The sequence below is a fragment of the Bradyrhizobium sp. STM 3562 genome, from assembly GCF_045571435.1.
Taxonomy (GTDB): domain Bacteria; phylum Pseudomonadota; class Alphaproteobacteria; order Rhizobiales; family Xanthobacteraceae; genus Bradyrhizobium.
Window position 1 is genome coordinate 2,682,048 of sequence record NZ_CP120694.1, and the last position, 57,671, is coordinate 2,739,718.

Here is a 57,671-nt window from a genome sequence, read left to right on the forward strand (position 1 = left end):
CGAAGCTGTTCGATCGCTGCCAAGACCTCCGCGACAACTGAAGGCGCAAGACCCTCGAACGGCTCGTCAAGCAGTATCAGCTTCTGTGGAGCGCAGAGCGCGCGTCCGATTGCAAGCATCTGTCGTTCGCCGCCGCTGAGGTTCTCGCCGCGTGCATTCTCGCGCATGCGCAGCTTGGGAAACAGCGCATAGATTTCATCGAGTGACCAGCCTCCTTCACGCTCTGCAAGTGCAAGGTTCTCGGCAACTGTGAGATTCGGAAATATGCGGCGTCCCTCCGGCACGATGGCGATGCCGCGCCGATTGATCCGATCCGGCGACAGCGAGGTTATATCGCTGCCGGCGAACGTAATACTGCCCTTCGTTGGCCTGAGGAGGCCCATGATGGTCTGCAACGCGGTGGTTTTGCCGACGCCATTGCGCCCAAGCAGGGCGACTACTTCGCCTTCGCGCACCTCAAGGTCGATGCCGTGAAGAATACGACTGGAGTTGTAGCCGGCGTGGATGCCTTTAATCGTGAGCAGAGGGGGGCGCTTCCTTGCTGCAGTCTTGATTGCTGCCTGTTGAGAACGACGCGTGCCGTGGCGTCCGAGATAGGCCTCAAGCACCTTCGGATCGTCAGCGATTGCGAACGGCTCACCTTCCGCGATCACGTGGCCCTGGTGCAGGACAGTAATCCGGTCGGACAGCGAAAGAACCCGATCGATATCATGCTCGATCAGGAGCACGGTGTGGCTATGCGAAAGTTCTCGGATCAAGGTTCCGATCCGTTCGCGGTCGGCGTCGCCAAGCCCTGCTAAAGGCTCGTCCAGCAGTAGCAGCTCGGGGGCGGTAGCTAGCGCCACCGCGATTTCAAGCAGGCGCTGTTCCCCATGGGCAAGGTTTGAGCAAAGCTCGTGCGCACGCTCGGCAAGCCCTACCGTGGCCAGGAGCGTCCAAGCTTTATCGCAGACTCCAGCTAGCCGATAGGCATCTCGCCAGAGCGACATACGATAGGGGGAGCGCGCTTGCGCCGCGACTCGCACTGTCTCGAAAACAGTCAGATTGGTGAAGACGCTGACGATCTGAAAGGAACGCGCCAGCCCGGCATCGATGCGCTGATGCGCAGGCATTCTCGTGATGTCGCGACCGCGAAATCTTAGCCTTCCGCCATCGTTCGGCAGAAGCCCGGTCAGCATATTGAAGAAGGTCGTCTTGCCGGCGCCATTTGGACCGATGAGGCTGTGCAGTGTACGCGCCTTCACCTTAAGTTCTACGTTATCGGCAACGACGAGCGAGCCGAACCGCTTTGACAAGCCGCTAACTTCGAGGACGACACCGTCTCCAGCAGCGGAGGCTGTATCTTCAATGTCAAGCAAGCTTCTGAGCTGGCTCGGTCGCGGCGGTATTGCGTCTGCGGTCAAGGTCCAGCGCTGCCCTCCCACAAGGCGAAGCCAGAGTCCAGAGAGGCCCTCCGGCGAAAGCAGGATGAAGGCGATCAGGATCGCGCCGAAGAACAGCCACCAGTGCTCTGTGATGGAGCTCAATTGATCGCTGAGCAGGATGAAGATGACAGCTCCCCAAGTCGGTCCGAGGAAATGATGGATGCCGCCCAGAATGGTCATCATCACGGGGTCGCCGGCATGCTGCCAGTTGAGGTTGTCGGCATAGACACTCTGGATCAGAAAGGTGAGCAGGCTACCGGCAAGACCGATGACGGTCGCCGAGACGACAAATGCCACGAGCTTGGTACGCTTGGTATCGTATCCGAGACAGCGCACACGCTCCTCGTTGTCTCGCAGCGCCTGCAACACGCGTCCGAACGGCGAATGAGCGACCCGCCAGATCGCGTACATGCCAGCGAGCACAATCGCGACCACGAAAAAGTGGTAAGCTAGCGGCGACATCAGGCTGGCGCGTGAAATGCCCTGAAGACCATTTTCGCCTCCGGTAAGGTCAGTCCACTTGAACGCGATCTCATAGAACAACTGCGTGAAAGCCAAGGTGAGCAGCGAGAAATAGATACCGCGCCGTCGCAAGATTAGGAGCCCGATGATGAGGCCGAGTACGGCGGCCGTTACGGTGCCGAAGACGATCGACAGATACATGTTGTCGAACAGATGAAGCACCGCTAGGCCCGCCGCATAGCTCGCTGCGCCAAAAAAGGCCGAGGCACCGAACGAAACCATGCCGGTGTACCCGAGCAGCAGGTTAAATCCGACGCCGTAGAGCGCGTAGATGGCAATTTCCGTCGCAAGACTTGTGGTTGAGCCGATGCGCGGCAAAATGAATGGCAGAACTGCGAACACGATGCCGGCGACTAGAATAGGATGCAGAGTCAATCGTCGAGCCGGCTTCATTCAAATCGCTCCCAGCTCTCGCCCAACAGTCCGCGCGGCCGGATCAGAAGAACGACGATCATGAGCGCATACATCACGGCTGTCGATGCCGCGGGCCAAAATTGAATGGACAGCGCAACCGATATGCCGACCAGAAGACCACTGATCACAGCGCCGCCAAAACTGCCGAGTCCGCCGATCGTGACGACGACGAAGGCCGGCATGATAGCAGCTTCGGACATCGAGGGCACAACGCTCCAAAGTGGCGCGGCAAGCACGCCAGCGATGCCGGCAATTGCGGTCCCGAGACCGAATACCGCGGTGAAGACCCTCTTGAGGTTGATGCCCAGCATGCTCACCATCTCGGGATCGCGGCTGCCAGCGCGAATGATGCGGCCATAACGCGTGCCGTGGAGGAAGAGCCAAAGCGCAGCAAGGATAAGAATCGTCACGACAAGCACGAACAGTCGGTACTTTGTGACGAGTACCGGCCCCCAAATGATAAAGCCCGACAGAAAGGCTGGCGGATTGAACGGCCGTCCCGCGGCGCCCCAGATGGTCCGGATCAGTTCTTCGGTAAAGAGCGCAATGCCGAAGGTCATGAATAGCCCGAGCAGCGGCTCCTTGCCGTACAGGGGGCGCATGAGCGTCGTCTCGATGGCCATGCCGAGGATGCCCACCCCAAGTGGCGCAAGGACGATCGCCCATGGGCCGAGATTGTCGCGCAAGGAGAGCGCGAAATAGGCGCCGAGCGCGAAAAAGACGCCATGGGCGAAGTTCACGACGCCGAGCATGCCAAAGATGATGGAGAGCCCGATCGCGATCAGGACGTAAAGGAAGCCGAGCACGAGCCCATTGACGACCTGAGAGATAATTAGCTCGGTCATGTGCTATCCGCTTGCAGGACAGAAAGATCGGCGGGGCGGCCTTGCCGCCGCGCCGCGCCAAGTGATGAACGTCTCCCTGTCAGCTCCTAAAGACACAGCCGATCTCAGCCTGGCTGCCGTAGGCCGCGTCGAGCTGGGCTGGATCCTTGGGATATTCGCTATCGATATTAAAGTAATCGTACTTGTCGGTTATCTTGTCCCTGACAGTTGCGACCAGCAGCGGCTGCACGAGTTGATGGTCAAAATTGCGGAATCCGATCGGAGCATCCTTGTAGCCATCGAATTTATGCTCTTCCAGGAAGGCAACCAGCTTGGATGAGTCCGTCGACTTGGTCTCCTTGATCGCGGTGAGAATCGCCGTTGCACCGAACCAGTCCTGCCAGCCCTCGACTTCGGGCGGCGTCCCGAACTTCTTCTTATAGGCGTCGACGAACTCGGCGCTGCGCTTTGTAAGGTGGGGACCCGTGTAGTTCCACAATTTCGGATACGTTCCGAACGATGCGTCAGGTCCGGCTGCCCACAGATCGCTATCGTTTACAATCGGAGAAGACAGCCCCATCTGTCGCGTGAGACCGATCTCGTGCATCTGCTTCAGCAGGTTGGTCAGGTCGGTTCCACCCAGGCCGACATAAAGCACGTCGGGCTTGGCCTGGCGCACTTTCAGGATATAGGAGCTGAAGTCAGTGGTCCCGAGCGGTGCCTGATCATACCCGAGGACCGTTCCGCCATCCTTGACGAGGACGTCCTTCATTTGATTGTAGGCATCGATGCCCCAGGCATACGAGGCAACGATAAAATACCATTTTTTTCCCCGCTCTTTCAGCTGAGGGTAGACACTCTGGACCGTCACCTTGTTTGGAAGGTCGACCCGGAAGGTGTATTTGTTGCAATTCTTTCCAGTGATTTCCGTGGCGTTCGGACCGGTCGCCATCAAAAGCATCTTTGCCTGCTCGGCGACCGGCATGATGGCGAGAACGTCTCCGCTCGACACGCCGCCCTGGATGGCGGCGACCTTCTCTTCCTCGATCAGCTTGCGCATGTTTTGCTGGGTCGATTGCGGACTTGATTCATCGAGCCAGACGATCTCGATCGGTCTATCCAGCACGTGTCCGCCGAAATCGTCCACCGCGACCAGTGCGCCGTTATGCCCGGTTTCGCCCTGGATGGCGTATGGTCCCGATTTGGGCAGAAGCATGCCGATCTTGATTGCTTCAGCGGCCCGGGCCGTGACCACGAATGGTGCTGCGATCTGGCTTACGCCGATGGCAGCCCCTGCCAGAAGCGTCCGGCGGCTGATGCCTGATGGGCTGCTAGCATGTTTGCTGTCCTTCATGAGCTTCTCCCTTTGCGTCCTTTGAACCGCTTATGTCTGCGGTCTTGAGGCTCTTTACGGCGACAAGTGTGGATGAAGTCCGGGCTTTGAGCGGCCGATAGCTGCCGTGGATCGCGCATTGGCAGCCGCAAAACGCTTACGACATCGGGCTCCCCCAAAATTTGGCGGGTCAAGCCTAGCTTGAAATCGATTTCTACGAAAGACGTTCCGCTCGGTACATCGGTCAAAAGCCCAAATCGTACGAAAGGATGAGCCGCCACCTTGGCCACGTGCATCGCAACAGCGCTTGCGATACCCAAAAGGGTTTACACTGAAATCGTTTTCTGGAATAGCGGGTTCGTCGATTGGGTGGGCGTTGCGGTCGAAAGACTTTTCCGATGGGTACGAGCGAGGCAGTACCATGACGGACCGGCTCTTTTTGGATGCGCTCGACCTGTGCGCTCGAAAGCTCTTGGAGGACGAGCCGACGCTGGGGGTGTCCTTTCCTTACGTAACGCTCCCCTCAGGAGCCTGGGCCACGATGCCGGCATCGGTCTCGGCCGGGTATCGCGACGGCAGTTGGAGCCACGGTAACTGGTTTTGCGGCTTTTGGGTCGGCCTCTTGCTGATCGCCTATCTACGCACCGGTGACGAGAAATATCTACACTTGGCCGATCAGCGCCTTTTGTTGGTTGCTCCCCGCGCTGGCGACGGCAACACGCACGACGTTGGCTTCATCTTCTACCCGAGCGCTATCGCGGCGCACCATATTACGGGCGATAAGCGCTATGGTGATCTCGCGCTTCGCGCCGCCAACCAATTGCGACGCCGCCTGATCATGACCCCGAAAGGAAGCTACATTTCATCATGGGGGCCGCTGGAGGACGAGCGGGGACGCCGTTCCTCCGCCATCGATACCATGGCGAATCTGCCACTGCTCTACTGGGCGGCTGCCTACGACAGCGATGCGAGCTTTGTTCTTGCCGGCGAAGCCCACGCAACCATGACCCGCACTGCGTTCATTCGGTCTGACTATTCCACCTATCATGCAATCGAATTTGATGTCGCCACAGGGGAGCGGAGGCGTGGTTTCACATTCCAGGGTTCGGCTGACGAATCCTGTTGGCCGCGGGGACAGGCATGGGCCATCTATGGCTATGTTCGAACGGCCGAGGCCACTGGCAAACGCGAGTATCTCGAATTGGCGGAGATGCTGGCCGACTATTATTTGCGGCGAACAGGTCCAGATCTGGTTCCATTCTGGGACTTTGATGATCCTGCGATTCCCAACGCGCCGCGCGATTCCTCCGCCTCGGCAATCGTGGCGTCGGCGCTGCTCGATCTGGCGGCGCTGCATCCGGATGACCAAAGCTCCACAAAATGGCGCAGGCAGGCCTTCGACATATTGGCCGTGCTTTGCCGAGGCTATCTGGCGACCGAACCGCGGCATCGCGGGCTGTTGAGGGACGGCTGCTATTCGAAGCCGCACAACGAGGGAGTTGCGAGCGCAGTGATGTTTGGCGACTTCTTCTTTGCCGAGGCGCTCTGCGGGGCCGTGTTGCCGGGCAGATTGAGGGCCACTCCGCGGCGGCTCAGATCCTGACGTGATGTCACGCACGAGCGTGCCAACTAGGAGCTATTTCGGGCGAGCTTTTGTGCTCTTTCGCCGCGCACTCGCAGGCGTCGAACGGGGAGTCGCGGTCGATGCGCGCATGATGAGACGAAAAGGCAGTTGCACACTTTTCGGCATCGGCAGGCCCTCGATGGCATTAATCAGATAGTCCGCTGCACCGCGGCCAATTTCCGCAGCGGGAACACCAACCGTGGTGAGTGGCGGATCGACCTGCGCGGACAGCTCGACGTCATCGAAACCGGTGATCGAAAGCTGCTGAGGCACTATCAGTCCAATCTTTCGCGCCTCTGCCATCGCTCCGATCGCCAGCATATCGGTGGTACAGATGACTGCCGTCGTGTCAGGATGATCGTTCATGAGTTGGCGGAGCGCGCTGCGCCCCTGAGCCAGCGAATAATCGGTACGAATGATCTGGCTTGGCTGAAGCGAGATGCCGGCTTGCGCCAGCGTCTTCTGGATACCATCGAGACGAGCGCGTGACCGGTCGTTCGCCGGCGGGACGTTGGCGATGGCGCCAAACCGAAAATGGCCGAGATCGAGCAGATACTGCGTGAGTTCCCGCGTGGCGCGCTGATTATCGATTCCAATCGCGGGAATGCCGCCCTGCGCCTTCGATACATAGGTGGTGATCACGGGGACGCGGGCCTGTTCGATCAAGGCCCGAAGCTCGGGTGCGTGTGATGCGCCGACCAGAACGATGCCGTCGATGCCGCGCTCGATCAGGCTTTGCATCTCCTGCAGTTCTCGGCGTTGATCATATTGTGAATTGGCTATGAAAAGCGTGTAGCCGTTTTCGCTGAGCCGGTTCTGCAGGGCCTCGACGCCTTCGGCAAAAATGCTGAGCCCGAGCGTCGGAACAATTGCTCCGATCGTGCGCATGCGGCCTGACTTTAACGCCCGCGCGGCGCTGTCGCGCGTGTAGGACAGGGTCGCGATCGCACGGGCAACCTTTTCGCGCAATTCGGGCCGGACGATTTGCGGATGGTTCAGGACGCGAGATACCGTTGCCGGCGAGACCCCGGCTTGCCGAGCAACATCCTCGATTTTGACCCTGGCGCTGAGGCGCCCTCGGGGATCCTTCGCTGCTTTCTTGTCCATCTCAACGCGCTCGTATGGTTCCCCTGGTCATCTTGCGTGTGGAGCTCCTGTTCGGATGTCTCATCGATTGTTCCAAAACCCTAAGACATCAGACTGTCCGCTTGAAGTGTGGTGCTAGGTGAAGCGGTGGGTAAGTCTCGAATGTGCCTTTGCCATCGGTGGACAGCCGCTTGGCCGCTCCTCCGCTTGACTCCCCCGAGGGGACTTGCCTATTTTGAAAACGATTTCAGAAATTGCAGGCCGCACTGGAGCGCAAGATCCCATGGTCGATCTCCTCAAGGGCATCCGCGTGCTGAGCTTCAACCATTTCCTGATGGGACCGGTCGGTGTTCAGTTTTTGGCGGACCTGGGAGCCGACGTCATCGCCGTCGAGCCACCCGAGGGCGCGTTCCAGCGCAAATGGAGCGGTGCAGAAAAGCGCATTGATGGTCAAACGATGCTGCTGCTGGCCGGCAACCGTAACAAGCGCAGCTTGACGCTGGACCTGAAAAAACCTGAGGGGGTCGAGGTCGCAAGAAAACTCATCGCGACATCTGACGTCATAGCCGAGAACTTTCGGCCAGGGGTGCTTGATAAGCTGGGGCTCGGCTTCGAACACGCCAGGAAGATCAAGCCGGATATCATATACGCCGCGGCATCGGGCTATGGCGCGGACGGGCCTTACGTCAATCGGCCCGGCCAGGATCTCCTCATCCAGGCACTCTCCGGCCTAGCCATGATTACGGGGACGCGCGAGCACGGCCCACGCGCCGTTGGCGTCTCGGCCGTCGATCACCATGGTGCGGCCCTGCTTGCTGCGGGCATTCTGGCGGCGCTTGTCAAAAAGGAACGGACGGGACAGGGGTGCCGTGTCGATGTGAGTCTGCTGTCGGCAGCGATAGACCTGCAGATGGAATCGTTCACTTGCTATCTGAATGGCGAGCGGCCCGATGACGTGCGTCAGCCTGGCTCAATTGCAGGTTGGTATTACGGCGCGCCGTACGGTATCTACGCCACGAACGACGGGCATATCGCGATCTCGCTCGGCTCTCTTGACACGCTGAACGACACGCTCGGTATTCCCCGAAATCAACGAGTTCCCGCCGAGGAAGCTTATCGCCAGCGCGACAAGGCTGCGGCTGCGATCGCTGCGAACCTCGTACACCGAACGACCAGCGAATGCGTCGCCCTGCTGGAGGCGCACGGCATCTGGCATGCGACGATCAAAGATTATGCTGATGTCGTTACCGATCCGCAGGTTGTCCATAATAAGAGCTTTCAGACCATCCGCAGTGTAAGCGGTTCCCCGATCACGCTCGTCAGCCATCCGGTTCGATACGATGGCGGAGTTCCCGAGGTGCGCTTACCGCCGCAAGAGCTCGGCGCCCAATCCGAGGAGATCCTCGAAGAGTTGGGCTACAACGCCCAAGAACGGAAGTCGCTATACGCCAAGGGCGCGGTCGCTACCCCTGGATGATTATTCCCGCTTGAGAACGCGGGTCGAGGCTGACGCTCAGGTGCGACGACCGCCGCCACGCAAGTTAGAGGCAATCGAATGACTGCAATGCATGCGAAAGTTGGTGATTTCGTCAAATTCTCAAAGACTGTCGGGGAGTCCGACATCTACCTGTTTGCCGGGCTGACTGGCGATCTTTCACCCAACCATGTCGATGACGAATTCATGAGCCATTCAATCTATGGGAAGCGCATCGCCCATGGCGCGCTCATGATTGGATTCATGTCCACCGCGTCCACTCGGATGATCGAGGAAAGCCTGCGCAAGGGCATCGATTCAACGCCAGTTTCGCTTGGTTATGACGGCATTCGCTTTCTCAAGCCAGTCTACATCAACGATACCGTGACGGTGACCTATACGATCAGTGAAATCGACGCGCACCGCCGACGGACGCTTGCCGACGTCGAGGTGAAAAACCAGCGGGGCGAGTTGGTTGCCGTCGGCAAGCATCACCTGAAATGGACGGAGAACGTCAAGCAGCGAGCGGTCTGAGTTGATATGGACCCAAATGCAATCCGTGCGGCTCTCCTGAAAGCGGCATCAGGGCGGGAACAGGAATTTCGATCATATCGATACAATTTCGATTGATCGGGAACTTTGCTGCGCGGCCGTGGGAGACCGTGGCGGGGATGTTCGACGCCGCTGGTAACGTTGGTACGTAAGTTCTTCGCATCGACCGCGATCTGACGGTTTGGTCGATCCCCCGGGGCCCTCCGGAGCGAGTGCAAACGGACCAGATCCGTCGATTTTGCGAACGGCTCTGGAATCAAAAGGGGCCAAACCGGGCAGAAGGCTGGCCAAAACGCTTCGCCGTCACGGACGAGAGCGCCACTTCAGAAATATCTCACTGTACCGGCACACGCCCCGATCCCGCGCGCATCCCAAATAGCGCAGGAGCTCTTGATCTCGCCTCCGGAGAAAGCCGGGTGCATCCGGTCTCCGCTATGAATTGAGCACGCGCGTGAGAAACCAACAGCTGCCAAGTACGGCAATAAACGACGACACGACATAGACCAGGATTGCTGCTCTCGCGGGCTTGGTGTGGTCGACGGCTATGAACCGGTCTAATGCGATCAGGGTCGGAACGACGACCGAGACGATCGCCACCTGTCCGATCTCGACGCCGACATTGAAAGCCGCAAGCGCGGGGGCGACGGCGCTCGTGGGCAGCCCGATGTCCCGCAGAGCACCGGCGAAGCCGAAGCCGTGAATAAGCCCAAAGGCGAAGGTCACCCGCCAGCGGCCGTCGATGTTGCGTGTGAGGAAATTTTCGATGGCGACATACACGATCGATGCTGCGATAGCGGGCTCAACAAAGGTTCCGGGAATGGCAACGACGTTGAGCGTGGCAAGCGAAAGTGTGATCGAATGGGAGATCGTAAATGCAGTTACGATCTTGATCACCGGCACAAGTCGCTCTGCCCACAACACGACGGCGACCAAGAATGCGATATGATCGTAGCCTAGAAAGATGTGCTCGATGCCGGTGACCAGATAGCGCTCCACGGTCGAGAGCAGGGACGGGGCGGGCGAGGAGAGTGTGACGGCGGTGTTGGCGCGATCGAGCAGCGCCTGCGGCGCATTGTCGCCTTCGCCGATCAGCACCACTTGGCGTGCGGCGGGATCGGTGTCGGTCAGCACCGTCGAGCGATAGACGATATCGCCGCCGACATCCCGGCACGAGAAGCGGTTGCGAAAGATCACCCCGTCCCCATCGGGGGCGAGCGCGGGCGTGCCGGGGATGCAGGCTCTGCCGCCGGCTCCAGTCACGGCGATATGTGCAGTAACGTAGGCGATGATCCGTGCGGCCGACGCCTTAACCAGCGCCGGCTCGACTCGGTCGCGTGCCGCATCGAAGATCCCGGTACTGGCAAGGCGGTCGGCGTCGCTGCCCTTGAGGCCGAGCTCAATCGTGACGCTACGATCCCCGCTCAATGTCACGCGCGCAGTCGAGAGGTTGACCTGATGCGCCTGTGCCGCGAGCGTGGCGCCAAATACTATTGCACCTGCAACCAGGCGGCGCCACTGCCTCACGATCCTGCTCCGACCGCCTTGAGGAGCTCGGTCATGCGGCGCGGCTCAAACTCCGCAACTGTGACGACCGCCCCGTCCGGTGCCAATCGGGCATAGCGATTGAGCCTGTCCGCAGGGGCGCCGAACTCGAGCCGGGCCAATGGCGTTGAGCTGTCGCGCGCGTAAAACAGCACGATCAATGTGGGCAAAGCGAGACCATACTGGGCAAGATGCGGCGCGTCGCCAGGCGCGACGCGCGCCTCCGCGACCGCCGCATCGAAAGCGCGGAAAGCGGCATCGATGATCGTTGCCTGGGTAGGGTCGGCGACATGAACACTGCCGCCTGCGGTGTGCGTGTGCTGACCGATATGCCTGAACCATGTTCCTGCCGCGTCCCGCTCGAAACGCGTGAGCTTTCCGCTTGCAACGATCTCGACGGCCCACACCTGCGCCGTCGAAACCGGCAACAGCAGATCTGCGCCGCGGCTCGCAACGACAGAGCTGGTGTTGCCTCGCAGCCGTCGTGCCATCTCGAACACTAGCCGCCACTCTTCGGCCACATGGCGCGGCATCAGATAGACCGTTGGCGCGCCGCCCAGCCTCACGTAGTGCGACGTGCCCGCCGGATTTGTCGTCCCAAAGTTCACTGTTGCCGCGATGCCAGAATGGGTTTCGAGCACGGCAACCTCGGATGGCGGATCGAGCCCGAACACCGCAAAGCTCTCGGCAGCGAGTTCGCCCGCGAGAATCTCGCGTGACGGTTCGCTGACACTAAGGAACTTCAGGGCCGTATCGATGTGGGAGACAAGCTCGGCGCGCGCTATGCCGTCCACGCTCTCGATCGTCCATCCGGGCGGCTGATGCCGCAATGCGACGCTGTCGGCGCCCGAGCGCATGTCGATGCGTTCAATCTCGTTCGGCGCGATCGCGAGGAGGCCTTTGGGCGAGGATGGTAGCTTGCTGTGCAACCCCGGCCATTGCCCGGAAAAAACCAAGGCAAGAAGAAGCGCCAGCAGCACGGCGATAGCGAGCGATGTCTTCCATCGCGCAGCCCCGGATGTCGCCGAGCCCGTCAACGTCGCCTCCACCACATCGCGACGCCAAAAAGCGCCGTGCTGAGCGGCAGCAATAGTTCGAGCGCAATAAAGGTGTTCCGCATCTGCGTGCTCGTCAGCACGATTTCGGGCAAGCTGTAGGTCCGCGGTGCGAGGTTTGGCGATGCGTCGTCCTCGGCAAGCCAACGCATGATGGCGACCGACAGCTCGCCATTGGAGACATAGGAGAAATATTCGTTGGTCGTGAACTTGCTGGTACCGGATATTACGAGCCGAAAGTGCTTGTCAGGCGAGGCTCCGGGATAGGTGCCTTCAAGCGCCACGGCGAGCGCCTGGGCGCCATGTTCGACCTTGGCGGGCGTAGGCTCCCCAGCTGCGACTGTGATGCCAGCGACGGCCGACGGCAGTCGCAAGTAGCTGTCCTGGCTGCTGCTGGCAAGGACATTGGCCCTCACCGCCGTCGGTGGCTGACTGAGGCGGATCGGCCGCGCCTGTGCAAACACCGTGAGCGCGAGACGGGCCGTAATCAGATGCGGAGGATAATAGGGGACCGCAACCTTGTCCGGGTCCGTACGAAAGTGATTGAGTGGATCGATGACGATGGCTGGTTCGCTCGAAAGGCCGAGCGGCGTCAGCAAGCGACTTTGCAGGTCGGCTTCAAGCGGAAACTGTGGATCGATCAACATCATGAGCCGTCCGCCATTCCTGAGATAGTCGGCCAGTAGATCCGCTTCGCCCGCCGTCAGCGCGGTTCGTGGACCGATTTCGGCTATCACGGTGCAATCGGTCGGAATTGCGCTTGCCGTCGCCATGACAAGGGGGCGCATCTCGAAACCAATTTCGTTGAGCGCCAGTTGAAGCCGGTCGAGTTGCTCAGGCTCTGCGACCAGCACGTCGCCGGCGCCCGGCGTATCATGGCCCCTCAGCGTCTCGAGGTGACTGAAATGGTAGTGGCCTGGCATCGGGCGGAATGTCTCGCCATGGCCGGTCACAAAGCAGATCGTCTCGGCACGCTGTCGAAGGACGCGCAGCGCGGCGTAGCCGAGGCGCGCGGCGTCGGTGACGTTTTCTACCACTACTTTGCGGTCACCGGCCTGCAACACCGCCGTATTGTAGGAATGCACGCCGATATCCCGCGCAAGCCCCGGCTCCTTGTCGAGATCGATGGCGCGGAACGCCAGCAGCGGATGGTTGCGCGCTGCGATCTCGATCATGTCCCGTACGCCGAGCGCGTTGGGGTCGCTCGCGTTGTAGAAATAGGTCAGCGAGAGCGGGGACCGCAGTTCGCGGACAACGTCGGTCAGCTGCTGCGGAGGGGTGTTCAGTCCTTCGCGGGTTGCGTCGAAATGCACGTCATGGCGATAGAGGGCGACGTTGGCGGCAATTATGACGCCCAGCGCGCCGCAGACAATCAGCGAGTTGGCGGCCCAGGCCGCCCAGGGCGATCCGCGGCTGCGCAACGGCAGGCGGGCTGCGAGTGCGAAGAGCGTCAGCAAGGTAAGCGACCAGGCTGAGAACAACAGGCTGTTCGAGATCCTCTCGCCAAATCCTGCGAAGCCCAGAGCGCCGAACAGTATCGCGGCGGCGATCAGCGCGACGACGACCAGATCGGATCGGGCAAACCGCGGCATTCGTCTCCCCTACCGTCGCGCCAGCGCCCGCACGGTCAACAGCAGCATCAGCAGCGTGACGCTGAAAAAGAAGCCGACGTCCGAGAGGTAGATCGAGCCCACCGCAAAGGGCCGGAAATGCACCGCGAGCGACAGGTTCACCACCAGCGTGTCCGCCGGGCTCGGCAGCAGCCAGCCGAAATTGTCGATGATCCACAGAAGCAGGAAAACGCTGAGCGAAATCAGCGCCGCGATCACCTGGTTGGCCGTGAGCGCCGATGCCAACAAGCCGGTACCGACCAGGGCCGAACCAAGCAACGCAAGGCCCAGATAGCCGCTATAGATCGGTCCGAAATCTGGATCGCCGAACCAGGCCAGCGCCGCCGCGTAGCAGCCCGACAGCAGCAGCATGACCGCGACCAGGCTCATGCTTGCGACATACTTCGCCAGCACGATCGCGGCCTCGGAGACCGGCGAGGTGAGTAACACTTCCATGGTCCGCAGCTTTTGCTCCTCTGCCAGGAGCCGCATGGTGATCAGCGGCGTTGTCAGCATGAACAGCACGAACATCTGGAAGAAGATGTGGACCATGCTGGGCTGATGGCTGATGAACAATGTAAGCGTGAAGCTGTAACCCATGATGAGCAGGAAAACGGTCATGACGGCGTAGGCGATCGGGGAGGAAAACAGCGCCATTTCCTCCTTGCGCAAGAGGATCACAAAGCTTCTCATGCGACTACCTTTGACGGGCGCCGCGTCAGGTCGAGAAACACACGCTCGAGATCCGGACGGCCTTCGGTCAGTTCCGAGACGGCGATGCCGGCCTTGACGAGCGCAGCCACGATATCGGCGGCAGGAGAGGAGTGTGGCTCGACCCTGATCAGATAACGCATCGTTCCCGAGCCGGCTTTCGGTTCGAGGGCGATGTCGCGCACGCCGGCGATGGCGGCGACGACGCTTCGGACGGCCGCTTCCGGAGCGGCTGCCGCAAGCCGCAACATTGTCCTTTCCGCTTTCTCCTTCAGCGCGTCGGCGGTCAGAAGCGTGCCATCGAGCAGGATCATGACCCGAGAGGCGATCTTTTCGATCTCGGAGAGGATGTGTGAGGCGATCAGCACGGTGTGGCTTCCCGAAAGCGACTGGATGAGATCGCGGACGGCAATCACCTGGTGCGGATCGAGCCCGCTGGTCGGCTCGTCCAGCACCAGCACTTGCGGATTTCCCAACAGCGCCTGCGCGATCGAGACGCGCTGGCGGAAGCCGCGGGAGAGTTTTGCGGTCAAGAGCATCATGACGCGGGTGAGGTCCAGCCGCTCGGCCGCAGCATCCACCGCGGCCTTTGCCGGCGGCCCGCGCAATCCCTTGAGATTGGCCATGAAATGAAGAAATTCGCCGACCCTCATGTGATCGTAGAGCGGCGCGTCTTCCGGCACGTAGCTGATCACGCGCCGGACCGCGAGCGAAGAGGTCACGACGTCATGGCCGGCGACCTCGATCCGGCCGGAGGTCGGCACGAGGTAGCCAGTGAGCATGCGGAAAATTGTGCTCTTGCCCGAGCCGTTCGGCCCAAGCAGGCCGACGATCTCGCCCTGTTCGATAGCAAAAGAGACATCGTTTACGGCACGGCGCGGCCCGTACCATTTGGTGACATCCTGCGCCAGGACGAGAGGAGACATCGGCTCACAACACCCAGATGACGCCCGCGATCGCGCTCAAGCTGCCTTGCGAGTACAATCCGGGGCGCAAGGCCCGGGATCTGAACCCGCTCGCGGCGCGATCGTGTCGTTCGATCACTCGTAATATTCAGGCGAATGCTTGTGCGCCTTGTACACGTCCGGATCGTGCGCGAAGATGATATCGCCTCCTTCGGTGTCGTGCACCCGCTTGACCCAGGCATAGGCGTCGAGCATGCCCACGGGATCATAGACGCTGCCGATGCTCGGCAGGATGTTCTTCTCGAGATTCTCCTGCAGATAGACGGCGTCGCTGGTGAGCACGACCGTTCCGGTCTTCGGTAGCCGCACCACCATGATCTGGCTGCCGGGGGTGTGCGATACCGTTCGATGGATATAGATGCTGTTGTCACCGAACAGGTCGAGGTCGCCGTCGAGCTCGATGGTCTTGTACTTGCTCGGCATCGGGCCACCCACGCTGTTGCGCAGCATGGCGAAGTCCTCGGTGATGAAGAAGGTGGCGTAGCCCGGCGCTGGCCAGAACGCGTTCCTCATCTCGTCGCGCTGATACACGAAGGTCGAATCGAGGAACTTGCCGACATTGCCGGCATGGTCGACGTGGAAATGACCGAGCACCACATATTTGATGTCGGAAGGCTTGACGTTGATTTTGCTGAGCTGGGTGTCGATGGCGATGTCTGGCGAGCGACCTGGATCAAGCGCCTTCACGAACGGCCCCCAGTAGTCAGGATTGGTGATGATCTTGTCGTTGTTGCCGCAGTCAAACAGCACGTCTCCTTTGGGATGGCGGATTAGGAAGAAGCCGACGGGAATCTGGACCTTGCCGCTGGCGCCGTTCTGGATAATAGACTTGTCAAGGTTCAGCGCCCCAGAGCTGAATACGTAGAGCTTCATCTCTTTCGGAGCCTCGGCCGCCATCGCTCCGACGCCCGTCAAAATTATTCCCACGGTCATTAAGCCAAGGACTCTCGCACAACGCAGCAGCATGTCGTCCTCCCTGTTTTGACGTATTTTTAGTTTGATGTGTTTTTTGGACGGGATCTTCATACCACAAAAGTGCGGCGTTTGTGCACACCCCGGCACATCCGTCCAGTGAAATTGCGTTTGCTATCTGCTGCACGGCAACAAGGGGGGATTGATGCGGCCAGCCCTCGCCCTTGGCGCCTCGGCACCGCCGCGGCCGGGCAGCGCCATGGTCGCGTCCTGCTGCGCCGAAAGACCCGGGCGCGAGCACAATTTGGCTCGTGCCATACAAGATCTCGATGTCCTCGACCTGAACAAACGGCCGCCCACTGAGGCGCTAGCTCCCGCGTGCTGTTCGGTGCCAGGACAGGGCTTCGATCGCCGCCGCAAATGCCAGCTTGATCAGAAAGCTATCGTAGCTCTAAGGTTGGCCGCCTGAAAAACAAGCCGGGTGCCTCAGAGCCGGGCCACGATAACGGGTTCATGGGGAGGTGCAGTCAATGAGCGGACTGATTACGCGTCGCACTCTGTTGGCCGGCGGTGCGGCTGGCCTGCTAGCGACCCCTTGGGTAGCGAGGGCCCAGGCCAATACGTTGCGCGTCGGAATGCAGAGCATCCTATCAGGACCGATCGCACTGCTGGGTACCTCCTCCCGCAACGCGCTGATGATGGAGCAGGATCGCATCAATGCCGCCGGCGGGTTTCTCGGTCGGCCGATCGAATTCGTCTTTCGCGACTCAAAGGGCCAGCCCCAGGAGGCCGCACGCATAGCGCGCGAGTTGGTAAACAGCACCGGTTGCGAGCTTTTAATTGATGCCGAGGCCTCGTCCGCCTCGTTCGCGGTCCAAGAAGTCGTACGCGACCTGGGCAGCATCGCCTGCATCCACACCAACAGCGAGACCTCGTCGCTGACCGCCGACCCCAAGATCCGCGTGCCGACCGCCTTCCGTGTCGCGCGCCAGGGCGTGCACGACGCGGTAGCCGGCAGCATCTATCTCTCCGAATACGCGAATGCCAAGAAACTCAACAGGTGGGCGACCTGCTCTCCAGACTACGCCTACGGTCGCGACACCACGGCGCAATACCTGCAATTCTTCAAGCAGTTCAAGCCGGATATCGAGATCATCACCGAGGCCTGGCCCAAGCTGGGCCAGCCCGACTTCACCGAAGTCATCACCAAGTTGATCCAGGCCAAGCCGCAGGCGCTATTTACGCTTCTCTATGCCGGCGACCTCTCGGCGTTTGTGAACCAGGGCAACATCTACGCGCTGTTTTCGCAGATGGCGGTGGCGACGCCCAATGTCGACTATCCCGTGCTGGCCGCCATCAAGAATCTGCCTGCCGGCATTCAGTCGGCGACGCGCTACCTTGATACCTTCCCGAACACACCCGCCAATAAAGAATGGGGCCAAGCCTACCTCAAGAGGTGGAACGAGCGGCCGACCAACTGGTCCTGGCAAAACACCGTGGCGATGCAGTTCTACGAGGCGGCCATCAAGAAGGCGAACTCGTTCGACGGCAAGGCTCTGGCCGCGGTGCTCACGGCCATGAAGATCAACACCCCGTTCGGCGTCGACGGAACGATCACCATGCGCGATGACCACACGACGGTCGGCTATGCCATAGGCTGGGGCCAGACCACGCCAAAGGAGCCGTTCATCGTCGATGTGAAAGCCGCCGACTGGGGCAAGATCATCGAGCTCGAGACGGAGTGGAAGAAGCAGCAGAAGTACATCTGACTTTCGATGGACCTCGACGCGTTCGGCGCCTGCCTCGCAACGCCCGCCTGCGTGGTCACCCAGACCACCAGCGGCCTGATCGTGGGCATGTTGCTGTTCCTTGTCGCTGCGGGCGTGACGCTGATCTTCGGCGTGCTGAAGATCGTGAACTTCGCCCACGGCACCTTCTATATGCTGGGCGGCTACGTCGCGTATACCGCGCTCGGCGCAACCGACAGCTACGCTCTTGCGGTGCTGTCCGGCTCGCTCGCGATGGCGCTGTTCGGCGTTCTGTTCGAACGCGCTTTGATCAGCCGCGTCTATGGCTCCAACGTGCTGATGCAGCTTTTGATCTGCTACGCCCTGGTGTTGATCTTTGATGACGTCGTGAAGATCATCTGGGGGGCCGAGTTCCACGCCATGGGAATGCCGCCGGCCTTCCAAGTGCCGCCGCTCTTCATCGCGGGCGGCGTCGTGCCGCCCTTCTACGCCGTGTTGATCGGCATCGCTGCGCTCATCGCGGTCGTGCTTGGCCTTGGTCTTTCGATGACACGGCTGGGGAAGACGGTGCGCGCCGCCGCGATCAATCCCCAGATGGTCTCGGCGCTAGGCGTCAATACGACGCTGCTCTTTGCGATCGTGTTCGCCGTTGGCGGTGGGTTGGCGGGGCTGGCGGGCGCACTTGCGGCTCCTGTGCGCTCGCTGTCGCCCGGCATGGGCTTCTCGATCCTGATCGAGAGCTTTATTGTCACGGTGATCGGCGGCATGGGCTCCATCGCGGGCGCACTGGTTGCTGCGTTAGTGATCGGCATGGTCCGCGGATTCGGCACGATCGGTTTCCCCCAGTTCACCGATGGACTGATCTACATCGTGATGATCGTTATCCTGCTCCTGCGTCCGCAGGGCCTGTTCGGTCGCCCGTCATGAAGCGCCATCCCGCGCTGCGCGATGCCGCGATCGCCGCCATCGCCCTGATTGTCGTGCTGGCGATCCCGCTCCTCCATCGAAGTCCTGCCTTCGAGGATTTTGTCATCCGCTTGAGCGCCATGGCGCTGTTTGCGACTTCGCTCAACCTGCTGGTCGGCAACACGGGTATGGTTTCGTTCGGTCACGGCATGTTCTATGGTCTCGGCGCCTACGCCTTCGCATTGACGATGCAGATGACGGACCTCTCGCTGCCCGTCGCCGCCGCGCTCGCGGTGCTGGTCACGACCTTTGCTGCACTCTGCGTTGGTGCGATCTGCATACGCCTCAGCACGGACTACTTCGCCTTCATCACGCTCGCAGTGCAGATGCTGTTCTACAGCGTCATCATCTCCTGGCAGAGCCTCACGGGCGGCGACCAGGGTCTGCGCGGCGGCATTCCGCGCCGTGAGATCTTCGGCTTCGAGCTCGCCTCGCAGCTTCATCTTTATCAATTCTGCGCCGTCGTGGCGGTGCTCGGCCTTTTGGCGCTCCGCCACATTTCGGTGAGCCCCTTTGGCCAGACGCTGCGCATGATCCGCGACAACGAGAGCCGCGCGAGCTTCCTGGGGGTCGTTCTCTGGCGAGCCCGGCTCTGGGCGTTCACGATTGCCGGCGCCTCCGCAGGTCTGGGCGGCGTGCTGGCTGCGCTCTTCGTCTCGGGGGCCTATCCCGAACTCGCTGACTGGCCGAATTCCGGCCAAGCGATCTTTGCCGTCATGCTGGGCGGCATCAACAGCTTTCTCGGACCCGTCCTGGGCGCGATGGTCCTGCTCGCGCTAAACGACGTGGTGACACGCTTCACCGAATATCATGGGCTGTTTCTCGGGATCGTGATCCTCGCTTTCGCGCTCGGTTTGCGCCGCGGCGTGCTCGATTTTCTCAGACTGGCCTGGCCCGGACGCTCGCGATGAAGCTCGAGATCAGAAATCTCACCAAGACGTTTGGTGGCCTGCGGGCCATCGACGATGTGTCGCTGGCTTTTTCGTCGGGGTCGCTTTCCGCGGTGATCGGTCCAAACGGCGCCGGCAAAAGCACCTTCTTCAACCTGGTCAGCGGCGCGTTCCCGGCCGATGCCGGTCAGGTGCTGCTCGACGGTGAGGACATCATCCGTCTCTCCAAGGCCGACCGGATGCGCCTCGGCATCGGGAGGGCCTTTCAGGTGGCAAGCTGCTTTCCGACCATGACGGTGGCGGAGAATCTGATGGCGGCCGTCACCGTCCATGTCGGCCAGTGGGGCAATCTCTCCCGCCGTTTTCCGCCGCCCGGCGTCCGCGAGCGTGCCGAAGACGTGATGGAGTTGGTGGGCCTGACGCACGTCGCGAACGTCGAGGCCGCAATCCTCTCCCACGGCGACCAGAAACTGCTCGATATCGCCATTGCGCTTGCGCTCGAACCCAAGGTGCTTCTACTCGACGAGCCGACCGCCGGCATGGGCCCGGAAGAGCGCTGGCGCATGATCGAGCGCGTGCGAGGCCTGTGGGAACAGCGCAAGCTCACGCTGGTGTTCATCGAGCACGACATGGATATCGTGTTCCAGGTCGCAAGCACTATTCGCGTGTTGTGCTACGGCCGCGTCCTGGCCGAAGGCACGCCGGACGAGATCCGCCACAACGCGGCTGTGATCGATGCCTATCTCGGCACGGAGGCCCACGCGGTATGAGCGACCTCTTGCGCGCTGAAGGATTGAGCGCCTTTTATGGCGCGAGCCAGATCTTGTTCGGCATCGATCTCGCCCTTGAGGAAAAGCGCACGTTGGCGCTGCTCGGGCGTAACGGCGCGGGCAAGAGCACGACCATGAAAACGCTTGCGGGAATAGTGCCCGCCAGGGGTGGCCGCATCTTCTTCGCGGGCCGCGACATCACCCTCTTACCGCCGCACGCGCGCGCCCGGCTCGGCCTCGCCTATGTACCCGAGGACCGGCAGGTGTTTCCGGAGCACAGCGTGGAGGACAATCTCCTGATCGCGGCAAAGAGCGGTCCCGACGGGCGGCGAGACTGGACCCTGCCTCGCATCTGGGAAACCTTCCCGCTGCTCACGAAGCTGCGGTCACGCCGGGCGGGGCGCCTGTCCGGCGGCGAGCAACAACTGTTGGTGATTGCGCGTGCCTTGATGGGTAATCCTGTGGTCCTGTTGCTCGATGAGCCGAGCGAAGGGCTGGCCCCGATTGTGGTCGCCACCATCGCCAACGTATTGCGGGAGCTGGGAGCGGGTGGTGCTACGATCCTGCTCGCCGAGCAGAACATGCATTTCTGCTTACGGATCGCCGAGGACGCGGTCATCATCGATAAAGGAAAGGTGGTACATCGCGAGGATACGACAGGCCTTGCCCGGAATGAAGATATCCGCAGGCGCTATCTCGCAATGTAGCAATTTTTGTCACGCTATCGACCAGGCCGGATGAATCGTCAGTGCCGCAAAACAAAAGCGTGGTTCTATAGATTTCAGCAGGTCTTAAGTATAATGATCGAATTTTACCCGAGCTGTTCTTCTGCCACAGGTTGGCGGGCGATTTGGTTGTCGCTTTGATAATCTCCGACTGCAGTGCCGGAGAACAAATGGCTCCATAAACCCATTTACTTGCCGCGCCGATCGAGGAGCACACTTGCTACTTATTCCGTACTCTAACGACCTTTTCTTTTATAACTCGAAGTTGCATGATTTGGTGATCTAAAGTCAGGCCCGGGATCCATTCCGGGTCCGGGTTTTTCCATCATTTTTTATTCAGTGAGGGTAGGCCGGTGAATAGTCGCAAAGAGATTTTCAGCCGTTCAGGTATTCTGCGCCAAACGCTTGACGAGCTCATCGAACGCTTAACGGAAGTCGAGACACTGCGAGGCAAATTGCGAGCTGCGGAGATGAGAGGAACTGGCCAAAAGCGTGCGGTCCCACCGCATAAAGGCTGCTCCTCGTCGAAGGGGCTTGAGGTTGGTCCGTCAATAGCTCCTGTTTCGATAGCCAATGCGACCCGGCACGAGGCGCAGTATTAATACTTGATGGAGCGGGAAATCGCGGATGCTTCCGCTCCTCCGGGCACCGATACGATGGCGGATCGCTCGCCGAAATCTTGGCGCGCCGAAGCGCGACCAGATGGCTCAGCTTGTACGCATAGCCGCGCACCCCCGAATAGTCCTTGCAACGCATATAGCCTTCAAGTTCATGCATCAGCGTTGTCTTCGGGCGCCGGACGATGTCGCGCGCGGCGGTTTGATGGGTGTCGCAGCCTAGCACTACTTTGGCAGAATCTGTTTGCGCCATTGGTTTTAAGGATTTGTCTTCGGCAGTATGGGCACCGTTGAGGCGGCGGCCGAAGGATGAGATCGACGATGGCGTGACGTACGGCGGGCATCGTTGGCTGGGGCGGAGGTCCGTTGATTCTTTTTCCGCCCCGCGTGTGCGCGGCGACGATGCTGTAGGAAGGCATAGGCAATCATTGTCATTAGGGCGTGGCGATGAAGGCCCTGCCATGATCGCCCCTCGAAGTGATCAAGTCCAAGCTCCTCCTTCAACTGCTGATGCGCCTGCTCACAAATCCATCGTGCCTTGATGGTGGCGGCCAGTGTGCGCAGATCTGTCGCCGCCGGGAGATTGGCAAGATAGTATTTCTTCTCCCCTGAGGCACGTTGCTCGCCAATGAGCCAGGCTTCGTCGCCCGGGAGATGCTGCTGACCCTTATCCCAGATCCGCTGCGGAGGACCGTCGGCGGTGCGGACACGGAGAGCAGCAAATCGGGCTTTCAGCCGACCTTTCGTCCCGCTGCGCCAACTCACGGTTTTCCATTTGGCGCTGGCCAGCATTTGTTCTGCCGCAATCGATAAGATATCGGGCACGTGGTGCTTTCGTGGTTTCCCGCGGACCTTGGTAATCGGCCAAATGAGCTTCACATCGACCGGATACACTTTCAGGTGCCGAGGGATACCGACAGCCCAGGCCAGCCCGCGCTCTGTCAGCCCTTATCGAAACGGTGCGCTAAGTCCGTATCCCGCATCCGCCAGCACACATCCAAAGCGCACGTTGGCTGCCATCGCGCGATCAATCTCGGCCAAAGCAATCTCCGGCTTGGACCGTGGCGTTCGATATTCGACTGGCACGCGAGCGCGCTTCAAACGAGACACGTCGCTTGTCCAACTGTCAGGCAGAAAGAGACGTAACGCGACCATCACTGGCACTTCGCCGCGCGCGAGCGTCAACGACACCAGTGTTTGGCAATTTGCCGTTTTGCCGAGAGCCGACGCGTATTGAGCCGCAACACCAACCGACCGTTCACCTTTCTTCGGCAGTGCGGTGTCATCAATAACCAGCACCGCATCCCTGCCGCCGACCAGTCGGTCCGCCTGGCTGAGCAGCTCTGTCTCCAGCGGCGTCGCGTCCCAGACACCATCGGCGATGAAATGGTGCAGCTGATCGTAGTTGCCGGTTGCGAGGCGTTCTGCCATCGGCTGAACGCTCTTGCGATCGCCAGGACCGATCAGTCCCGCAACGTAACGGGGACACATCTGCTGCCGAGACTTATGACCCAGCCGGTCCAAGAACGGCATCAGCCAGCGTTCGAGTTCGTCTTCCCATCCCGCCATGGTCAGCCCTCCAAGAGCCGACCACCCATGAATCATTGAAAAATCGATTCGGGAATCCTATAACGCACGGCAAAATCAACGATCTGCCAAAGTAGTGCTAGGCAGGCCGGACTTCAAGTTAGGTGCAAGCCAGCGTTGAGCGCGTCGACGAGGCTAGGCGAGGGCTGGCTGGTCCCCGGAAGGCGAGCATGGGCCGATTCCAAGCGTCGGAGGCTTGTCCGCTTCGTGGCGCGTCTCAGCGGCACGCCGTGCCGCTATTCGGACTGAGCTGCGGTGAAGCATTGTCGCGGGATTTGGTGCCGATTGCAGCGAGAATGCGCCGGGCGGGCTCAAGCAACAAGCCGCTATGGCTTGTGACTTACAGTGGATATCCATGATTGGACGGTCGCGCCGAACCATCTGCATACCATGCTGGGCGGCAATGATGGCGCTGTGAACGTTCGGCTAGGCACCTTCTCCTAGCCCTTCCAGCGCAGCGCTTACACCTTAGTCGCTGCTGCCACGGCCCGCGCATCCAAGCGCCGATCCATGTGCGGCCGTAAGGCCCATCTCACGTCCTCCAAACAATCGGCCGATCCCGGGCCGCGGCGGCGGGCTGACGGAGTGGCGAAGCAGCGGGGTAATCCGAAAGGGTCGCACCTGGGACGAAACTTACAGTAGGACAGGCGCGTGTGACCACGTTATCTTGGACCTTCCGCATATGGCTCGCGGGGGCGCTGCGGCCTCTGCCCTGAAGCGCATGTTGCGCGGAGATCACCATTGCGCATGAGAATGGCTGGTTCGGATTTGCCTGTAGCAATCGTTCCGGCAGCGCGCTTCGATCTCTTCGTCGCAGCGCATTTGCGGTCCTGTGGGATGCCGTTTCGAATCCTTGGTACGCCGATGCACCGGTGGCTGGCCCAAATGCTGGTAGGTATGCTTCTGAAGCCAGAATGGAACGTCTGTAGGCTTACCGAGGCTGGCCGCTACGCGCTCCAGCAATTCTGCGCGGACCTAAGGCCATCCTACGGAAATGCTTCGACTGAGCTCGACACCTTCACCAGATGCGCGTTGTCATGTCAGCGGCATCTGTTTCCCATGCTGGGAGACGTATTGGTGACGGTCCTTGAGAGAAGGCCAGACGGTCCTGCCCTCAAGCTTGCGAACGGGGAAGGCATCACGGCGAAGACTTTTGTGATCGCGATAGGCCTGCTGGCCGGCTTCGATGGAGCAAGCCATGCCTCTTGATGGGGTCATTGATGTCAGGCTGGAAGCGTTGGAGAGCATTGCGAGGCTTGAGACCTCCTGGAAGGAGCTCCAAGCGCGCGCAAATCACTCATTCTATTTGTCTTGGCTCTGGATCGGCACGTGGCTACGGCATCTCCCGAAGGGCGCGCAACCACACGTCCTCGTTGCTCGGTCTTCAAGAAAGATCGTCGGCTTGGCGATTATTTGCCGGCGGAGAGCGTGGAGTCTCGGCCTGCATGCGCGGGCGCGTTGGCTGCTCAATGAAACCGGAGACACTCGTTTCGACAGATTGTCCATCGAGTACAATAATATTCTTGCAGAACAATCTTTGGAGGGTGCCATTAAAGTGGCATGTCTCGAGGCCTTGACGTCCCGCTTGAGGCAATCGGACGAGCTGGTGCTCTCCGGAATTGACCCAGACCTTGAGATGGCCGCGTGTCGCACCGCAAGTCAAGTTGGGCTCGTTACCGAGGTGAAACAGGCAGATACGGCGCCATGGATTGACTTTGCCAAAGTCCGGCAGCAAGGCGGGAATTACCGCGCCACGTTGGGCCGCAATACTCGGCAGGCGGTGAGCCGTGCCATGCGGTTATATGCCGAGCGCGGCCCCATTGAGCTTCGGAATATGGAAACGACAACGGAGGCCCTCGCCGCGTTCGATTTGCTGGAAGACCTTCATCAGGCGCGATGGGGACGCAAGGGATCCTTCGCCAATCCGGGCTTCCGTCCGTTCCACGAGGAGCTAATTGAGCGCGGGCTTCCCATGGGGGCCGTCCGCATTTCACGGACCTTGGCTGGGGGCCAGACGATCGGAATCTTGTACAATTTCGTGCATGACGGCTGTGTCCTTAACTACCAAAACGGCTTTGTCTATGAGCGCGATAGCCGGCTCAAGCCTGGGCTCATCAGCCATGTGCTGTCTATTGAGGACAGCATCGCACGCGGGGAACGCGGCTACGACTTCCTCGCGGGCGCCGCTGGGCACAAGTCCCGTCTGGCTAACGCGGGGTATGGCATGAAGTGGATCGCAATAGGGAGAGACAGCGCAGAGGGCCGCATAGAGGCGAAGCTCCGCCGAGCCAAGCGGAGGCTAAAGACCATTGCTAAGGATTTTCCAAAAAAGAAGCTGCGGCTCCGTATTCCGTATTCGGGAGCAAGTTTTTAGACGATCGCTAGCTGGTTGAGAGCTTCACGATGGCGCAGACGACGCGCGACGAGACGCAAGAACTTCGGAGCGAGAGCGGGGGCCGGGATGCTCGAGGTGAGTGATCGGCATCTCACGATGGAGCGGCCGCCGGTTCTGCTCGCGGCAGGCCCCGTCTTGCTTCGGCCATTGGGAATGGCGGGTATTCCAGCGATCGTCGCCTCGAGCGAAGGCGATGCTCCGGCATTCGTTTCACGCTATTGCGCCGGCCGCTGCATTCTTCCGCCGCGCAGCGAGCCCAGTGCGCTGGTCGATGCGTTGCTTGACGCCGGCGAGTGGCTCTTGAGCCGGTTCGGCCGCCGCGTTCCTCTGATGTATGGCGAGGATTACTTACTCGAACTCATCTACATGCATCGCGAGCGCTTGCAGCAGAAATTTCTGTTGCTTCTGTGCGATCCGGTCGTCGCGACCGGGCTGCTGACGAAGGATCGCTTTGACAAACTCGCGCGCGAGAGAGGGGTTCCGGTACCGCGCAGTCTTGAGTGGGACATGCTTTCCGACATCGAGGGACCGGTGCTCGCGAAGCCGCGCTCCAAGTGCAATTGGCATCATTCGCCGCTGCAGAGTCGGCTGTTCGGACGCAGCAAGGCCCTTGCCTTCGAGAATGGCAGGGCGGTGATGGCCCAGCCTTCCGTTTGGTCCTTTCGGGAGCAACTCGTATTCCAGGAATACATCCGGGGAGATGATCGCCAGCTTTGGTCATTTCATGGTGTCTCCGATGAGCAGGGCAAGATCCTCGCTTCCTTCCTCGGCAGGAAGTTGCGGACCTGGCCGCCGTTCACGGGCGAAAGTTCGTTTATCGAGATGATCCAGAACGAAGAACTCGCGGCGTTCGGACGGCGGATGGCCGAGCAACTGCCTCTGAAAGGCCCCTTTAAAATTGATCTCAAGACCGATGTCGAATCCGGTCGACACTTCGTTCTGGAGGTGAATGCGCGGTTCAACCTCTGGCATTGCCTCGGCGCGGCGAACGGGCTCAACCTCATGGAGATCGCTTACGACTACGTCTTAGCCGGGAAACGGCCATCCGCTCTTTCGTATCGCACCGACACGCGCTGGCTCTGCCTGCCCCTTGATTGGCGCGCCTATCGCGCGCTTTCGCGGCAAGGTCAGCTGACCCTTGCGGACTGGGTTTCCTCGATCCTCTTCACGCGAACCGTCTACAACGTGTTCGCGTGGAGCGATCCCGCGCCGCTTGCGATGACGTTCGTGCGGAAGGTTCGCAAGTTGTTCAGGCTGATGAAAGTATGGTGGCGCCAATGGCCCTCTACGGCATCATAGGCGACATCCACGGCAATCGCGAGGCCCTGATCGCGGCGCTTGCGGCGCTCGAGGCTTACGATCCAGAACGGCTCCTGTGCACCGGCGACATCATCGGTTACAACGCGGACTCCGACGAATGCGCGGCCATCTTGCGCAAGCGCGGAGTGGTCTCGATCGCGGGCAATCATGACCTCATCGGCATCGGGCTCCTTGGTTTTGAACGCTGCTCGAACAAGGCAATGCATGCTCTCAAGCGCACGCGCCGCTCGCTCCTGTCCGGTACAGTCGAGTACCTGGGTTCACTGCCAGGGAGCCTCCCAGTCGAGGATCGTGCGGTATTGATTCACGGCGGCGTGCGCGACGTGCAGCAGTATATGACCGGTTCCCATCATATCGCGGAGAACGTCGCTTACCTGCGCGCGGACCTCCCGGGCCGCAAGATTTGCTTTTACGGTCATGTGCATCAGCAAAGAGTCTTCGAGATCGGGCAGGGCGGAGACATTCGCGAGCTTCCCGCGAACGGGATCGTGAGACTGGATCCCGATCGCGAATATTTCATCAACGCGGGATCGCTGGATGCCTCTCGCAAGCCTCAACCGCGATTTGCGGAGCTTGCACTATTCGACAGCAGCCTGCTGACCGTCGAGTTCTTGCGTGTGTCATATGATGACGCCCTGACGGAAGCGAAGGCTCTCATGGCCGGATACCGTATTGGACGTTGGCGTGATAGATACTATAGCCTGCGCCGCAAGCTCCTCGGCCGTTCGTAAGTGAACCCCAGGATCAGTCCGCGCCCGACCAGCGACAGGGAGCGTGACTACCGCGACGCGCAGATGCAGAGCCCTCGCGTCTCCAGGGGCGTTGCAGCGGTGGAGATCGCGAGGCGGGCGCACCCGTGCAACCGCCACTTCCATGTTCGCCGCCACTCGACGATGGACCCGCAGAGATTGGGCTAGGTACCACGATAGCCGCAAGGATTGTTCAACTGCCAACGCCAATGGTCCGCACACATTTGCGCCAACGACCGCGTCGATTGCCAACCCAACGTTTCTCCCGCAAGCGTCGGATCGGCATAACAGATGGCGACATCACCGGCCCGGCGTTCTCCGATTTCATACGGAATCGGCCTCCCGCTCACGGCCTCAAAGGTTCGAATGACTTCCAGAACGCTGTTGCCGTTACCTGTTCCGAGATTAAGGGTGAGCACTCCGGGCTGCTTCAGATGACTCAAGACACTTAGATGGCCGGAAGCGAGATCGACGACATGGATGTAATCGCGAATTCCGGTGCCATCTGGAGTGTCGTAGTCGTTTCCACAAATCTTCAGCTTCTCTTGCTTTCCTATCGCTACCTGGGCCACAAACGGCACCAGGTTGTTCGGAACGCCGACCGGGTCTTCTCCGATGAGCCCGCTTTCATGCGCGCCGACCGGATTGAAGTATCGCAGAATACCAAGCCGCCACTCATCGTCGGACCGATAAAGGTCCTTCAGCATTTCCTCGATGAAAAGCTTCGTTCGGCCGTACGGATTGGTCGGCCCGAGGGGATGTTGCTCGTCGAGCGGCAGATAGGTCGGTACCCCGTAAACGGTCGCCGACGAACTGAACACGAGCGTTTTTACGTGTGCCTTCCTCATGGCCGATATGAGTCGCATTGTTCCCAGGACGTTGTTTTCGTAATAGGTCATGGGCCGAACGCTCGAATCGCCTACGGCTTTCAGCCCCGCAAGGTGAATAACCGCACTCACTCCGCAAGCACGAAGTATGTCGTAGATTGCCTCTTCATTCCGGATATCGGCGTGCCGAAAGACGAGCGACCGTCCGCACAAGGATTGTACCCGTTGGAGAGAGGCTTGGTTACTGTTGGAGAGATTGTCGAGCGCAACGACGTCGAGGCCGGCGTCCAGCAATGCCATACAGACATGGGACCCAATGTAGCCGGCGCCTCCGGTCACCAAGATCATGTCGAACACTTTCCGTATTCGTCCAAATGCCTTCCGTGCGATGTCCGCCTAGGCCGATCAGCGATGCCGCGACAGCTTTCGGCGTTTCTCCGAGGCTTGTACTTGCCCAGGTCAATGCCGTGAGGGCAAAGCGCGCTCGGCGCCACCGACCTTGCTGCGTATGGCCGCCCTAAGGTCGCTCGCCACAGCGCGCAAGGGCGGTTTCCGTATAACGGCCCTTTCGCTCCGAGACCCATCTTCGGAGCGGGCGAGATTTGCCACCACGGCTTTCGCGGTGCTCTTGATGAGGCCGCGCTAAACGAACTCAGATACTGGTCCTTGAAGCCCGCCACAAAAGACGGCCCGTCAACCGTGAAATCCGCTTCCGAAGTCCTGACCAAGGACGTTGCCGACAAATGCTCCGCGGTCCTTCCGGCGGCGGCAAGAAATAGCGCGCGAGAACACCAGCCGCAGTTCGGCGTTCTGCTGCTCGTTCTTCGCGCGTAGCCAGCCGATATTCATGTCCCCAGCTCACTCTCGCCGAAGGTCAAGTGCAACATCGCCGAAGGAGTACCCCTTCTGGATGCGCGCAGACCGGCGCCGATCGAGCGTGGTGTCATCGGTCGACGCTGGTCGCTTCAGCATGGCCCGTTTCAGAAAGCGGTCTCAATTAAGTGCGTGAATTGGATTGGCGGGCCGGCACTGTGGTCATCGCTGGGAGCTTAACGCGCTCGGAGCATGCCGCAGCCCCGGGGTATGGGCGGGATGCTCGTTTGTGTGGTTGACTGCAGAGCGCTCGCACCCGCTCGCTGCTCAGTTTAAACGTGCGGCACCCGAATGTTGCGAACCAGTCTATTGGCTGCTTGCACCGAGCGCGCGGAAGGCTTCGACGGCTTCCTCCTAACCGATCGCGTGAAGATCAGTTATTCACCCGGCGCGTTGCTCGAGTTCGCGGCCGCCTGAGTTCGAATGTCGATGAAACCGAGACAGCTTCAGAGCGAACTGCGGAGAACCGCTTTGCACCTTCTGCAGCTTAGAACGAGCCTAGCCTCAGGTCGCTTCCTGATGTCCGGGAGCGCGCAGCTCCGGCTGAGCTTGGCACGTTGGTTCAGAGGCAGCAAAGAGCTTCCTACCGCTCACGCAGGACGTCATGCTCGTACCTGGCGAGCGGCGAGAGCAGATAACCGATAATCCTGCGGGATCCGGTCTTTACCTCCACCGTGACTGCCATGCCCGGGCCGAGATCGACGACGTGTTCCCCGGCCTTCAACTGCCGCTGATCGAGCGATATCCGGGCGGCATAGACGAGGTCGTCCTGCCCCTGTTGCTGCCGGCCTTCCGACGTGTTCTCGGCACGAGCTCTGGGCTCGGCGACGTCGCGACCGTCACGGGCGATGGTGTCGGGCGAGACGCTCAACACCTTGCCATGGAGCACTCCGTAGCGTGTGAAATTGAAGGTGTGGACCTTGATCTCGGCGTCCTGTCCCGCATGAACGAATCCGACGTCTTCGTTCGACAGCGTGGCTTCGATCTCGAGGTGGCTCTCCTGTGGCACGACCACGGCGAGCACCTGGGCCGGCGTAACGACGCCCCCTACGGTATGCACGGCAAGCTGCTGGACGATGCCGTCGACAGGGGCGACGAGATCCTGGAGCTTGGTCCGGCGCTCGGCCTTGATCGCGTCCTGGGCGATACCGGCGGCCTTCTGTTCGGCTTTCGCCAGCTCGTCGTACAGCGTGCGCCGGAACTCTGCCGCGGTCCTGTCGCGGGTCTCTTTGAACGCGGCAAGCGCCGCCTCGGCCTCTTTCAGCTTGCTTCGCTGAATGAGGAGGTCCTGCTGCTGGCTCACCAAGTCCTGGTATTCGGTCAAGTAATTCAATTTCGATCCAAGCTGCTTGTCGAACAGGTATTTGCGTGTGTCAACGCGTTCCTGGAGCGGCGGGATGGTAGCCTCGAGCTTGGCGATGCTCGCCTCCACTGTCGAACGCTCGGCCTGTTTCTGCGACCACTGACGGTCGAGTTCGGCGAGCTTGGCGCGCTGTTCGGAGGTTTGGCTGATCAGGAATTGCCGGTGCATCTCGATCTGGGCCGGCGTCGCGCCCTCTGGCGGATGGAAATTCGCGAGCGGATCGCTTCCGTCCGAGAGCGCCGCGTGCAGTCTCGCGACGTCAAGCTGGGCGGCGACGAGATCGGCTTTGACGTGGTCCTGCTCGGCCGCAGTCATGGTCGGGTCTAGCTGGATCAGGCTTTCGCCGGCGTGGACCTGTTGTCCGTCGTGGACATTGATGGCGCGCACGACGCCGGTCTCCAGTGGCTGGATCAGCTTGGTCCTGCCGCTGGGTATGATCTTGCCGGTGGCCGTGGCGACGATATCGACTTTGCCGAAGGTAGCCCATGCGAGCGCCACGCAGAAGATGGCGATTATGGTCGCGCCGATGGCGCGGCCGATGGGCGAGGGCGGGGTCTCGGCAATCTCAAGCGCTGCCGGCAGAAAGGCGAGCTCGTAGTCGTTGCGGCGAATCGGGCGCCTGGGAAAGTGAACGACGGAGTTGTTAGCGGACGCCATGGATGCCTGCCTGCAGGAAGTGGAGCTTCGCGTACCGTCCGTTCGAGTGGAGCAGCTGCTCATGGGTGCCGTCCTCGACGACCCGACCCGCCTCGAGGGTGATGATGCGGTCGGCAGTCCGAACCGTCGACAGCCGGTGCGCAATAATGAAGACGGTCCGGCCTGCTGCGATCTGCTTCATGTTCTGTTGAATCGCCCGCTCGCTCTCGTAATCGAGCGCGCTCGTCGCTTCGTCGAAGATGAGGATCCGCGGGTCGGCGACGAGGGCGCGGGCCACCGCGATGCGCTGCCGCTGGCCGCCGGAGAGGCTCGATCCGCGCTCGCCGACAACGGTGTCGTAGCCTTCGGGCAGGGCGAGAATGAAATCGTGCGCGCCGGCGAGGATCGCAGCGGCGAAGACGCGCTCCATCGGCATCATCGGATCGGCAAGTGCGATGTTCTCGCGGATCGTCCGATTGAAGAGCACGTTTTCCTGCAGCACTACGCCGATCTGCCGACGCAGCCAGGCGGGATCGACCACCGTCAGGTCGATGCCGTCGACGAGCACGCGTCCGCGCTCCGGAACGTAGAGCCGCTGGACCAGTTTGGTGAGCGTGCTCTTGCCGGATCCTGACGAGCCGACGATGCCGACCACCTGACCGGGCTCGACCTCGAAGCTGAGGTCGTGCAAGGTCTCGGGTCCGTCGGCGCGATAGCGGAACGTGACGTGGTCGAACGTGATCCGGCCGCGGATGGGCGGGAGCGCCGCGCGGCTCGGGCTTTGGGTTGGCTCGGGCATGGTGTTGAGGACATCGCCCAGTCGTTCCACCGAAAGTCGGGCTTGGTGAAAGTCCTGCCAGATCTGCGCTAGCCGTAGTACCGGCGTGCTCACGCGTGCGGAGAGCATGTTGAACGCGACGAGCTCGCCGACGCTCAGGCTACCGCCGATGACGAGCTTGGCGCCGAGATAGAGCGTCGCCGCGGCGACCAGCTTGTTGATGAGCTGAACGGCCTCGCTCGCCACGTTGTTGAGGCTCACGACACGGAAGCTCGAGGCGACATAGCCGGCGAGCTGCTCCTCCCATCGCCGCTGCATCTGCGGCTCAACCGCCATTGCCTTCAACGTCTCGATCCCGGTGACGCTCTCGACCAGGAACGCCTGGTTCTCCGCGCCGCGTCGGAATTTCTCGTCGAGCCGTCGGCGGAACAGCGGCGTCAATCCGGCCGAGATGCCGATGTAGAGCGGGAATGCCGCAACAGCGACGAGCGTCAGCAAGGGCGAATAGTACGTCATCACCGCGAGGAACACGAAGGTGAACAGCAGGTCGAGGACGAGTGTGAGGGCTGAGCCAGTGATGAACTGGCGGATGTTCTCGAGCTCCCGCACGCGGGCGACCGAGTCGCCGACCCGGCGCGCCTGGAAATAAGCGATCGGCAGCGAGATCAAATGACGGAACAGGCGGGCGCCAAGTTCTACGTCGATGCGGTTGGTCGTGTGCGCGAAGAGGTAGGTGCGCAGGGCTCCGAGAACGGCCTCGAACATGCCAATCGCGACGAGGCCGAAGATCAGGACGTCGAGCGTGCTCAGGCTGCGATGCACCAGCACCTTGTCAATGACCACCTGGAAGAACAGCGGCGAAATCAGCGCGAAGAGCTGGAGGAAGAGGGATGCGGTCAGCACTTCGGTGAGCATCCGCCGGTACTTGCCAATGGCGCCCATGAACCAGCTGATGTCGAAGCGGCGCGCAAGGTCCGTCAGGCCGGCGCGGCGCGCCATCAGGATCAGGCCGCCGCTCCAGATGGCCTCGAACTCTTCCCGCGTCATCGTCTCGGGCCGCTGCTCCGTCGGGCGCTGCACCAGCACCTTGTCGGGAGCGGCTCTGCCGAGGATTAGGAAGCGGCCGTCGCGGAGCATGGCGATGCCCGGTAGAGGCGTAGTCGCCAGCCGCTCCCAGCGCGTCGTGAGCGCGCGCGCCTTTAGATCCATTTCCTTGGCGCAGCGGAGCATCTCGGGGACGCCGATCCTTGCGGAGCCGGTGCGATGGCGGATCTGTTCCGGTTCTGCACCTATTCCATGACAGCGCAGCAGTATCACGAGCGCCAGCAGCGCCGATTCGGTTTCGTCCGGGTCTGGAGCGGTCGCCTGGTCGTTCGGCTCGAACTCATGATGCGCGGCATCCGCTGAGGTGGGCCGCAACCATTGCCACAGCCGCTCGGTGGAGGTTCGAACGTGTCCGATGGCGGCGATCATCGAGCTGGCGACCCCAACGCCAAGGCGCGGCAGGTAGCCGACAAGGTTGCGCAGGCGGGGGCGCCCAAGCAGTAAGTCCTTCCAGCTCTTTCGCGCCGTCACCGCGACGACGCGGCCGTCCCAAAGGCGCTCCAATTCCGTCTGCGACATGTATTTCGGCCGTCGTGACATCAGATCAGCCACCACGACGCGGTCTTGGACCATCTGCCCGAGAAGCAGGAATCCACCGGTCCGAAGCACGGCGACAGCGGGCAGGGACAGGCGCGACAGGCCCGCCCAGTTACTGTTGTGCGTCCACAACTTCAGCCCCAGCGCACGGCCGCAATTCAGCATCTGAGTGACGTCGAAGACGTCTCCCTTGCAGTGCAGTCGGACTTCCTCCGGCGCGATGCTGCGCCCGTGGAGGCGCGACAGAACCGTCAGGGCCGTGACGCCCTGCTCGAATGCTTCATCGTGGTGCGCGGCCTGCGGCCGCTTGGTGCTTCTCGTCGTCATGTCCCGAAACTCCGGCAACGCGGCACCGCGACCGCGCCCGTAGGCGCGGCCCGATGCCACGTGGCCTTGGTTGGCTGGTTAGTGCAGAGGCCTGGTCAGGAGGTTGGCCTGCTGCTGGGACGGTGCGGACAATGCCGTCGCCGCCTGCGCGAAATGCGCCTCGCCACCGAAATCGCCCGCCATCATCTGATTAAAGAGGGCGTAGGCTTTCGCGCCGGCGCTCGCGACAGCATCCGTCGTTGTACCGAGATTGGGCACGGCGCCCGACTTCGATGCTCCGGCCTCACTGAGCGTGGTCGCCACACGGGCGAAGTCGGGATGATTGTTGAACCACTGAGCGACGTCAATCTGCGATTGGCCCAAAGAGTTGCCGCTCCCCGACGTCGTTGTTGACGTGCCCGAGGCCGTCGCGGCGGCCGGAGGATCATTCACGGTAATGGTCTGGGACGCGCTCGACATTGGCGTGCCGGTGGTATCCTGCGCCGTGACCGTCAGCGTTGCGGTCGGATGACCGTGACCGTGGTAGGACGAGCTCAGCGAAAGACCGCTGTTGACCTCGGCCGCGGTCAGCGTGATCGAACGTCCGCTGAAGGTCTTTTGGTCCAGATTATCGGTGATGGTTTCGTATTTCGGCAATCCGGAGATGTTGACCGACACGTTATCGCTCGTATGCGGCACGCTCACGCCGATGCCGAGCGATACCTTGCCGCCGGGGCTGACCGAGACTGAATGGTCGTCGACGGTGAGCACGGGAGCAGTTGGGGTGGTTGGGTTTCCAGATCCGCTGGTGGCGCCCGATGAAGTGCTGCCGGTCGGATCGGTCACGGTGGCGCCATCGGACGATGTCCCGGTGGTGCTGTCCGAGGGTGTGGTGCCGCTGGAAGCGGTGGTGCTGCTCGACGACGTGGTGCTGGTCGGATCGGTCACGGCGGTGCCGCCGGACGATGTCCCGGTGGTGCTGCCCGACGACGTGGTGCTGGTCGGATCGGTCACGACGGTGCCGCCGGACGATGTCCCGGTGGTGCTGCCCGATGACGTGGTGCCGCCGGAAATGGCGGTGCTGGTCGACGACGTGGTGTCGGTCGGCGTGGTGACGGTAGTCCCGCCCGATGTCGTGCCGGATGAGGAGGTGCCGCTCGAGGACGTCCCGGCGAGATCGGTGGTGCTGCTCGATGACGTGGTGCTGGTCGGCGTGGTCACGGTAGTCCCGCCCGATGTTGTGCCGGATGAGGAGGCGCCGCTCGAGGAGGTCCCGACGGGATCGGTGGTGCTGCTCGGTGACGTGGTGCCGGTCGGCGTGGTCACGGTAGTCCCGCCCGAGGTGCTGCCGGATGAGGAGATGCTACCCGAGGGTGTTCCGGCCGAGCCGGTGGTGGTCCCCGACGATGCTGTAGTCGTGCTGCTTGTAGGTGCGGGCGCGGCGCCAGTCGTTATATGGAGGTCCTTGTAGTCCACGGCCATCGTTTGCGAGGATGCCGATCGATAGATTCCTTCCTTCCAATAAGTTGCGGCGCCGGTCCCGAGCGAACCGTGATAGTCGACGATCTGAACGCCATCGCGCCAGACCTCGAGAAATCCGTTGCCATTGGCGTCGAACTTTGCCTGGACTTGCATGGAATAGTACTGGCCGCGCTGAATGGGGTTCGGGTCGATATAAAGGTAGTTCGGATCGCCGGTCCCGATGTCGATCGCCATGTGGTCGCCATTCACCAACTCAACGGCGAACGGAGGAGAGTCGGGAACATTGTACTCATGCATTTGACCGAGGACAGTCCACTTCCCGGGACCATTTGAAGTATCCGTGGCTCCGGGCTCGACCATGAAGTCATAGGAGAGGTTTATCTGCGTGCCCGGCGCAAATGTGGTTGAGCCGGAAATCTCATCGCGCTGAGAGTCAGACGCATCGGTGAATTCAGGCGAACTCCAATGATCACCTGCCTGCAACTGAAACCGAAGTGTATCGGAATCAGGTTCGGTCAGACTGTAGCTTTGGTTCGCGTTCTCGACCCAATAGTCGCTGTTGTCCACCGTGATGGTGGAGTTGTTGGCCGGTGAGAAGGACGTGATATTCGCCATCTTGCTGGAAGCTCCGTGTATGCTCTGAATCCTCGTTTGCCCGTGTCATTGCTGACAAACGATACTTTCGATGATTCCATTGGTCCGGTTCGGTCCGGATGATGGAATCGAGCGGGCCTTGCGCGAAGTCCCTGAATGCCTTGGGAGTGAGTGCAAAGATCCCGACGCCGCATTGGCGCGACGCGCTAACGTCTCGGCTACGTTTGAGGCGTCAGTTTGAGACGTTTAGGGCGGGACTGAGACGATCTTGGTGCGGGAGGTATGCTCTAACCTGCGCCATACGAATGTATAGTGCAATCGCAAGTCAGGCTCGCGACGTCTTTCGTCGTCGCCGATGGCGCCACACGCCTCGGCTACTTCTTCGCGCATCCTACACATTCGGCAAGGCAGACGCTCGCCTTTTCGCAATCCGTGAGGAATTCCGTTTTCAGATTGGAACGGGTTGAACCGCGATCGCGAGGGCCTTGATGAATCTGCGTAAAGCGAGAGGCTGCGCTAGCTACGGAAGCGTCGGCAGTTGCACCGAAGGATAGCCAAGCTAGACTTTGCGGAGTTACGGATCAACATGACGGCTCTCCTGGCGGTGGCGCGCTTGTCGAATTGCAGACGTGAGCGCGCGATCGACAGACACGCGGCAGCGCCGAGTGCGTCTTTCAGGGTAGTGACATCTGGCAGGCCCTCCGGAATTGAGCGTTCGTCTCGCTTGTTCGCAACCTGAAGTTAAAGATCAGCGCATTCGTTCCGGGGCCGCCGGCACAGACAGGGTGCTGCCATCACGTGCCGTCAATATCGTCGTACCCGCCACTGTTGCCGCCTCGCTCATGCGGAGCCTCAGCACGATGATCGTGCCCCTGCCGTCCGCGCTATTCACCACTGAGGCACTGATACCGGTCACCCTGCAACTGCAGTGATCTTCAAGCGTCGGAAATTCACTGAAATGGTTTCTTGGGCTGACGAGCGATAAATACCTTGCTTCCAATAGGTTCCAACACCTGTTCCAATTGAGCCGTGATAATCGACGATGTGCGCGCCGTCTCGCCAAACCTGGAGAAACCCATCGCCGTTGTTAGCGAACTTGACCTGGATGTTCATCGAATAGTAGTGACCGCGCTGAATAGGGTTCGGGTCGATGTAAACGTACACCAGCTTGCGGGTCCCGATGTTGATCGCCATGTGGTCGCCGTTCACCAACTCTATGGCCAATGGAGGAGACTGCGGGACCTTATATTCATGCATTTGACCGAGAACCAACCAGCGTCCGGGGCCGCTTGCAGAGTTTGTTTGTCCTGGTTCGACCATGAAGTCGTAGGCGATGTTTATCTGAGTGCCCGACGGATACACCGTCTGTCCGGCTATTTCATCGCGTTCGGAGCTAGGCGGGTCGATCCAATATGAGGAAGACCAATGGTCTCCGCGGCGCAACTCGAACCGAAGCACGTCGGGATCGGGCGAGCTTAGGCTCCAACCCTCTCCAGCATTTTCCGGAATGTAGACGTTGTCGTCGATGACAATGGCGGAGCCGTCAGCGAGGATCGGCCCTGCGATCTCGGCCGAATGATCGATTCCGCTATTCGCAGCGACTGCAGTTGTCCGCGCCAGTGGACACGGGCTTCCAAATTGGAGCACTGTGAAGCCGCAGAAGACGAGCAATGTGATGCTGGCGGAACTCCCTCGGGCACCGGGGCTGAACGCTCTGCAGCCGGTTGCGACGACTCCTTTGAACCATTGACAGCGTTTGGATTTCCGCATTGCTTAAGATCCTAGGGTAATTGACCGGAGCTCTTCGCTTTGCGTATCGTCCATCATTCGCGCCGGAGCTTCTTCCTTGGACGACAAATGGACCACTGATGGTGCCGTGCTATGGCGCTCTCATACACCGCGGAGGTCTGTCGAGCGATCAAATCCCAACTCAACTCAGTGCTTCCATAGGCACTTGCTCCCGAAGTCAGGCTCTTGCGCAAATCATCACTTCTGATCAGTTGCGACATTGCCTCTGCTAACGCCTCAGCATCTTTCGGGGGGACCAACAAGCCATTGTATCCATCGCAAATCACGTCAGGTAGTCCGCCGACGTTTGTCGAGATGACAGGTCGCCCGAATCCGAAAGCCATTGCGGCAACGCCGCTCTGGGTAGCGTCAGTGTACGGAAGCACGACAGCGCTCGATCGCGCGAACAAATCGGGAATTTCATCCGCATCAATCCGCCGGTCCACCAGCTCAACGTATGGCATTTTACCGATCTGCGCGCGATGGAGTTCGAGATCAGAACCGGTGCCGGCGACAATCAAGCGGGGTTCAAATCCTCTCTGCACCAATAACGTTCCTGCGTTGAGGAAAAATTCGAGGCCCTTATAGGATTCGACACGCCCAAAAAACAGGAACGTTGACGGCTCCGCGAGCGCTGTGGGTGCGGTGCTACCAAGAATCCCGTGCGGTATCGACGCAAGGCGCGGACTGATGTCAGGCTCTCTCTCGCTCCATTCCTTTCGCAACCTGTCTCCGTGAACAATCAGACAGTCCGCATGAGCGCGCAATCGTTCGCGACATGGAAGCGCTGCCGCTGACCTTCGACCGAGAAAACCACTGTGAGGTAAGGGGTCGTGGGCCGTGAGCACCAGCGGAATTGAATAGCGAAGGACGTCATTCGCCCAGGTCGGAATGCATTTATATACCTCCTGAACGTGGATCACATCCGGCCGGAAGCTTCGCAGCGTCCACAACAGCCTCGCCAATTCGAATGGTGCATTCAGTCGCCGCTGACGGGGAAACCAGCGAACTAGTCGGCCTTGAACGATTGCGTCGCGCAAAGAGCTCGAGAGCTCGTATTGAGCATTGCTACGGTCCAGAATAAGCAAGACGTCGTGCTGCGCGTTCAGGGCCATCGCGAGTCGGGCCGAATATTCGGCATAATGGAATGATAAGAGTGCAACTCTCATCTTTCTATCCTGGCCAATCCGCGAAATGGCCGAACAGCTCGGAAACGGCGTCGCGGTCCTCATCTGTAATGAGCAGAACCCAAGCCGTGCCGGCAAAAAGCACGAGGAAAACAGCTGCTTCAAATACCGTGAACGCCAACGTCCGGTTATCAATCGGTCGAAGCAAGAGCCACACGACGCCGGCTGTCGTGAGCGCCAATGCAATCGCAGCGGCTACAGGCATGCCGATAATCCGAATGCGAAACATCCTCAGCACGACGGCGTAGCGGACCAAATTTATCATCGACATTGTCGCGAAGCTCGCCAGCGCAGCGCCTAGTTGTCCAAACAGCGGAACCAGCACCCAGCATAAAGTGACCGAAAGCAGGAAACCGCAGCCCAAAAGGGTTGTCTCGCGGGCGTGCCAGCCCGTCATAGAAAGTGCAAACCCGCTATATCCGAATATGGTCTGCAAAAAGAATCTTGCGCTGACGAGCGCAACCACACGAGCATCGACCGCGAAGGTGGGCCCAAGCACCAGATCGATGCGATTGCCCCAGAACAGAATCGCGGCGAATATCGGGGCCGAAACCAGCGTGATTCGACGGACGTTCTCGGTAAGAAGATGTTCCATTGCGGTGAGCTCGTTATTCCGATAGCGCAGTGCGACACGAGCACCCAGAGTTTGTCCTAGCGCCTCCCCAATCAATCCGATCAATTGCGCGATCATCAGGATGGCCGCATATTGGCCGACATCCTTCGCGCTCCCAAAGTGACCGAGAAAGAGGGAGTCGGCGCTCCGGATCCAAACGACGAAAACCAACGAAGCGCCCAAGTACGGAGAGTATAGAAGAACCGATCGGATATCCGCCCAATCCTGTCGATCATGGGGGTCATCGCCGGCCATATCTTTTCGGGCAAGCATCGCCAGCACCGCCCAGGAAATGATGTATGAGGCGCATGTCGCGACGACGACCGCCCACAACCGATATCCAATGACAAAGAGCAGTCCCATAATGATCAATCGCACGCTGGGCTGCAGCACAAAGTTTGCCAGCATGAAAGGGGCAGGATTCAATATTCCTCGATAAGCGCCGCCCAGCACAGCAATATCCGTTGCAAAAGGGAGCGCTATCAGCGTTACGAGAAGGACGTTCGCGAAGTCTGGATAGCGGTAGATAAACTGCTCGACATAGCTGTTGAAACCGGTGGCCGCCAGCGCAGGAGGGATAATCGCGAGGCTGAAGGTGACAAGTCGGAAGAATCTGAGTTGTCTTAGTCGCGCGGAAAGATGTTCCGGTGCGGATCCCAAATGGCGTTGCATGGCGAGATCGAGGCCGAGGGGGCTAACGATGCTGCAGCTTTCCAGAACGCTGCGAGCAACGTTGAACATGCCGTACTGAGTTGCCCCAATCACTCGCGCGACGATGATGCCCGTGGCGAAGCTCACGACTTTCGCGTAGATCATTGCGGCAGCGTTTAGAGGCGCTCCCTTCATAGCGGCCATCCTCTGTGGCTTCGCTCGGTTCCATAGTCGGAAGATCCCTTCAGTTCTCGAGCTAGCTCAGGAACGACGCTGCACAACGGGGAAGCGCCGCGAGATCGCCGCGGCGAGCAGTAAGGACGAGTCCCTACATGGCGTACCCGGAAAGAATTGATGACACGACATGGCCTCGTCAGGATGACGGGGACAGCCGGCGTCTTCCGTGACCGAGCTTCGGGCATCGGTAAGAGTTGACTTCTCCGGTGCGTCCTAGATCTCTGATGCGTCATTAGATGTCTGCACGATAAGTCCGCAGATGTCCGCACGATGAGTCCGCGCGTTTGCACATCGCTCAGATCGACGATAAAGCGAAATCCGGATTGCACCGAGTTCTCAGATCATCGCCGATCGACATCAAAGAAAACATATCCCCGGTCATCAGAATAGCGAGCTAAAGATAGATTGGCGCGCCGTCCAATCGCAAGAGACGCACCGGAGCCGATATGGGTAATCCCAAAGGGTCCGCACATCGGGCGGTTTTTGGATTACTTCTCTCCACCTGGGAGGCTAGAGGCGCAGGAGGGCGTGTCCGCTCGAGCACGGGGATGGTGTCGACGGCCGGACACGTGAAACGTCGCCCGCGAGCGGGCTTGCGTAGGGCACGACCGCAGACCGGATCAGGCGAGGCCGATCGCACAATACGGCTCGTCGTCTCGCTTATATCCGATCGCAAGCGACTGTGGTGCTATCTGGTCGACCGCGGCAGACGTCCGGAGATTAACGGATCCCGCGCACGCTGGCGCATTAGCTGGTGCCGGTCTGATGAGAGCCAAATGAAGCAACTCGTGAGCAATGGAATTTTGTACGGCATTCATTGGACGGGACTCATGCCGGTATTCCGCCGACTATTCGCCGGCCGAGCGGTCATCGTAATGTTCCATGAAATACAGCGGGATTTCCAGCGTGAACTGATGACGGGCACATCCGTTGATCTCCTCCAGCATTGCCTAGTCTGGCTCCAGCGGCAAGGATGGAAAATCGTCAGCCTTGACGAGTGTCTGCGAGCGTTGTCCCGAAACGAACCGAAGGCGCCCAGGTACGCGGTAATCACGTTTGATGATGGGTATCGAGACCTCCGTTCTGTGGCGCTTCCGCTGCTGGAGCAGAACAAGACGCCATTTGTGCTCTACGTACCAACTGGTGCGCCAACTCGAGCCTTGAATTCATGGTGGCTCGGACTGCGGGAAATCTTTCGCCGAGCGGACCACGTCACGATAGATCCGATGGGCACAAAGTTTGAGTGTTCGGATTTCCACAGCAAGAAAGCAGGACTAAAGGCGGTGACGCAGTGGGTTCACCAGGATTATCGCCGTGCTGCATTGCTCAAACCTACTTTCGATAGATACGCAGTCTCACTCTCGGCCTTGAATGCTGCGTATTTTCTGGACGAGCGAGAACTGCAAGCGCTCTCTCGTCATCCTCTAGCGTCAATAGGAGGTCACACCACGTCGCACGCGGCATTGGCAATGCTCGACCCGTCCGCCGCACGAGCCGAACTGGTAGACAATCGAAGGTACCTCGAGACCCTCCTCGAATTACCTGTTCGGCACCTGGCCTACCCTTATGGTACTGCCGGCGCATGCGGGCCGCGCGAGGAGCGCCTTGCCGAGCAAGCCGGCTTCTCAACTGGGGTGACGACACGGAAAGGCCACCTGGGCGACGGGAGTCTCAATCCGTTCGGGTTGCCTCGCATCGGCGTCGGATGCCACCTCGAGTCTCAAAGATCGTTTGAGGCGAACGCGAGCGGTGTCCAGGTGGCCGCACATGCCCTCATGAAGGCTGTCTCACCGCTGCAGTGTGCCACCGGCCATTAGCCGAGAAGACCTGAGGGTGGTGTGGCGCGCCAATACCATCGAGGCGCTTGCACTGCTCATCATCATCTCGCGCGCGACAGAACAAGGAGGAGTGTAGGACGATGCGCATCATGTTCGTGCTGAACCTTACGTTGCCAGGGGGGGCCGAACGACACACTTTTCAACTGGCGAATGCTCTGGCCTCGCAAGGTAACCTCTGCACAGTCGTGAGCCTCACCAATGCGCAGGGAGATGCGCTCGGATCGAGTACGGTGCCCGTCGTGACTTGCGAAGGCAACCACCTCTACAGCATAGAGACGATGAGAAAGCTGTCGTGGCTAATACACGCGCAGCGGCCTGATATAATCGTTGGGGTGAACCAGCGGCCGTTGCTGTTCGGAATCATCTCGCGGAAATTGGCGTCATCCAGTGCAAAACTCGTATCGATATTCCATACATCCTATTTTTTGGGCCTGAAAGATCGCGTTCTGAATATACTCTATAGACCCCTTTTCGCTCGGGCGGACGCCCTGATTTATGTCTCGCAGAATCAACGCAGAATTTGGGAGGAGCGCGGCTATCGCTCCGATCATGCGACGGTTATTCATAACGGCGTGGACCACTGGCAATTCTCGCCTCGTTCGGCGGATCGATGGAGAGAGCAGACCCGAACGGCTATGGGATTTGGGCCGCTCGATTACGTGATTGGGATGTGCGCGAGGTTTTTTCCAGAGAAGAATCATCGTCAGCTGGTTGACGCCATACGTATCCTGCGCCTCCGCGGATTTCCAGCGAAGGGGCTGCTCGTGGGTGGCGGTCCCACGCAGCGCGATGTTGAGGAATATGCGAGGTCAGGCGGACTGCGAGAGCACGTTGTCTTCGCCGGGATGCAGGAAGATGTGCGACCAAGTATCAGCGCTGTCGACGTCGGTGTCCTCTGCAGTCTGGGGGAGACACTGCCTCTAGCGCCTTTGGAGATGATGGCGATCGGCATCCCAGTCGTGATCAGCGATGTCGGGGGGGCGACCGAGATCGTACGTCACGGGGAGACAGGATTCTTGTTTCCGGTCGGAGATACTGAGGCGCTGGTGTGCTTTCTTGAGAAGCTGTTCGATCCCGCGAAGCGGAAGGCGTTTGGAGTTGCAGCGTCTGAGTTTGTTGCAGCGAACTTCGCGGCGGAACGCATGGTCGAGGGCTACAACGATCTTTTTCAAGCTCTTGTGGGCGAGTAATAACACGCTCATCAATTGGATAGGCTTCGGAGGGGAAGTCGGTCTATCGCTTCGATTGTGTGGACGACGGTATCCTCTCGTCATCCGCATTACCCGCAGATCCGTAGGCTTGATGTCCCGAGCCTGGTTCATGCCTGGTGTTGACGATGGCGTATCCAGTAAGCCGGAAACATGGGTCGATCGAATTGGGTAATCCTGATTGGCAGGCCACGTCGGGAGTTTTGCTATTATTGTAAGTGGGACCTTCAACTTGCGCCTCTCGGTCTCTTCTCTCGGTCTCTTGGAGACGGCATCGGCGGAGGCGGAGGCAAATTGAGCGTGAGCGTTCTGCTGACGGCGTACAAGGCCGTACCAGGCACGGCGAGGGCGGCTTTGTGGGTAAGTCGGCAGCGATCGAGCGGCTTTATGTCGAGGCCGGGAGTGCCATCGTGTCCAAGAAGATCCTCGTCGTGGCATCTGGAGGGGGGCACTGGATCCAAATGCGCCGGCTGCAGCCCGCATTCGATGGACTGGATGTTGCGTTTGTAAGCGTTCATTCGGCGTATGCCGAGGAGGTCTCCGGTTATCGCTTCTATGCGGTCCGTGATGTGACGCGCAGGGACCGGATTGGATTGGCGGTATTGGTTACTCAGCTGACGTTCATCCTGATGCGTGAGCGTCCGCGTGTGGTCGTGACGACAGGATCTGCTCCTGGGATGATAGCCCTAGCGCTTGCGAAATGCCTGTTGCGTTCGAGAACGTTGTGGATCGACAGCATTGCCAATTGTGAACAGATGTCGTTGTCAGGGCAGCGGGCGGGACGCTTCTGCGATGTGTGGCTTACCCAGTGGCCACATCTGCGGCGAACCAGCGGTCCCGATTATTGGGGAGCGGTCATATGATTTTTGTGACTGTTGGTTCGATGATGGCGTTCGATCGCCTGATCCTCTCCATGGACAAATGGGCGCTGAGGCATAGCGATAGTGATGTGCTGGCTCAGATTGGCGGCGGTACTTGCCAGCCAAGCCACATGCGCTGGAGGCGGATGCTTTCGCCGAGCGAATTTCAAGAAGCCGTCCGCAATGCGGCGATTATGGTCGCCCATGCCGGAATGGGCAGCTACTTCGTCGCCGCTCAAATGAACAAGCCTATCGTGATGCTGCCGCGGCTCGCAGCGAAAGGCGAGCTCACGACGGACCACCAGCTCCACACCCTTAAGTGGCTTCGCGAGAGGCCGGGTGTCTATCCTGCCCTGTCGGAGGACGAGCTGGACTCCGCGATCGCCAGGGCCATGACAGGCGGAAGTGTTGCCAATGCCGAGTTCACGAGTTTTGCGCCAGAGGCGTTTCTCACGCGGCTGCGAGAGTTTCTGGTCAATTGAACAGCCGCACTCCCTGTCAGGGAGACCTTTATGGTCAATCTCGGTTTGATCGGACTTGGCAAGATGGGGCTCTCCCATCTTGCCATCCTCAACACGCACCCTTCGGCCAAGCTGATCGGAGTGTGCGACAGCGCGAGCTATTTGTGCAATATCCTACACAAATATTCAGGCATTAAAGTCTTTTCCAGCTATCGGGAAATGCTCGATGACAAGTCCCTCGATGGTGTTATCGTCGCGACGCCATCACGATCACATGGCGAAATCGTCCGTGAGGCCCTCCTCAGAGGCCTTCACGTGTTCTGCGAAAAGCCATTCTGTCTCAATGTAGCCGAGGGAAGTTCGCTGGCGGAGTTGGCTGACCGCAAAGGTGTGGTAAACCAAGTGGGATATCACCACCGGTTCGTCGAGGCGTTCAAGGAGGCGAAGCGTCTACTCGATGCGCAGGCGCTTGGCCGTCTTCATCACGTCAGGGTTGAAGCTTACGGCCCGGTGGTATTGCGGCCCAAGGGAGCAACGTGGCGGTCAAAGGGCAGCGAAGGCGGGGGCTGCCTCTATGACTACGCGTGCCACGCTATCGATCTCGTGAATTACCTCGTCGGCCGTCCCGACGCCGTAAGCGGGACCGTGCTCAACAGGGTCTTTTCCCGGGACGTAGACGACGAGGTCTACGCGACCCTGCATTTTGCCGACGGCATGACGGGCATGATTGCCGCTAATTGGAGCGACGACAGTTTGCGCAGAATGTCAACCCAAGTCACGCTCTGGGGAACGAATGGCCGTATGGTCGTCGACCGCCAGGAACTGAAGACATACATTCGAGCTGCGGCGGGAAGCGCCGGTGTGGCAAAAGAGGGTTGGGAGGTTCGTTACACGACCGACTTTCATAGTGATGTTTGGTACTACCTTCGAGGGGAGGAATATTCTGCGCAGCTCGACTACTTCCTCCGATGTATCGTGGAAGGCCGGCGGGATAACATCTCGTCTTTTGCGTCAGCGGTGCAAACCGATTGTGTCGTATCTGCGATGTTGCAGGATGCGCGAGACACCTGGCGGCCCGTGGATTCGGCGCCCAGGGGCCCAGCTCAGAGCCGGACGCAGTCTGGTGGCTTGTTGTCCCAGGTCACCGCGGCGCTGAAGTAGAATCCTCCCATCAAGGAGGGGCAAGCGGACCAATGGATCGAATACTATTCGGTGACAACCAGTTCTTCGGGATCAACCACATGTCCGAGGAAAAGGCGCGCGCGCAGGCCATCCGCTTTGCAGACGTCCGAGAAATCATCAATTTGCTGGACGCTGCTTATGACAGCGGAATTCACGTGTTCATGTGCACGACGCATGATCGAATCGGGGAAATCTGTGCGCACGTCCGTTCCAACCCGGAGCGATATTCGAAGCTCGAATTCTATCCTTGCATGCCGTACGCGCACAAATACGCAAATGCCGTGACCGAGCACGGAATGATCGACGCATTGAAGCGGTTTTTGCCTGCAGAAGGCGCTCTCTCTGCTTTGGTAAGGGGGGGTGTATCGATAGCGACGCGGGATGTGGAGGCTATGGCGCGACTCCTGATCGACGCAGAGATGAAAATATTCGGCGGACTGAGGACCCCCGTCATCTTTCTGCAAAACGTTGTTACCGACCTATTGCTTGGGATGGGGATTAAAGACGCATTTCGGGTTTTTGCCGACCATGTGCGCGACCGCTACAATGCCGAACCGGGCTTTATAACGATGAATATGCCGCGCCTGGTCGATATGCTGGAGGAACTGGGCATGGAGAATCCGATCGTATGCGCGAGCATAAATAAACTGGGATTTCGGATGTGCGGCGGTATCGACCTTTATGAGAAAGTGATTGCGTCGCGGAAGTTCAGACCTGTAGCAATGTCGGTCTTGGCTTCCGGAGCGATCGAGCCGCGCGAGGCTATCGAATACGTCTGCAGTCAGAAGAGAATCGAATCAATCGTGTTCGGAGCTTCCAGCAAGAGCAATATTTTGAACACGAAACAGCTCATCGACGAGTATAGCATCCCTTAGCTCTAGCGGCTCGAATATTATTTTATGTCGCACGCCCGGAAGATTGCCGTCATTGGACTTGGCTATGTCGGCCTGCCCGTGGCCGCAGCATTCGCGCGGGCCGGCATCCCGGTGATCGGGTTTGATATTGATGCCGAAAGGGTCGGGCAACTGCAGGCTGGGCACGACCGAACTCACGAGGTCGATGCGGTCGATCTCAACCGCGCAACGCTGGATTTGACCTGCGACAAAGCGGCCTTGCAACTTGCCGATTTTTTCATCGTGACGGTGCCGACTCCGATCGATGCTGCAAAAAGGCCTGATCTGACGGCCATGTTCCAGGCCTCGCGCATGGTCGGAAAGGCGCTGAAGAAGGGCGACATCGTGGTCTACGAATCGACGGTCTATCCGGGCGCCGTCGAGGAGGATTGCGTGCCGATCCTGGAACAGGCCTCGGGCCTCAAGGCGGGTTCGAATTTTGATGTCGGCTATTCGCCCGAGCGCATCAATCCCGGCGATAAGAAGCATCGCTTCGAGGCCATCACCAAGGTCGTGTCCGCCCAGAATGCGAGAACGCTCGACATCGTCGCCGATGTCTATGGTTCGGTGGTCACGGCCGGCCTTCATCGCGCGCCTTCGATCAAGGTCGCAGAAGCAGCGAAGGTGATCGAGAACACCCAGCGCGACCTTAACATCGCCTTCATGAACGAGCTGTCGCTGATCTTCCAGTCGCTCGGCATCGATACCGGTGACGTGCTCGCGGCCGCCAGCACCAAGTGGAATTTCCTACCCTTCCAGCCCGGTCTCGTCGGCGGCCACTGCATCGGCGTCGATCCCTATTACCTGACCTACCGCGCCGAGAGGGCAGGTTACCACCCCGAGATCATTCTGGCCGGGCGCCGCATCAATGACGAAATGGGGCAGCAGATCGCGCGCGAGTGTATTCGCGGTCTGCTGCGCCGCAAGGCAAGCGCCGGCCTGGTGACCGTTCTCGGCATGACGTTCAAGGAGAATGTGCCTGACATCCGCAATTCCCACGTCATCGACGTGGTACGCGAGCTTAGGTCGTTCGGGGTCAAGGTGCAGGTCGCCGATCCGCTTGCGGATCCGCATGCGGTCCAAGAGGAATACGGGATCGCTTTAAGCAACATCGACGCGCTCGAACCTGCCGATGCCTTGATCCTAGCCGTCGCGCACGACACTTACGTCGAGGGCGGCTGGCGGCTAGTGCAGCGCTTACTGCAAGATGGCGCAGGTCTCGTCCTTGACGTGAAGATGAAGCTTGATCGCGGCGCGAAGCCGTCAGTGATTGAGCTGTGGCGACTTTGAGAGCCGGAGCAAGCAGGCCGACAGAAGCCGACCTGGTCAATGGAGCTGCCGGTTGCATCGGATTTCACGTTCTCTAGCGGCTGCTCGCGCAATGGCGCGAGGTGGTCCGGGTCGATAGCGTCAATGATTGCTGCAATCCCGCGGAGGCGCAGTTGCGCGCGACCCGAAGTGTGCCTTGGTCAAGCTCGAGCTTGTCGGCCGAAGGGCAAGGGCCGCGCTGTTCGCGAAAGCACGTTGTGCCGAGGTGGCGCATTTCACCCGAGCGTGCCTTCCGATATTGGCTGCGACCGCACGCCGATCTATGCCAGGGCTTCATCAACCTGCCGGAGGGCCGCGGGCACGATGGCTGCAAGCACCTGCGCTTTACGTCCTCTTCGTACGTCTTCGGCAACTACCAAACTGCCGGTCTCGTGCAAGTCATCTCGATACTCCCGTGAACCCTTTCTACAGCTCGAAGAAGGTTAGCGTGCTGATGGCGCATTCTTATCGCCATCTACCGGCTGCCGGCGACGGGCTTTCGTTTCTTCCCCGTTATGGCCTTGGCCGGCCTGACATGGCGAGCGTCATTTTCGTCAGAGCGATCGTGCTAGGAGAGCCGATCATGCTATTCAACCAGGGCAGGATGGCGCGACTTTACTTATCTCGACGATGTCGCGGCCGTTCGCCTGATCGGCCGGCCGGCTCAGAGCGAGCCGGAGGGAGGGCAAAGCCGATCTCCCGACGAGCCGGGCGCAGCGGGAAGATCTTCAATATTGACAACAACCATCCCGAGGAGCTGACGACCTGGTCGTCGCTGCTGGAGAAGTAATTCGGCAAAGCGGTAGAAAAGGACATGCTGCCGATCCAGCCCCGGCGGCTTGCGCGGACCATAGACTGGCGGCCCACGCGCGATGCATTTGCGAACGGCCTTGCGGTCGATCCCGAGTTCGCGGGCGATCGTCGAGACCGTCAGACCGTCAGTCCCTGCCGATAAAGAGTATCCCTGCGGCGGCGGCCACCTTGTGCAATTCCGCGGCCTTTCTGAGGATGTGACCTTAAGTCTAGCCTTAAGGTCATGTAGCGAATGCAGGTCAAGGTCTTAGGTGCTGAACGTCGGCGCCGATGGAGTTACGACGAGAAGGTCCGCCTAGTTGAGGAGACCTTGCAACCTGGCGAGACGGTCTGCGGCGTCGCCCGCCGACATGGAATGGCTCAAAGCCTGCTGTTCACGTGGCGCCGACAGGCACGCCAGGGCTGCTTAGGCGGCGAGACCGTTCCGGCGCTCGTTCCGGTGGAGATCACTTCTACGCCGGCTTCAGCATTGACATGCGCGCCGCAACCGTCGTGTTCGCCTCCTGCGCAGCGTGCAAGGGCTGGAATCATCGAGATCGAGCTTGGCGGCTGTCGGGTGCGGGTTGACCGTGACGTAGACAGCGAGGCGCTGCAGCGGGTTCTTGAGCTATTGAGGCGGCGATGATCCCGATCCCGAGCGGCGTCAGGGTCTGGATCGCCACGGGTCACACGGACATGCGCCGCGGCATGCAAAGCTTGGCTCTTACGGTTCAGGAGAGCTTGAAGCGCGATCCTCATGCCGGTGATCTCTACATCTTCCGGGGCCGCCGCGGCGATCTGGTCAAGATTTTATGGCATGACGGGCTAGGCATGTCGCTCTATGCCAAGCGTCTTGACCGCGGCAAGTTCATCTGGCCCTCGGCATCGGGCGGTGCGGTGTCGATCTCGGCGGCGCAGATGGCCTATATGCTCGAGGGCATCGACTGGAGAAATCCACAACTAAGTTGGCGGCCGCAGAGCGCGGGCTGAGCGAAGAAATCTGCGAGCGTTTCCATTTTAGGGAGTCCCAACGCGTCCAATCTGTGATTCATTGCGTCGCATGGATGGTGGTCGCGACGGGATTCCGGATGAGGTCGCCGCCTTGAAAGAGGCGCTGGCGATCGAGCGCGCGAACGGCTTGGTGATCGCGGCCGAACTTGCGGTCGCCCGCGCCAAAGCGTCAGAAGACGAGGCGCTGATCGCCCAGCAGAAGCTGCAGATCGCCAAGCTAAGGCATCAGATCTACGGCCAACGGTCAGAGCGATCGTCCCGCCTGATGGATCAGTTAGCGCTGACGTTCGAAGAGCTGGAAAGTAACGCCACTGAAGACGAATTGGCAGCCGAACGTGCCGTGGCCAAGACGACGACGGTGCGCGGATTTACGCGCAAGCGCGCCGAGCGCCAGACCTTCCCCGAGCATCTTCCACGCGAACGGGTGGTGATCGATCCACCGACGGCTTGCGAGTGCTGCGGCAGCAAGCGCCTGCGCAAGCTCGGCGAGGACGTGACCCGGACGCTGGAATCCGTGCCGCGCCAGTGGAAAGTGATCGAGACGGTGCGGGAGAAGTTTAGCTGCCGCGACTGTGAGAAGATCAGCCAGGCTCCAGCGCCGTTCCATGCTGTCGCACGAGGCTGGGCCGGTCCGAGCCTGCTGGCCATGATCATGTTCGAGAAGTTCGGCCAGCATCAGCCGTTGAACCGCCAGGCCGAGCGCTACGCCCTGGAGGGCGTGCCGATCGCGCTCTCGACCATGGCCGACGCCGTGGGATCGGTCTGCACGGTACTGGATCCTCTGCTGCGCCTCATCGAAGCCCATGTCATGGCGGCCGAGCGTCTTCATGCCGATGATACGACGGTGCCGGTGCTGGCCAAGGGAAAGACCGACACGGGACGGTGCTGGATTTACGTCCGGGACGACCGACCCTTTGGTGGCGCGGGTCCGCCGGCGGCCATGTTCTACTACTCACGCGACCGCAAGGGCGAGCATCCTCAGGCGCATTTGGCCCGTTATGCCGGCATCCTGCAGGCCGATGCCTTTGACGGGTACAACCAGCTCTATCTGGCTGGGCGCCAGCCCGGACCGATCCGGGAGGCTGCTTGCTGGGCGCATGCGCGACGTCCATTCTTCGCCATGGCCGAGATCGAAGAGAATGCGCGGCGCAAGGCCGCTGGCAAAAAGGAAATCCCGATCTCGCCGATCGCGATCGAGGTCGTGCGCCGGATCGATGCGCTGTTCGAGATCGAGCGCTCGATCAATGGCAAGAGCACACAAGAGCGCCTGGAGGTTCGGCAGACGCTGAGCCGGCCCATTGTCGAGGATCTTCAAATCTACATGCGGGAGCAGCTTGCCAAGCTCTCTCGCGGGCACGACCTGGCGAAGGCGTTCACCTACGTCCTGAAGCGCTGGCCGAGCTTCACCTTCTTCCTCGAGGACGGGCGTATCTGTCTCTCCAACAACGCTGCCGAGAGAGGCCTAAGAGGCATAGCTCTTGGGCGAAAATCCTGGCTGTTCTGCGGCTCTGACCGCGGCGGACGGCGTGCCGCAGCCATGTATACCTTGATCATCTCCTGCAAGATGAACAGTGTCGACCCGCAGGCCTGGCTGGCGGACGTCCTCGCCCGCATCGCCTCCCATCCGGCTCATCGGCTGGACGAGCTGCTGCCCTGGAATTGGAAGCCAGCGACAGCAACGATCTCCGCTCGAGCGGCATGACCACGCACGTCAACAAGGTCCATCACGTCACCACCATCAGTCAGGTCGCCAAGGACCTCGGCGAAGACGAAGAATGGTTGCGGGATATCGCCATCGAAATGGAAATCGAGGACGGTGTGATCTGGGTCTATGGCGTCGGCGAAGACGGCATCCAGGCGTTCACCGACTTCGGAATCGAAAACCTGATCGAGCTCATCCGGATGTACAAAGAAAATCCGGAATGGCTCAAGCGCTGGCAATCAGAATAATCTAGTTGGCCAGCGGCCCACGCCGCATGCTTACGATAAAGATCAGGTATCATGATGACTTCCCCAAGCTTGATCACCGGACCCGCTCCCTCGTTCTGGGCAGAGCAGGATCGGATGATCGATTCGCCGCCCATCCTCAGGGCGCACCCTGAGGATGGACGACACGATCAACTGGGCATTTTTGAAACGGCACTTCTCGGGAGAATTACTCAGGCATCAACAACCTTGCTGTGGGTATATGATCCCGCGCTGTTCGGAGGGGGCGATCGTCGTCGGCAAATGCCGCGCACCGTTTCATCGGATGGAGCAGCTGCCCGAGATCGCCATCGATGCCGTGCGCTGCTGGAGCCGGCGCGGGATTTCTTCATTTCTTCACGACCAAGGCTTTAGATGAGCATGCCGATGGCCTGACCCTCCTCCCGCACGTGCGCATTCTCGGACTCCAGGATGTACACGTACGCGTAAGTCGCGGCTCGGATACGGAAGTCAGGGGTTCGACGCGGCCCTCGTCGCCAACCTTCAGGCACTTTTTTCGCCCATCAGCCAAATGTTTTTCGGGACAACTGCTAGCCGAAGCGCACTTCGGAATAGGCGTTCATTTTTGGGGGAAAGGTTCATTCTACGCGTTACCCGATCCCACATACAGCAATATTTAAAAAACCATCCACTCGGAAGTGGCCCCACCTTAAATGGCCGTTGACGAAACAGAATGGCTTTGGGTGAACGAAAACCTGCATAAGTCAGCAGCGCGCCAAGTTCTATGAAATTATATTCCTTCAGATGCATGCATACAGCGCGGTCAAATCCGTAAACTCTCGAAACGTCTGAAGGCCCCACTCCCACGTGAGGTGTAGCAAAAATATAATAACCGCCCGGCCTTAAAATTTCTCGGACGTTGCGGAGGTGATCTAAGATATCGTCCGGATGAAGGTGCTCGACCACATTAGTTGAAATCACAACGTCATAACTCGACGGCGATTCGAACTTAGCTAAGTTTACACCATCTGTGACATGCCATTTCAAATCACCCACGCCGGCAGCGTGCTTCTCACCCCTCTCTCGGGTAATCTCTGTGGCGACGCAATCATACCCCTGCGATACGAGGTATTTTAGAAGGTGCGCCTTACCGCTGCCAATTTCAAATACCTTAGCCCCTTTCGGGACCAGTTTGAGCCATGGGCGGAGTGAATCCGCCGGCGCGGTTTCACTTTCGTTCAACCATGGAAGCGTCGAATAGAGTTCAGTATAGCATTCCTGAAATACTGACCAGCGCGTGCTTTTGTCCGACGTGAGCAGCCGACGCGCGAGTGTGGATTCCAACTCCCAGTGACGCTTGACCTCATATTCACCAATCTCGTCGCCCAACTGATAATTGGTCCGATAACGACGAATGACTGTCGCATCAATTCTCGGAGGGAACGAAGATAGATGATCGGTGTTCTTCTTGACTGTCTCGATCAAAGTGACCTCCCGATGCATGAAGTAGTGGAGCCAGCTATATCCGCACGCCGACATCCCGACCCGCTTCCCACTCGTGAGCGACCTCGCGCGTGCTCTCAGATTGCTTTAGGTAAGAATAGGTCGTCACCAAGCTAAAGAAGTTCAGGGTTCCAATGCAGCCCTCCTCGCCAACAGGATGTCCCTCGAAAAACGCGAACACCAGGGACAAGATGGGAGATATCAAGAGGAGCATAAGGCAGTCCCGTCGCTCGCGCGGTTCACGCTTCGCTTGGGCCGTCCCCATGAGAACGACAGATAGTACCGCATATAGATACAGAAAGAGGCCGATTACTCCGGTCTCGAGCAATAAAGTCAAATATCCGTTGTGAGCATCCCATATGGCCGGTCCGAAGAGCTCCCTTAGGCGCGGACCTGCGAAAGCGGACGTTCCCGCATAGTAGCCGTGTCCAATCAGCGGACTGTCAGCTATCATCGCAAGAACGACGTCCCATATGGACGTACGCCCGCTCAGAGTAGTGTCTCTGCCAAGCAAGGCAAACGACTCGGAGTCCGTAGCCAGGAGCGCCCCAGCCAAGGCCGCCGCGACAGCAAAAACGAAGAGCCAGGTAAACGCCAAAGGCCAGCGCCACGTAACGAAGATCGCAAAATAGAGGATCAACACAACTAGCAGGGACGCTATCGCCCCAGCGGAGCCAGCGAATATCAGGCACGCAATAGACGCGCCAAGGCATAGGAAGCGAAGACCAGGAAATGATGGACCGAGGCGGCCAAAAAAGAGAAACGCGATCGTTGAATTGGATGCCATAGCGCCCAGTTCGTTCTTGTGAGGGAATACGCCCCGCCACAAACCGGTATGTATGCTCTGAGCCGCATCGGTGGCCTGATGTGTTCCGTAGCTGGGAATCAAGACCGCCATGGCAACGCTTGCGAGAATGACGAATGCAAACATCATCATAAGGACACGGCACCGCGTCTCGAGTTTCAATAATTCGCAAAGCGCAGCGATCGCGCCGATGTACAATGAAAGTCGAACGGCAAACTTGAGCGAGACGTAGGGGTCCTCAGACCATAAGGCTGACAAGAAGCCAAATGCGCAATAGAGCAACAGCGGCGGGGAGAGGCGAAGAAGGAAGGTCGATCTTCGATATAGCAGAGCAATTCCAACACACAACGTTGGAATGACATCCTGAAGATAGTAGATCGTCTTGTTCTCGGTTTGAAGCGCAGCGGGGACGGACGTATCGATCCCGGAAATGGCGAGATAGAAGGGATAGATGAACGCGAATAAGAGGCAAACAAGCAATACAATGGCCGCTCGCTCGTACTGCAGGACCTGCCGCCTTCGTTCAGTCGTATCACTGATGGCGCTATACATGGCCGCCACTCATCATTTTGCACGGCGAACTCGGCAGTCGACGTACCGCCGCTTGAGTCCCCAAGGGAGAGGAACCAAGAAGACCACCTACGCGGCTTTTCGCCATATCTCTGCGAGGCGCGAAAGATAGCCGTTTATTTCGTACCGAGCTGCGTGATCGCGCTGCGCCGAAGTGCCTAGGCGCTGGCGCAGCGCCGGATCGTCGATCAACCGAGCCAATGCATCCGCCAGCGCGCGCACGTCGCCAGCCGGGACTAGAAGTCCATTAACATTCTGTACAACGACATCCGGCACGACGCCAACCGGAGTTGCCACGACTGGAATTCCTCGAGCGAAAGCCTCGAGGATGCTCATTGGCAGATTGTCAACGAAGGATGGCTGTACGAGAATGTCTGTCTGGCGCAGGAGATCGGCAGTCGCCGCAGGACCAAGCCATCCAGGCACCGACACGCGATCCTCCATTTGCAAGTGACGCAGCCTTTCACGCGTGCCGGTGACATCTCCGTGTCCCGCGAGAGTCGCCGTCCAATCGGCACGATCGCGTAATGAGGCGAGCGCCTCGACCAGCTGCGGTGTGCCTTTCATCTCACCCAATTTCCCAAAGAACGAGATCCGCACCCGTCCATTTTTAGCCTTCTCGGGCGGTGTCGCAACGGAAGCCGTCGCATTCGGAAGGATTACGACTTTGCTCTCAATTCCCGGAAGACGGCTGTTGATCAGCTCGCTCCAATACCGCCCAAGGACAACTATTGCGGCGCTGTTTCGCAGTAACCGCGCAATGAGCGCGTCCAATCGCGGCCCAGCCGATTGCCAGAACTCGTCAAACGCTCCCGAGTGCAGGTGAACCACGTATGGAACGCCCAGCAGGCGCGCCACCGCAGCAACAAGTGCCTTTCGATATACGCTCCCCTTTGAGGCGACATTGATATGGACGACACTCGCCCTGCCGAGCCAAGAGGCCGCACACAATCGGGCCAGACCCCAAGAGAGAACGAACGGGCAGAACAGAAGGCTACCGCTGCCTCTAGTCCTCAAGCGTGTAATCTGTACGTTGAGGTCTTTGCGCAGAGCGAGTCCCGAGGTAATTGCGTCCGCAAGGCGATCAATGCCGCCCGGTCCGCACTCGCCGCAGGGCGTGGCAACAATCACGTGGAGTGGTTTTGGGGCGGCGACCATTACGGGCGCATTACGGCGCGAACCCTGCGCCGCAAAAGCATCCCCGTAACGTTTAAGTGCCTTCACGTTCGCCTTGTTGAGTATCACGCCGACGAGGCTGCCATAGACATCACCGGCGACGTCAAGGCTGCTTTTGACTACATCGATATTCGTACGGCCCCACTCAATGACGAGGATAAACGAGTCCATCAAATGCGCCGCGGCGCGGACGTCCGCGAATGGTGCGATCGGTGAGAGGTCGACCACCAGGTATTCGTAGGCCTCTCGCAGGGTGTTGAATAGACCTGCCATGTCCGCGGACGCGAGCACCTCGCACGTATTAGCCAGCCGTGAGCTGTTAGTCGCCGGAAGAAAGTGCAAGCTTGTAGCAGGGTCGATCCACGTAGCATCATCCAGCTTGGCCTCTCCAGACGTAACGTCGAGGAGGCCGAGCCTGGCGTCCGGCGCCAGCGCAGATGACAGCGATGGATTTCGTAGATCACAATCAAGTAGAATCGCTCGGCCTCCACCCTGCGCCATGATTTGTGCCAAAGACGCAGCAACAGTCGATTTTCCCTCGTTAGGCAGGGCCGATGTGACGCCAATGACTTGGATTCGCTTTCCGCCGCGATTCATAATGTCGACCGCGAGCTTGACGGACCGGAAAGACTCGCTGAAGGGAGAGCGCGGACTATCAGCAATATTGCGAGTGAGACGGTCAGCCCAAACGATAGTCCTTGACCTTGCCCGAACTGGATTCGGCCTCACGCTGGGCGGGTCATTCCCCGAGCTGTCAGGTATACCTGCTGGGATAATTCCGATGCAGGCTGTGTGAAGCTCGGCCAGCACCTTATCGCGCGTCCGAAAGGTCAAGTCAGAGACATCGCGCAGAAAAGCGACGCCAATTCCGACAATAATCCCACCTGCCGTCGAGACGGCAAGCACGAGGAATGTTTTGGGTGAGCTGGTCCTCAATGGGGGCGAGGCGACCGTCATCAGCCGCCCTTGAGAAACAGGAAAGGATTGTTGCTCTGCCGACTCCAAGTAGCGCTGAAGGAAAGTGTCGTAAAGCTGCCTATAAACCTGCGCAGAGGTTTCCAATTCGCGGAGCTCCGAGGGAGCCTGGTTCGTTAAGGGGTGCGTGGCCTTGTAGTCTGTCAACCTCTTCTGAGCGTCTAATGCCTTGGTGTGCAGGACGTCTACGCGCCCTTGGAGCCATTCCGTTGCTGCGTGAGCTGCTTCATAATTCGCTTCCATTTGATCGGCGGTGTATGCCCGTGCAACTGCATTAGCGACCTGGGCTGCGCGGTCGGGACTGGATGACTCAAATTGAATGGCAATGGTGTAAGTTAGAGCGACTCGCTTAACCGTAAGCCTGCGATAAAA

Annotated in this window: 46 protein-coding genes and 3 pseudogenes (2 of these 49 cut by a window edge); 25 read left to right on the top strand and 24 right to left on the bottom strand. The window is 59.8% G+C overall.

What is annotated here, in order from left to right; genetic code table 11:
• From P6U23_RS12320 to P6U23_RS12330, 3 genes are all read right to left on the bottom strand, one after another.
• Window positions 1-2,339 carry the 5' portion of an ATP-binding cassette domain-containing protein gene (locus P6U23_RS12320; RefSeq protein WP_407180031.1) on the bottom strand. Its footprint begins 163 nt before the window's first position, so only the first 2,339 of its 2,502 coding nucleotides appear in the window; it begins with the start codon at window positions 2,337-2,339; its stop codon lies beyond the left edge, outside the window.
• Window positions 2,336-3,205 carry a branched-chain amino acid ABC transporter permease gene (locus tag P6U23_RS12325; RefSeq protein ID WP_407180032.1) on the bottom strand — a complete coding sequence of 290 codons (870 nt, stop codon included), beginning with the start codon at window positions 3,203-3,205 and terminating at the stop codon, window positions 2,336-2,338. Before P6U23_RS12325 ends, P6U23_RS12320 begins: the two co-directional genes overlap by 4 nt.
• Before the next feature lie 79 nt (window positions 3,206-3,284).
• Window positions 3,285-4,538: an ABC transporter substrate-binding protein gene (locus tag P6U23_RS12330; RefSeq protein WP_407180033.1), complete on the bottom strand. Its 1,254-nt coding sequence runs from the start codon at window positions 4,536-4,538 to the stop codon at window positions 3,285-3,287.
• 400 nt (window positions 4,539-4,938) lie between these two features.
• On the opposite strand from P6U23_RS12330, the gene P6U23_RS12335 reads away from it, so the two are divergent.
• Window positions 4,939-6,120 carry a glycosyl hydrolase gene (locus tag P6U23_RS12335; RefSeq protein WP_407180034.1) on the top strand — a complete coding sequence of 394 codons (1,182 nt, stop codon included), beginning with the start codon at window positions 4,939-4,941 and terminating at the stop codon, window positions 6,118-6,120.
• Between the two features lie 33 nt (window positions 6,121-6,153).
• On the opposite strand, the gene P6U23_RS12340 is transcribed toward P6U23_RS12335, so the two are convergent.
• On the bottom strand, window positions 6,154-7,248 hold the full coding sequence (locus P6U23_RS12340; RefSeq protein ID WP_407180035.1) for a LacI family DNA-binding transcriptional regulator: 1,095 nt from the start codon (window positions 7,246-7,248) through the stop codon (window positions 6,154-6,156).
• Window positions 7,249-7,510: 262 nt separating this feature from the next.
• Here P6U23_RS12340 and P6U23_RS12345 point away from each other — a divergent pair, with 262 nt between their 5' ends.
• Together P6U23_RS12345 and P6U23_RS12350 are read left to right on the top strand one after the other, a co-directional pair.
• On the top strand, window positions 7,511-8,704 hold the full coding sequence (locus P6U23_RS12345; protein WP_407180036.1) for a CaiB/BaiF CoA transferase family protein: 1,194 nt from the start codon (window positions 7,511-7,513) through the stop codon (window positions 8,702-8,704).
• A gap of 78 nt (window positions 8,705-8,782) precedes the next feature.
• Window positions 8,783-9,235, top strand: coding sequence for a MaoC family dehydratase (locus P6U23_RS12350; RefSeq protein ID WP_407180037.1), 453 nt, complete (start codon window positions 8,783-8,785; stop codon window positions 9,233-9,235).
• Window positions 9,236-9,685: 450 nt separating this feature from the next.
• Here P6U23_RS12350 and P6U23_RS12355 read toward each other — a convergent pair whose 3' ends face one another.
• From P6U23_RS12355 to P6U23_RS12380, 6 genes are all read right to left on the bottom strand, one after another.
• Window positions 9,686-10,777 carry a HupE/UreJ family protein gene (locus P6U23_RS12355; RefSeq protein ID WP_407180038.1) on the bottom strand — a complete coding sequence of 364 codons (1,092 nt, stop codon included), beginning with the start codon at window positions 10,775-10,777 and terminating at the stop codon, window positions 9,686-9,688.
• Window positions 10,774-11,832 carry a DUF4340 domain-containing protein gene (locus P6U23_RS12360; protein WP_407180039.1) on the bottom strand — a complete coding sequence of 353 codons (1,059 nt, stop codon included), beginning with the start codon at window positions 11,830-11,832 and terminating at the stop codon, window positions 10,774-10,776. The genes P6U23_RS12355 and P6U23_RS12360 overlap by 4 nt, the downstream gene beginning before the upstream one ends.
• Window positions 11,829-13,442 (bottom strand): Gldg family protein, encoded by a 1,614-nt coding sequence (locus tag P6U23_RS12365; RefSeq protein ID WP_407180040.1) that lies wholly within the window; start codon window positions 13,440-13,442, stop codon window positions 11,829-11,831. The genes P6U23_RS12360 and P6U23_RS12365 overlap by 4 nt, the downstream gene beginning before the upstream one ends.
• A gap of 9 nt (window positions 13,443-13,451) precedes the next feature.
• Window positions 13,452-14,153: an ABC transporter permease gene (locus P6U23_RS12370; RefSeq protein WP_407180041.1), complete on the bottom strand. Its 702-nt coding sequence runs from the start codon at window positions 14,151-14,153 to the stop codon at window positions 13,452-13,454.
• On the bottom strand, window positions 14,150-15,097 hold the full coding sequence (locus tag P6U23_RS12375; protein ID WP_407180042.1) for an ABC transporter ATP-binding protein: 948 nt from the start codon (window positions 15,095-15,097) through the stop codon (window positions 14,150-14,152). The genes P6U23_RS12370 and P6U23_RS12375 overlap by 4 nt, the downstream gene beginning before the upstream one ends.
• A gap of 114 nt (window positions 15,098-15,211) precedes the next feature.
• Entirely contained in the window at window positions 15,212-16,162 is a 951-nt protein-coding gene (locus P6U23_RS12380) for an N-acyl homoserine lactonase family protein (RefSeq protein WP_407180043.1), read from the bottom strand.
• A gap of 416 nt (window positions 16,163-16,578) precedes the next feature.
• Between P6U23_RS12380 and P6U23_RS12385 the strand changes: the two genes are divergently transcribed.
• Genes P6U23_RS12385 through P6U23_RS12405 form a run of 5 tightly spaced genes read left to right on the top strand, consistent with a single transcriptional unit; the run spans window position 16,579 to window position 21,129 of the window.
• Window positions 16,579-17,817 carry an ABC transporter substrate-binding protein gene (locus tag P6U23_RS12385; protein ID WP_407180044.1) on the top strand — a complete coding sequence of 413 codons (1,239 nt, stop codon included), beginning with the start codon at window positions 16,579-16,581 and terminating at the stop codon, window positions 17,815-17,817.
• Between the two features lie 6 nt (window positions 17,818-17,823).
• The gene (locus tag P6U23_RS12390) at window positions 17,824-18,723 is read left to right on the top strand and encodes a branched-chain amino acid ABC transporter permease (RefSeq protein WP_407180045.1); all 900 of its coding nucleotides are present in this window, start codon (window positions 17,824-17,826) and stop codon (window positions 18,721-18,723) included.
• Window positions 18,720-19,673 (top strand): branched-chain amino acid ABC transporter permease, encoded by a 954-nt coding sequence (locus P6U23_RS12395; RefSeq protein ID WP_407180046.1) that lies wholly within the window; start codon window positions 18,720-18,722, stop codon window positions 19,671-19,673. The genes P6U23_RS12390 and P6U23_RS12395 overlap by 4 nt, the downstream gene beginning before the upstream one ends.
• On the top strand, window positions 19,670-20,422 hold the full coding sequence (locus P6U23_RS12400; RefSeq protein ID WP_407180047.1) for an ABC transporter ATP-binding protein: 753 nt from the start codon (window positions 19,670-19,672) through the stop codon (window positions 20,420-20,422). The genes P6U23_RS12395 and P6U23_RS12400 overlap by 4 nt, the downstream gene beginning before the upstream one ends.
• Window positions 20,419-21,129, top strand: coding sequence for an ABC transporter ATP-binding protein (locus P6U23_RS12405; protein ID WP_407180048.1), 711 nt, complete (start codon window positions 20,419-20,421; stop codon window positions 21,127-21,129). Before P6U23_RS12400 ends, P6U23_RS12405 begins: the two co-directional genes overlap by 4 nt.
• An 893-nt stretch (window positions 21,130-22,022) precedes the next feature.
• Here the strand turns inward: P6U23_RS12405 and P6U23_RS12410 are convergent.
• Window positions 22,023-23,369: pseudogene (locus tag P6U23_RS12410) on the bottom strand (IS701 family transposase).
• Window positions 23,370-24,092: 723 nt separating this feature from the next.
• Here P6U23_RS12410 and P6U23_RS12415 point away from each other — a divergent pair.
• The 4 genes from P6U23_RS12415 to P6U23_RS12430 all read left to right on the top strand — a co-directional run bounded on the left by P6U23_RS12415 (window position 24,093) and on the right by P6U23_RS12430 (window position 27,797).
• Window positions 24,093-24,560: a hypothetical protein gene (locus tag P6U23_RS12415; protein WP_407180049.1), complete on the top strand. Its 468-nt coding sequence runs from the start codon at window positions 24,093-24,095 to the stop codon at window positions 24,558-24,560.
• Window positions 24,550-25,725: a GNAT family N-acetyltransferase gene (locus P6U23_RS12420; RefSeq protein WP_407180050.1), complete on the top strand. Its 1,176-nt coding sequence runs from the start codon at window positions 24,550-24,552 to the stop codon at window positions 25,723-25,725. Before P6U23_RS12415 ends, P6U23_RS12420 begins: the two co-directional genes overlap by 11 nt.
• Window positions 25,726-26,076: 351 nt before the next feature.
• Entirely contained in the window at window positions 26,077-27,045 is a 969-nt protein-coding gene (locus P6U23_RS12425) for a hypothetical protein (RefSeq protein ID WP_407180051.1), read from the top strand.
• A complete protein-coding gene (locus P6U23_RS12430) occupies window positions 27,024-27,797 on the top strand; it encodes a metallophosphoesterase family protein (RefSeq protein ID WP_407180052.1) in 774 nt (257 codons plus the stop codon). The genes P6U23_RS12425 and P6U23_RS12430 overlap by 22 nt, the downstream gene beginning before the upstream one ends.
• A gap of 182 nt (window positions 27,798-27,979) precedes the next feature.
• Here the strand turns inward: P6U23_RS12430 and galE are convergent, their stop codons facing one another.
• The 6 genes and pseudogenes from galE to P6U23_RS12460 form a co-directional block, all read right to left on the bottom strand.
• On the bottom strand, window positions 27,980-28,990 hold the full coding sequence (gene galE / locus P6U23_RS12435; protein WP_407181432.1) for a UDP-glucose 4-epimerase GalE: 1,011 nt from the start codon (window positions 28,988-28,990) through the stop codon (window positions 27,980-27,982).
• 345 nt (window positions 28,991-29,335) lie between these two features.
• On the bottom strand, window positions 29,336-29,491 hold the full coding sequence (locus tag P6U23_RS12440) for a hypothetical protein (RefSeq protein WP_407180053.1): 156 nt from the start codon (window positions 29,489-29,491) through the stop codon (window positions 29,336-29,338).
• Between the two features lie 607 nt (window positions 29,492-30,098).
• Complete coding sequence (locus P6U23_RS12445; RefSeq protein ID WP_407180054.1) at window positions 30,099-31,535, bottom strand: HlyD family type I secretion periplasmic adaptor subunit; 1,437 nt, start codon at window positions 31,533-31,535, stop codon at window positions 30,099-30,101.
• Window positions 31,522-33,765, bottom strand: a complete 2,244-nt coding sequence (locus P6U23_RS12450) for a type I secretion system permease/ATPase (RefSeq protein ID WP_407181433.1) — start codon at window positions 33,763-33,765, stop codon at window positions 31,522-31,524. Before P6U23_RS12450 ends, P6U23_RS12445 begins: the two co-directional genes overlap by 14 nt.
• 147 nt (window positions 33,766-33,912) lie before the next feature.
• A pseudogene (locus tag P6U23_RS12455) lies at window positions 33,913-34,260 on the bottom strand (cysteine peptidase family C39 domain-containing protein); the annotation flags it as partial.
• Between the two features lie 78 nt (window positions 34,261-34,338).
• The gene (locus tag P6U23_RS12460) at window positions 34,339-35,085 is read right to left on the bottom strand and encodes a hypothetical protein (protein WP_407181796.1); all 747 of its coding nucleotides are present in this window, start codon (window positions 35,083-35,085) and stop codon (window positions 34,339-34,341) included.
• Between P6U23_RS12460 and P6U23_RS12465 the strand changes: the two genes are divergently transcribed.
• A complete protein-coding gene (locus P6U23_RS12465; protein ID WP_407181797.1) occupies window positions 35,048-35,710 on the top strand; it encodes a hypothetical protein in 663 nt (220 codons plus the stop codon). The genes P6U23_RS12460 and P6U23_RS12465 overlap by 38 nt on opposite strands.
• A 68-nt stretch (window positions 35,711-35,778) precedes the next feature.
• Here the strand turns inward: P6U23_RS12465 and P6U23_RS12470 are convergent.
• The 4 genes and pseudogenes from P6U23_RS12470 to P6U23_RS12485 form a co-directional block, all read right to left on the bottom strand.
• Window positions 35,779-36,336, bottom strand: a pseudogene (locus P6U23_RS12470) (heparin lyase I family protein); the annotation flags it as partial.
• An 891-nt stretch (window positions 36,337-37,227) separates the two neighbouring features.
• Window positions 37,228-38,085: a heparin lyase I family protein gene (locus tag P6U23_RS12475; protein ID WP_407180055.1), complete on the bottom strand. Its 858-nt coding sequence runs from the start codon at window positions 38,083-38,085 to the stop codon at window positions 37,228-37,230.
• Window positions 38,086-38,138: 53 nt separating this feature from the next.
• Window positions 38,139-39,272, bottom strand: a complete 1,134-nt coding sequence (locus P6U23_RS12480) for a glycosyltransferase family 4 protein (protein WP_407180056.1) — start codon at window positions 39,270-39,272, stop codon at window positions 38,139-38,141.
• Window positions 39,273-39,276: 4 nt separating this feature from the next.
• Window positions 39,277-40,749, bottom strand: coding sequence for an oligosaccharide flippase family protein (locus P6U23_RS12485; RefSeq protein ID WP_407180057.1), 1,473 nt, complete (start codon window positions 40,747-40,749; stop codon window positions 39,277-39,279).
• An 818-nt stretch (window positions 40,750-41,567) separates the two neighbouring features.
• Between P6U23_RS12485 and P6U23_RS12490 the strand changes: the two genes are divergently transcribed.
• The 12 genes from P6U23_RS12490 (at window position 41,568) to P6U23_RS12545 (ending at window position 52,688) form a co-directional block, all read left to right on the top strand.
• On the top strand, window positions 41,568-42,608 hold the full coding sequence (locus tag P6U23_RS12490; RefSeq protein ID WP_407180058.1) for a polysaccharide deacetylase family protein: 1,041 nt from the start codon (window positions 41,568-41,570) through the stop codon (window positions 42,606-42,608).
• Window positions 42,609-42,709: 101 nt separating this feature from the next.
• Window positions 42,710-43,819 carry a glycosyltransferase gene (locus tag P6U23_RS12495; protein WP_407180059.1) on the top strand — a complete coding sequence of 370 codons (1,110 nt, stop codon included), beginning with the start codon at window positions 42,710-42,712 and terminating at the stop codon, window positions 43,817-43,819.
• A 428-nt stretch (window positions 43,820-44,247) separates the two neighbouring features.
• The gene (locus P6U23_RS12500) at window positions 44,248-44,700 is read left to right on the top strand and encodes a UDP-N-acetylglucosamine--LPS N-acetylglucosamine transferase (protein ID WP_407180060.1); all 453 of its coding nucleotides are present in this window, start codon (window positions 44,248-44,250) and stop codon (window positions 44,698-44,700) included.
• Window positions 44,646-45,179, top strand: coding sequence for a glycosyltransferase (locus tag P6U23_RS12505; protein WP_407180061.1), 534 nt, complete (start codon window positions 44,646-44,648; stop codon window positions 45,177-45,179). Before P6U23_RS12500 ends, P6U23_RS12505 begins: the two co-directional genes overlap by 55 nt.
• Before the next feature lie 30 nt (window positions 45,180-45,209).
• Window positions 45,210-46,319 carry a Gfo/Idh/MocA family protein gene (locus P6U23_RS12510; protein WP_407180062.1) on the top strand — a complete coding sequence of 370 codons (1,110 nt, stop codon included), beginning with the start codon at window positions 45,210-45,212 and terminating at the stop codon, window positions 46,317-46,319.
• Between the two features lie 80 nt (window positions 46,320-46,399).
• Window positions 46,400-47,215 (top strand): hypothetical protein, encoded by an 816-nt coding sequence (locus tag P6U23_RS12515; RefSeq protein ID WP_407180063.1) that lies wholly within the window; start codon window positions 46,400-46,402, stop codon window positions 47,213-47,215.
• Window positions 47,216-47,239: 24 nt separating this feature from the next.
• Entirely contained in the window at window positions 47,240-48,523 is a 1,284-nt protein-coding gene (locus P6U23_RS12520) for a nucleotide sugar dehydrogenase (RefSeq protein ID WP_407180064.1), read from the top strand.
• A 1,063-nt stretch (window positions 48,524-49,586) separates the two neighbouring features.
• The gene (gene tnpA / locus P6U23_RS12525) at window positions 49,587-49,979 is read left to right on the top strand and encodes an IS66-like element accessory protein TnpA (RefSeq protein WP_407175424.1); all 393 of its coding nucleotides are present in this window, start codon (window positions 49,587-49,589) and stop codon (window positions 49,977-49,979) included.
• Window positions 49,976-50,323 (top strand): IS66 family insertion sequence element accessory protein TnpB, encoded by a 348-nt coding sequence (tnpB, locus tag P6U23_RS12530; protein WP_407175423.1) that lies wholly within the window; start codon window positions 49,976-49,978, stop codon window positions 50,321-50,323. Before tnpA ends, tnpB begins: the two co-directional genes overlap by 4 nt.
• A 70-nt stretch (window positions 50,324-50,393) precedes the next feature.
• Complete coding sequence (tnpC, locus tag P6U23_RS12535; RefSeq protein ID WP_407180065.1) at window positions 50,394-52,046, top strand: IS66 family transposase; 1,653 nt, start codon at window positions 50,394-50,396, stop codon at window positions 52,044-52,046.
• A complete protein-coding gene (locus P6U23_RS12540) occupies window positions 52,043-52,294 on the top strand; it encodes a hypothetical protein (RefSeq protein WP_407175422.1) in 252 nt (83 codons plus the stop codon). The genes tnpC and P6U23_RS12540 overlap by 4 nt, the downstream gene beginning before the upstream one ends.
• Window positions 52,295-52,448: 154 nt before the next feature.
• On the top strand, window positions 52,449-52,688 hold the full coding sequence (locus tag P6U23_RS12545; RefSeq protein ID WP_407180066.1) for a hypothetical protein: 240 nt from the start codon (window positions 52,449-52,451) through the stop codon (window positions 52,686-52,688).
• Between the two features lie 125 nt (window positions 52,689-52,813).
• Here P6U23_RS12545 and P6U23_RS12550 read toward each other — a convergent pair whose 3' ends face one another.
• The 3 genes from P6U23_RS12550 to P6U23_RS12560 form a co-directional block, all read right to left on the bottom strand.
• Window positions 52,814-53,755, bottom strand: coding sequence for a class I SAM-dependent methyltransferase (locus P6U23_RS12550; RefSeq protein WP_407180067.1), 942 nt, complete (start codon window positions 53,753-53,755; stop codon window positions 52,814-52,816).
• Between the two features lie 34 nt (window positions 53,756-53,789).
• Complete coding sequence (locus tag P6U23_RS12555; RefSeq protein ID WP_407180068.1) at window positions 53,790-55,130, bottom strand: O-antigen ligase family protein; 1,341 nt, start codon at window positions 55,128-55,130, stop codon at window positions 53,790-53,792.
• 87 nt (window positions 55,131-55,217) lie between these two features.
• On the bottom strand, window positions 55,218-57,671 hold the 3' portion of the coding sequence (locus P6U23_RS12560) for a glycosyltransferase (protein ID WP_407180069.1). 543 nt of this gene lie beyond the right edge of the window; only the last 2,454 of its 2,997 coding nucleotides appear in the window; its start codon lies off the right edge, out of view — the gene reads right to left on this strand; the stop codon is at window positions 55,218-55,220.

Bases quoted from the DNA above. Each gene is read 5' to 3' on its own strand.
- P6U23_RS12325 (WP_407180032.1), bottom strand. From the start codon at position 3,205: ATGACCGAGCTAATTATCTCTCAGGTCGTCAATGGGCTCGTGCTCGGC.
- P6U23_RS12330 (WP_407180033.1), bottom strand. From the start codon at position 4,538: ATGAAGGACAGCAAACATGCTAGCAGCCCATCAGGCATCAGCCGCCGG.
- P6U23_RS12335 (WP_407180034.1), top strand. From the start codon at position 4,939: ATGACGGACCGGCTCTTTTTGGATGCGCTCGACCTGTGCGCTCGAAAG.
- P6U23_RS12340 (WP_407180035.1), bottom strand. From the start codon at position 7,248: ATGGACAAGAAAGCAGCGAAGGATCCCCGAGGGCGCCTCAGCGCCAGG.
- P6U23_RS12345 (WP_407180036.1), top strand. From the start codon at position 7,511: ATGGTCGATCTCCTCAAGGGCATCCGCGTGCTGAGCTTCAACCATTTC.
- P6U23_RS12350 (WP_407180037.1), top strand. From the start codon at position 8,783: ATGACTGCAATGCATGCGAAAGTTGGTGATTTCGTCAAATTCTCAAAG.
- P6U23_RS12365 (WP_407180040.1), bottom strand. From the start codon at position 13,442: ATGCCGCGGTTTGCCCGATCCGATCTGGTCGTCGTCGCGCTGATCGCC.
- P6U23_RS12370 (WP_407180041.1), bottom strand. From the start codon at position 14,153: ATGAGAAGCTTTGTGATCCTCTTGCGCAAGGAGGAAATGGCGCTGTTT.
- P6U23_RS12375 (WP_407180042.1), bottom strand. From the start codon at position 15,097: ATGTCTCCTCTCGTCCTGGCGCAGGATGTCACCAAATGGTACGGGCCG.
- P6U23_RS12380 (WP_407180043.1), bottom strand. From the start codon at position 16,162: ATGAAGATCCCGTCCAAAAAACACATCAAACTAAAAATACGTCAAAAC.
- P6U23_RS12385 (WP_407180044.1), top strand. From the start codon at position 16,579: ATGAGCGGACTGATTACGCGTCGCACTCTGTTGGCCGGCGGTGCGGCT.
- P6U23_RS12390 (WP_407180045.1), top strand. From the start codon at position 17,824: ATGGACCTCGACGCGTTCGGCGCCTGCCTCGCAACGCCCGCCTGCGTG.
- P6U23_RS12395 (WP_407180046.1), top strand. From the start codon at position 18,720: ATGAAGCGCCATCCCGCGCTGCGCGATGCCGCGATCGCCGCCATCGCC.
- P6U23_RS12400 (WP_407180047.1), top strand. From the start codon at position 19,670: ATGAAGCTCGAGATCAGAAATCTCACCAAGACGTTTGGTGGCCTGCGG.
- P6U23_RS12405 (WP_407180048.1), top strand. From the start codon at position 20,419: ATGAGCGACCTCTTGCGCGCTGAAGGATTGAGCGCCTTTTATGGCGCG.
- P6U23_RS12420 (WP_407180050.1), top strand. From the start codon at position 24,550: ATGCCTCTTGATGGGGTCATTGATGTCAGGCTGGAAGCGTTGGAGAGC.
- P6U23_RS12425 (WP_407180051.1), top strand. From the start codon at position 26,077: ATGTATGGCGAGGATTACTTACTCGAACTCATCTACATGCATCGCGAG.
- P6U23_RS12430 (WP_407180052.1), top strand. From the start codon at position 27,024: ATGGCCCTCTACGGCATCATAGGCGACATCCACGGCAATCGCGAGGCC.
- galE (WP_407181432.1), bottom strand. From the start codon at position 28,990: ATGATCTTGGTGACCGGAGGCGCCGGCTACATTGGGTCCCATGTCTGT.
- P6U23_RS12440 (WP_407180053.1), bottom strand. From the start codon at position 29,491: ATGAATATCGGCTGGCTACGCGCGAAGAACGAGCAGCAGAACGCCGAA.
- P6U23_RS12445 (WP_407180054.1), bottom strand. From the start codon at position 31,535: ATGGCGTCCGCTAACAACTCCGTCGTTCACTTTCCCAGGCGCCCGATT.
- P6U23_RS12450 (WP_407181433.1), bottom strand. From the start codon at position 33,765: ATGATCGCCGCCATCGGACACGTTCGAACCTCCACCGAGCGGCTGTGG.
- P6U23_RS12475 (WP_407180055.1), bottom strand. From the start codon at position 38,085: ATGCGGAAATCCAAACGCTGTCAATGGTTCAAAGGAGTCGTCGCAACC.
- P6U23_RS12480 (WP_407180056.1), bottom strand. From the start codon at position 39,272: ATGAGAGTTGCACTCTTATCATTCCATTATGCCGAATATTCGGCCCGA.
- P6U23_RS12485 (WP_407180057.1), bottom strand. From the start codon at position 40,749: ATGAAGGGAGCGCCTCTAAACGCTGCCGCAATGATCTACGCGAAAGTC.
- P6U23_RS12490 (WP_407180058.1), top strand. From the start codon at position 41,568: ATGAAGCAACTCGTGAGCAATGGAATTTTGTACGGCATTCATTGGACG.
- P6U23_RS12495 (WP_407180059.1), top strand. From the start codon at position 42,710: ATGCGCATCATGTTCGTGCTGAACCTTACGTTGCCAGGGGGGGCCGAA.
- P6U23_RS12510 (WP_407180062.1), top strand. From the start codon at position 45,210: ATGGTCAATCTCGGTTTGATCGGACTTGGCAAGATGGGGCTCTCCCAT.
- P6U23_RS12515 (WP_407180063.1), top strand. From the start codon at position 46,400: ATGTCCGAGGAAAAGGCGCGCGCGCAGGCCATCCGCTTTGCAGACGTC.
- P6U23_RS12520 (WP_407180064.1), top strand. From the start codon at position 47,240: ATGTCGCACGCCCGGAAGATTGCCGTCATTGGACTTGGCTATGTCGGC.
- tnpA (WP_407175424.1), top strand. From the start codon at position 49,587: ATGCAGGTCAAGGTCTTAGGTGCTGAACGTCGGCGCCGATGGAGTTAC.
- tnpB (WP_407175423.1), top strand. From the start codon at position 49,976: ATGATCCCGATCCCGAGCGGCGTCAGGGTCTGGATCGCCACGGGTCAC.
- tnpC (WP_407180065.1), top strand. From the start codon at position 50,394: ATGGATGGTGGTCGCGACGGGATTCCGGATGAGGTCGCCGCCTTGAAA.
- P6U23_RS12540 (WP_407175422.1), top strand. From the start codon at position 52,043: ATGACCACGCACGTCAACAAGGTCCATCACGTCACCACCATCAGTCAG.
- P6U23_RS12545 (WP_407180066.1), top strand. From the start codon at position 52,449: ATGGACGACACGATCAACTGGGCATTTTTGAAACGGCACTTCTCGGGA.
- P6U23_RS12555 (WP_407180068.1), bottom strand. From the start codon at position 55,130: ATGTATAGCGCCATCAGTGATACGACTGAACGAAGGCGGCAGGTCCTG.